This is a genomic window from Cryobacterium sp. TMS1-13-1 (assembly GCF_004403125.1).
In the GTDB taxonomy this organism is placed as follows: Bacteria; Actinomycetota; Actinomycetes; order Actinomycetales; family Microbacteriaceae; genus Cryobacterium; species Cryobacterium levicorallinum.
On record NZ_SOGX01000010.1, the window covers coordinates 684,669 to 742,339 of the forward strand.

A 57,671-nucleotide genomic window follows, 5' to 3' on the forward strand; every position below is an offset into this window, starting at 1 on the left:
GAACTCGTGGCCGTGATGGGGGCATCCGGTTCGGGAAAATCGACCCTTCTAACGGTGGCTGGCGGACTCACCCCACCGACGGCCGGGGAGGTCGTCGTCGAAGGGCACTGGCTGAGCCAGCTCTCGGCCCGCGAACTCGCGACCCTGCGCCGGCGCAGCCTCGGCTTCGTGTTTCAGGATTTCAACCTGATTCCCTCGCTGACCGCGCTCGAAAACGTGAGCCTGCCACTCGAACTCGACGGGTGGACGTCAAAGAAAGCGCACCGTCCAGCCCTCGATGCGCTCACTATCGTCGAGCTCGGTGACCGGGCCCAGCATTTTCCCTCTGATTTGTCGGGCGGCCAGCAGCAGCGGGTAGCGATCGCCCGCGCCGTCGTCGGCGGCCGGTCGTTGGTTCTCGCCGATGAACCCACCGGCGCCCTCGATAGCACGACCGGCGAGCTTGTGTTGCGGATGCTCCGCTCGCGAGTCGACGCCGGTGCCGGCGGCATTCTGGTCACCCATGATGCCCGGCACGCGGCCTGGGCTGACCGGATCGTCTTTCTGCGCGACGGGCGGATCGTGGACGAGTCGCGGGCATCCGCTGTGTCGAGCCTGCTGAGCGGGCTGCCGGCATGAGCGTTGAGCCGAGTTCGCTTGGCGGGAAGCGTTCGGGTAGTACCCGGATCGCGTTTCGGATCGCCCGGCGAATGGCCCTGCAATCCCGCGGCCGCAGCGCGCTGATCGCGCTGCTCGTGGCCATTCCCGTGGCCGGACTGGTCGGAATCACCACGGTGGACGCGAGCAACACCGCCTCCCCGGCCGAACGGGTCATGCTCGAACTCGGCTCGACAGAGGCGCGGGTGATGATCGTCGCGTCGCCCGACCCGAAGTTCACCCAGGACCCGCTCAACGACCGCAGTTGGGGGCCGAGCGACGAGGCATTCAACGGCGAAGCCGCGCAGTCCATCGAGCCGGAGCCCGTCACCGCCGCCGCGGTGTTCCCAGCCGGAACCCGTTTGTTGTCCATAAGGCAGGCCAACATCGTCGCCGAGACGAAGGACGGACTCGGCTCCTTCACTGCGGTGCAGGGACAGCCGTGGGATGCGTCCTTCGCCGGAAAATGGGATGTCACCAGCGGTTCCGCACCCGCGAATGATGGCGAGATCATGGTAACCGCCGCCACGCTCGACCGCTTGGGGGCAACGGTCGGGTCGACGGCTGTGATCACCGCCCCCGAGCCCGGCAAGTTCACCATCGTCGGCACGATCCGAAGCGCCTGGCTCGACGACGCGGCGGTCTCGTTCTACGGTCTCCCCGGCGCCTTCGACGGGGTCCTGCCCGATGATTCCGACCTGCTGACCGAGTGGTATCTGCCCGACACACCGCTGACCTGGAGCCAGATCGGCGACCTCAACCCGCGCGGCGCCACCGTGCTCTCCCGCTCCGTGCTGCTCGACCCGCCGCCGGTGGGCAGCTATCCCCTGGACGGCACCGTCTCCTTGAGCTTTTTTGATTCATTCCTCATTCTGCTCGGCGGCTTCGCCCTGTTCGAGATGGCCCTGCTCGCCGGCGCCGCGTTCACCGTCGGCGCCCGAACCCAGCAGCGCACCCTGGCAACCCTGGCCAGCGTCGGCGGCGACAAACGGATGCTGTTTCGCGTTATGTCCTTCGGCGGCGTCATCCTCGGCGCCGTCGGAGCGGGCCTGGGAACGGTGCTCGGCCTGGCCGGCGCATGGATCTTCATGCAGATTTCGGCGAACGGCAGCGCGGCGCGGTATCCGGGGTTTCACCTCGATCTGCTGTCGCTGCTGATCATCGCGGCCTTCGCCGTTCTCGCCGGCTGGTGCGCTGCCGCGGTGCCGGCCCGGGCAGCCGGCCGGATCGACGTTCTGGGAGCGCTCCGCGGCGCCCTACGTCCGCCGCGCCCGACGCGGCGACGCTCAATGGCCGGGATCATCCTGCTGGCCCTCGGTGCGATCGTCGCTGTGACCGGCGGACTGGTCGAGCTCGCCGCGTACCTCCCCGTCTATCAGGCGTGGCTGGCCAATTTCGGAATCGGCCTGATCATCGCCGGGCCGGTGATCATGCAGCTCGGAGCGGTGTTCCTCGCTCCGCTGATTCTGCGCTGGGCCGCCGGGCTCGCCTCACGGTTCGGCCCCGGCGCCAGACTGGCGACCCGGGACGTGGCCCGGAATCCCGGGCGCAGCGTGCCGGCCCTCGCTGCCATCATGAGCTGCGTTTTCGTCGCCGCCTTCGCGATGAGCCTCATCTCGACCTTCCAGGTGAACTCGATCAAGGACTACTACTATTCTGTTCCCGAGGACACGGCCTGGGTGAGCCTGAACGCCTACGTCGACGCACCGCCGTACGGGACGATGCTGCTGGAGAGCGGACCAGAGGTTCGTAACGCCTTGGACGGGGCCTTCCCCGGCTCCCGGGCGCGCCTGCTCAACAGCATCGCGAACCCGCCCTCATGGGTCGAGACCCCGGCCGACGGCGAGACCGCAACCGGCAGCACAGCCCCCGTTTTCGCGTACCCGCGCCTCGATCCGGGCACGGTGTGCCCGAGCGACGCGACTCGGTCGGAGGCCGGTCATCAGGAAGATCGCACCGACATTCGCTGCCCGACGCCGTACTACCTCGATCCGATGATGTCGAGCATCAGCGAACACATCTGGGTGGGCGACCTAGCAGATTTCGCTGCCATTCTCGGCGTGCCGGTGTCAGACCAGTCCCGGGCCACGCTCGCCGCCGGCGGTGCGGTAAGCACCTACCAGCAGTACGTGGTCGATGACACGATCCACCTCGACTGGATGGCCACCCTCGACGCAACCGTGGCACCGGCCCGCAGCGTGGCGCTGGCCGGGAGCGTGCAGTCGCCGGAGCATCCGCTGCCCTATGCGATCTTCATGCTCACGGAGACGGCCGATTCCCTGGAGCTGGACCATCGACCAACCATGGTCGTCAGCAGCCTCAATGCGGCTCCGACTCAGGCACAGCAAGACCAGGTGCAGGGGGCCGTCACCGCCGTCGAACCAGGTCTGTTCGTGCAGGTCGAGCCAGGGCCACAGGCCTTCGGCGCATCGTGGAGCTGGGTTCTCGTTGCCCTCACCGCTATCATCGCCCTGGTCACGGCGTCGATCACCATCGGACTCGCCCGCGCTGACGGGCACCGGGACAACGCGGTGCTCACCTCGCTCGGGGCGTCTCCACGGGTGCGCCGGGCGTTCGGATTCTGGCAGGCGGTGGTGATAGTCGGCCTCGGCAGCATCATCGGGGTGCTGCTCGGGCTGGTGCCGTCGCTCGCTCTGTCACTGACCCGCGACACCGCTGGGCAGTCTCTGCTGCCGTTCACTCCCCCGTGGCTGCAGCTCGCCCTGATTGTGGTGGCGCTGCCGGCGGTCGTCGCGGTCGGTGGTGCCCTCACGGCCGGCGGCAACCGCACCCGGTTCAGCAATCGGGCCGCGTTCGACTGAGTCGGCCGGGGCATCCGCTCTCCTGGCACTGGTTTGAGAAGTTGGCCCTGGTTTGAACAAGTGCCAGCTTCTCAAACACGTGCCGCGATCCGAAACGGGAGCTGTGACGGCCCGGTCGGTGGCGCGGTCGCGGTTACTGCAGGTGGCCGGCCTTCTCCATCTGACGGAGTTCGCGCTTGAGCTCGGAGAGCTCATCGCGCAGGCGGGCGGCGAGCTCAAACTTCAGCTCGCCAGCAGCCTCGAGCATCTGCCCGTTGAGGTCGGCGATGATCGACTCGAGGTCGTTGGCACCGTTCGCTGCCAAGCCGACCCGACGGTTGGGCGTCGACGACTTGCGGCGAGCATCGCGACCGGCCAGCAGTTCGGCGGTGTCGGCCTCTTCGCGGGCGAGGGCCTCGGTGATATCGCCGATGCGTTTGCGCAGCGGGGTCGGATCGATGCCGTGCAGCGTGTTGTAGGCGACCTGCTTCTCGCGGCGGCGGTCGGTCTCGTCGATCGCTTTCTCCATCGAGGCGGTGAGCCGGTCGGCGTACATGTGTACCTCGCCGGACACGTTGCGGGCGGCGCGCCCGATAGTCTGAATGAGCGACGTGGCCGAGCGCAGGAAGCCCTCCTTGTCGGCGTCGAGGATGGCGACGAGGGATACCTCGGGCAGGTCGAGGCCCTCACGCAGCAGGTTGATGCCGACGAGCACGTCGTAGATTCCGGCGCGAAGTTCAGTGAGCAGCTCCACCCGGCGCAGGGTGTCGACGTCCGAGTGCAGGTAGCGCACCCGTACCCCGGCCTCGGTGAGAAAGTCGGTGAGGTTCTCGGCCATCTTCTTGGTGAGCGTCGTGACCAGCACGCGTTCGTTGCGTTCAGAACGCTTCTTGATCTCTTCGAGCAGGTCGTCGATCTGGCCTTTGCTCGGCTTGACGATGATTTGCGGGTCGATCAGGCCGGTCGGGCGGATGATCTGCTCGACGATGCCATCCGCTATGCCCATCTCGTATTTACCCGGCGTGGCCGACAGATACACGGTCTGGCCGACCCGGTTCTTGAACTCGTTGAACTTGAGCGGTCGGTTGTCGAGCGCGCTCGGCAGCCGAAAGCCGTGGTCGACGAGGGTGCGCTTGCGCGAGGAATCGCCCTCATACATGGCGCCGATCTGCGGCACGGTCACGTGCGACTCGTCGATGACCATGAGAAAATCGTCGGGAAAATAGTCGAGCAGGCAGTGCGGGGCCTCCCCCGGTTCGCGGGCGTCGATGTGCCGGGAGTAGTTCTCGATACCCGAGCAGAAGCCGATCTGCTCCATCATCTCAAGGTCGAAGGTGGTGCGCATGCGCAGCCGCTGGGCTTCGAGCAGTTTGCCCTCGCGCTCGAGCACCTCGAGGCGGTCGGCCAGTTCGATTTCAATGGTGCCGATCGCCCGGCGCATGACGTCGTCGCTCGCGACGTAATGGGATCCGGGAAAGACCGAGACCGAATCGAGTTTCTTGACGATATCGCCGGTGAGCGGATGCAGGCTGTACAGCCCTTCAATCTCGTCGCCGAACATTTCGATGCGGATCGCGAGCTCTTCGTACATGGGAATGATTTCGATGGTGTCGCCGCGCACCCGAAAATTGCCTCGGGAGAAGTCGACATCGTTGCGCTTGTATTGCATGGCGACGAATTTGCGCACCAGCCAGTCGCGGCTGACCTTCTGGCCCACCTGCAGCGCGATCATGGCGTCGAGATAGCCCTGTGGCGTGCCCAGACCGTAAATGCAGGACACGGTCGACACCACGATGACGTCGCGGCGGCTCAGCAGCGAGTTCGTGGTGGAGTGCCGCAGTCGTTCGACCTCTTCGTTGATTGAGGAGTCTTTCTCGATGAAGGTGTCGGTCTGGGGTACGTAGGCTTCCGGCTGGTAGTAGTCGTAGTAGGAGACGAAGTATTCGACCGCATTGTTGGGCATGAGGTCGCGGAATTCGTTCACCAGCTGGGCAGCCAGCGTCTTATTGTGGGCCAGAACGAGCGTCGGACGTTGCACCTGCTCGATCAGCCAGGCGGTCGTAGCCGACTTGCCGGTTCCCGTGGCACCGAGCAGTACGATGTCGGTTTCGCCGGCGTTGATGCGGGCCGTCAGGTCGGCGATCGCGGACGGCTGATCGCCACTCGGCGTGTACTCACTGACCACTTCAAACGGGTTCACAGAGCGCGTTGGTTCCATACCTTCATTCTACAAAGGCGGTCTGACAGTCAGTCTTGCGCAGCAGAAGACGGCGAGCGGATGCCGTCGGTCACAGCGAACTCGCCGGCTTCAGCCGCGAGAACCCGCTCCCAGAGCGCGTCGACCGGCGCTAGTGTCTCGGCGATGGACCCGGTGTTGTTGATCACGACGTCAGCGATGGCGAGGCGCTCCTCGTCAGTGGCCTGGGCTCCAATCCGCTGAGTAGCTTCCGCCTCGGTCAACCCGCGGAGGTCGACCATGCGCTGAATTCGGGTTGCGGCATCGGCGTGCACGACCACGACGAGATCGAAGGTCACCAGGCCGCCGGCGACAGCCTCGGCCAAAAGCGGAACATCATAAACCACGATGGCATGCGGATCGGCGGCGTCCGCGGCTGCAATCCGGTCGCGGGTGAGCTGGCGCACCGCCGGGTGGGTGATCGCGTTCAATCGTTCGCGTCGCTCCGGATCAGCGAAGATGATGGCACCAAGCGCCGGCCGATTGAGACTGCCATCCGGCAGCACCACACTATCGCCGAACTCCGCTTGGATCGCGGCGAGGCCGACAGTGCCGGGTGCGACGACCTCGCGGGCCAACTGGTCGGCGTCAATGCCCACAGCGCCGAGCTCCGCCAACCGTTTCGCCACTGTGCTCTTGCCCGAGGCGATACCGCCGGTCAGCCCAATCAGATACATCGTGCCAGACTATCTGCTGCCTCGGCTTGCACCGCGCGCAAGCGCCAAGCGAATGCGTCGAGTCCTCGCGGGGCCCCGCGTCGAAGTTTCGGTCTGGGTCCACTCGGATACCCGAAATCATCATCGCAGACCCAGTGTTGGTCGTTCCCGTAGTGCACGTTCGGGATGCCCTCGAATCGTTTTGCCAGGCTGGCCCGAACCTCGTCCTTGCCCACGCACTGGTCGCCACGGGGCGGAGTTTTCCGCGGCATGGAGACGACGCAGTCGTTTGCGAAGTAGCCCATGATGGCGTCGCGGTCGTGGTTAGTGCAGGCCTCCAGGAATCCCCCAAGCACTTCGCCTGTCAATTCCTCCCCCATGCGCGTCACCGTATCCGCTTATTCGAGGGCGCGCTTGATCTCAGCGAGTAACGCCTCACGGTTGAGGTCTGGTTTGTTCATGGCGACGACGGGCTGTCCTGGCTCGCTGTCGATGGTGTCTTGTTCCTCGTCGGTGATCGCCGCATCGCCGGTCTCAGCAGATTTGACGCAGTAGGTGGGTTTCTCCACATACGAAGTCACCTGCTCGATGGTTTCCCGGTCTTCGTCAACGACAAGAATGCAGCGGGGATAGCAACGATTGGGGCGCAACCCCAGCAGGGCAAGTGAATTCTGCAGTTCCGCTCGCTGGAGCGGTTTTTCCAGCACGGCCGCTGCGCCACGACTCAGCGCCACACTCATGTCCGCATCGCCAGCGATGACCACGACCGGAATTGATGCAAATTTTGGCGAATCATGCAGCTGCAGCAAAAAATTCCACCCGTCTATGCCCGGCAATTTCACGTCGAGGGTGATGAGGCTGAGCGGAATTTTGCGGGCGAGAACGAGTGCCTCCTCGCCTGTGGATGCTACAACTACCGCGAAACCTTCGGCTTCGAGGAAAAGACGGACGAGCTTCGCCGACTTGTGGTCGTCCTCGACGACCAGGGCAGTGGACGCTACCCCTGACTCAGTTACGGCGGTAACGGCGTCGCGGAGACCCGGGAAAAAGAATTTGGAGTCGTGGTCAGCCGTGGCGATCACTTCGTGCAGGGAGCCTTCCCCGAGTGCAGTATCGTTCTCGTCTCCGGGTATCAAGGATTGCTGCGGTCCGGAGCCGGAAGATGCTCTGACCACGGCGCTGGGGTTGGGTGCTGACGCCGTATCGGCAAGCGGATCGCCGTCGGTGGTCGTTCGGTCAGCACGGCGCGGCAGGCCGTTGGCTGACGATGACACAGCTCCGTCGAACGGTGTGCCCGCGTCGTCAGTCGAGCTCCGCCATTCAGAATTGTTCTCGACCCGGTTGCCGGTGTAAGTAACGGGACGAAAACTATTCATGAAACTCTCCGATGGGGCTGTGAAACCGTTGCGCACTGTGCCATTCCAGCCAGAAGCTGATTGCACATGGGGATAGCCGCATCCGCTCGGCAATTTTGTGAATACCGGGACGCAGCCAAATAGAGGAAATTTCCTCACTACTAGGTATACCACGAACCACAACGTGTCTAATGACGGCTGCGTAGTGACGGCGGATGCCATTGTGCGCGCGGTCCGTCGGCATCCGCTTTCGTCGCCCCGGTTAAACACGGCGGGCCGCATCCCGAAAGATGCGGCCCGCCGTGCGCAGTCACACTGCGTAGCTGTGAAACAGCGCTGTGGTTAAGCTGTGGTGCTAGTTGCCGCCGGAGAGCTTCTCGCGGAGAGCCGCGAGTGCTTCGTCGTCGGCGAGCGTGCCGGCGCCAGCCGACTCGCTCGAGAAGGCAGAGCCGGCTGGTGCGACGTCGCTGGGGGCAGCGATCTCGTCGTTCGCGGTCGAAACCTGCTTCTTGTGGGCTTCCCAGCGAGCCTGGGCTGCAGCGTAGTCCTGCTCCCACTTTTCGCGCTGCTCGTCAAAGCCTTCGCGCCACTCGTTGGTCTCGGAGTCGAAGCCCTCGGGGTACTTGTACTGGCCCTTGTCGTCGTACTCGGTGAGCATTCCATAGAGCGCCGGGTCGAACTCGGTGCCGTCGGGGTCGACGCCATCGTTGGCCTGCTTGAGGCTCAACGAGATGCGGCGACGCTCGAGGTCAATGTCGATGACCTTGACGAAGACCTCGTCGCCGACCGAGACAACCTGCTCGGCGAGCTCGACGTGCTTGCCGGAGAGCTCGCTGATGTGCACGAGGCCCTCGATGCCTTCTGCGACGCGAACGAACGCGCCGAACGGAACGAGCTTGGTGACCTTACCCGGTGCAACCTGGCCGATGGCGTGGGTGCGGGCGAAGACCTGCCACGGGTCTTCCTGCGTAGCCTTGAGCGACAGCGAGACGCGCTCACGCTCAAGGTCAACTTCGAGGATCTCGACGGTGACTTCCTGGCCAACTTCAACGACCTCGCTGGCGTGCTCAATGTGCTTCCAGCTGAGCTCGGAAACGTGAACCAGACCATCGACGCCGCCGAGGTCGACGAACGCGCCGAAGTTGACGATCGAGGAGACGACGCCCTTGCGGACCTGTCCCTTCTGGAGGTTGTTGAGGAACGTGGTGCGGCTTTCGCTCTGCGTCTGCTCGAGCAGGGCGCGACGCGACAGCACAACGTTGTTGCGGTTCTTGTCGAGTTCGAGGATCTTCGCTTCGATTTCCTGGCCCAGGTACGGGGTCAGGTCGCGAACGCGACGAAGTTCGATGAGCGATGCCGGCAGGAACCCGCGCAGGCCGATGTCGACGATGAGTCCACCCTTGACGACCTCGATGACCGAACCGGTGACAACACCGTCGGACTCCTTGATCTTCTCAACGTCGCCCCATGCACGCTCGTACTGAGCGCGCTTCTTGGAGAGGATGAGGCGGCCTTCTTTGTCTTCTTTCTGAAGAACGAGGGCCTCGACCAGGTCGCCGACCTTGACAACCTCAGAGGGGTCAACGTCGTGCTTGATGGAAAGTTCGCGAGAGGGGATGACACCCTCAGTCTTGTACCCAACGTCGAGGAGAACCTCGTCGCGGTCGATCTTCACTACGGTGCCCTCGATGAGGTCTCCGTCGTTGAAGAATTTCAGAGTCTTTTCGACCGCGGCAAGAAAGTCTTCAGCAGATCCAATGTCGTTGATGGCGACCTGCTTGGGTGCCCGTTCGGTCGTTGCGATTGTCATGTAGTAGTTGCTCCAGGATGGACATAGTCGGGCCAGACGCGAAAAATAGTTCACGTGTTTTTGGATGCTCCGCGGTACAGAAAGACCGTGGAACGCTCCGCGCATGGCAGCGGATAGGCATCACAAATGTGACACTCCATACTAGCTACCCGACTCCCCCGCGGGCAACTCGACTAGCCCGCCGACACAAGCGGATGCCCTACTTCAGCAACGCAGAGCGCAGCGTGTCCAGCCCGACGCCGCCGAGGTCGAGGGCGGCGCGGTGAAACTCCTTGATCGAGAAGGCGGCGCCCTGGCGCTGCTGTGCAGCGTCGCGCAGCTGCTCCCAGATGCGCTGGCCGACCTTGTAGGAGGGGGCCTGGCCCGGCCAGCCCAAGTAGCGGTTGACCTCGAATTTGACGAAGCTCTCGTTCATGTTGACGTTCTGGCCGAGAAATTCGAAGGCGTAGTCGGCGGTCCAGGGGCCGGAGCCGTCGGGCAGTTGTTTGCCGAGGTGCACCCCGATGTCGAGGACCACGCGAGCTGCGCGCATCCGCTGCCCGTCGAGCATGCCCAGACGGTCGGCCGGGTCGTCGAGGTAGCCGAGTTGTTCCATCAGGCGTTCGGCGTAGAGCGCCCAGCCCTCGGCGTGGCCCGAGGTGCCGGCCAGCTGGCGGCGCCAGGTGTTGAGCTTGGCTCGGTTGTAGACGGCCTGCCCGATCTGCAGGTGATGGCCGGGCACGCCCTCGTGGTACACGGTCGTCAGTTCACGCCAGGTGTCGAATTCGGTGACGCCGACCGGAACGGACCACCACATGCGGCCGGGCCGGGAGAAGTCGTCGGTCGGGCCGGTGTAGTAAATGCCGCCCTCCTGGGTGGGGGCGATCATGCACTCGATGGTTTTGATCTCGTCAGGAATGTCGAACTGGGTCTCAGCCAGGTCGGCGACGGCTTTGTCGCTGGTTTTCTGCATCCACTCCTGCAGCGCCTGGGTGCCGTGCAGTTTGCGGCTCGGGTCGGTGTCGAGGTAGGCGATGGCTTCGAGCACGCTGGCGCCGGGCTTGATCCGGTCGGCGACCTTCTCTTGCTCTTCAACCATGCGGGCGAGTTCTTCGATGCCCCACTCGTAGGTCTCATCCAGGTCGATGGTGGCGCCGAGAAAGCGGCGAGAGGCGAGGGAGTACAGGTCACGGCCGATCGCGTCGTTTTCGGTGGCCTTACCCTCGAGCTCGTCGCGGAAGAAGGTGGCGAGCTTGTCGTACGCGGTCGCCGATTGGCGGGCACCGAGGCCGAGATCCTTGGCCAGGGAGGCGGGCAGGGTCCCGGTGTCGAGCGAGGCATTCGCGGTGAATTCGGCGAAGAACCCGTCGTTGGAAGCGTGGCGCTGGGCCTGGGCGAGTACCTCCCGCACCTGGCGGCGCGCCGGTGTCACACCGCGTTCGATGCCGCGGCGCAGGGTCTCGATGTACCCGTCGATGGCTGCCGGCAGGTTGCCGAGACGGCTGGAGATGTTGGCCCAGTCCTCGACGGTTTTCGTGGGCATGAGGTCGAAGATTTCGCGGATCTCCTGCGCGGGCGAGGCGATGACGTTGAGATCGCGGAGCTGCAGCTGCGCGTCGGAGCTTTCGACAGTGAGCGACAGTTCGCTGCGCAGGTCGGTCTGCGTGACTTCGTCGACGCTGTCTACCGGGCGGGCGGCATCCAGCTGCGCGATCGTCGTCTTCGCCGCGTCGAGGAACCGTTCATGACCGGCCGGGGAGTAATCGCCGTAGCGACCGTCTCCCGCGGTACGGCCGATGTAGGTACCCACGGTGGGGTCGAGGTCGACGAGGGTGTCCACCCACTCTTCGGCGATCTGGTCGATGGCCGTGGGAGTGCGCTGGATGTCGTTTGTCATGCATCGAGCCTAGAACACGACGGTTCGTTGCGAACCCCCCAATTGAAGAAATAGGCCGGTCAAGCCGACAGAGTGAGTCGCTCGGAAACCGGACGGGGAAGGACGCTGCGGCCCCCTCTGCCCTTTAACCGTGCTCAGTTGGACTAGTGCGCGGCGGCGTCCCAGTTGGGGCCGCGACCGACCTGCACTGTCAGCGGAACGAGCAAATCGGCAGCGGACTCCATCTTGTGGGTGACGACCTGGCGCAGGGCGTCCCACTCCCCCGGGGCCACATCGAAAATCAATTCGTCGTGCACTTGCAGCAGCATGCGGGACTCCATCGAGGCATCCGTCAGATCGGCGGCGATACCGTTCATGGCGATCTTCATAATGTCGGCCGCCGAGCCCTGGATCGGCGCGTTCAGTGCCGCTCGTTCGGCGTTGTCGCGCAGCACCCGTTTCGGGCTGGCCAGGTCGGGGAACGGCCGACGCCGCCCGAAGATGGTCTCGGTGTAACCGTCGACCTTGGCCTGCTCGACGACGTTGCGCAGGTAGTCGCGCACCGCACCGAACCGCTCGAAGTAGTCGGTCATGAGCTGCTTGGCCTCTTTGGTGTCGATGCGAAGCTGCTTGGACAATCCGAAGGCGCTGAGGCCGTAGGCGAGCCCGTAGCTCATGGCCTTGACCTTGCTGCGCATTTCGCCGGACACGTCGGCGGGATCGACACCGAAAATGCGGGAACCGACGAACCGGTGCAGGTCTTCGCCGGCGTTGAACGCTTCGATCAGGCCGGCGTCTTCGGAGAGGTGCGCCATGATGCGCATCTCGATCTGGGAGTAGTCGGCGGTGAGCAGGCTCTCGCTGTCGGCGCCGGCCTGGAAGGCGGCGCGGATGCGCCGGCCTTCCTCGGTGCGCACCGGGATGTTCTGCAGGTTCGGGTCGTTCGAGGAGATGCGGCCGGTGGTGGTGCCGATCTGCACGTAGGTGGTGTGGATGCGGCCGGTCGTGTCGATGGCCTTGTCGAGGGTTTCCACGATCTGGCGCAGCTTGGTGGCGTCGCGGTGTTTGAGCAGCAGGTCGAGGAACGGATGCGGGTTGCTGGCCTGCAGGTCGGCGAGAGCGCCGGCATCCGTTGAAAAACCGGTCTTGTTGGCGCGGGTCTTGGGCATCTCGAGCTGGGTGAACAGCACGTCTTGCAGTTGCTTAGGTGAACCGAGGTTCACCTCACGGCCGATCTCCGCGTAGGCGGCGGCGGCGAGGCTGGCCGTACTCGCACCGAGCTCGGCGGACAGTTCGGCGAGCTGCTCGTGCGAGACGCTGACGCCGGCCAGTTCCATGTCGGCCAGGGCCAGCAGGGTCGGCAATTCAATCTCGAGCAGCAACTTGAGCGAGCCGGGGTCGAGGACTTTCTCGACGGCGGCAAACAGACGCAGGGTGTACCAGGCCTGCGCGGGAGCGCCCGCCTGCTGGGTCTCGTCGGGAACGAGCTGGTTGGGGTCGGCGACGGGCACGCTCTCGTCGAGGTAGCGCGACACGAGGTCGGCCAGGGTTTTGTCGGGGCCGCCGGGGCGGAAGAGCCAGGCGCCGACCAGGGTGTCGAAGGCGAGGCCGGCGAAGGGCAGCCCGCTGCGACGCAGCGCCTTCACCTGGTGTTTGGCGTCGTTCATGATCTTCGGAGCTGCGCTCGCGAGCCACGCTTCGAGCGGGGCGTAGTCCTTACGGCCGGGCTGCCAGGGCAGGTTGATGGTTTCGGTCGGGCTGGCCAGCCCGAAACCGATTGCCTTGCCGTCCTGCACCTCCACCGTGAGGCCAAGGCCCGCCGGGTGAGTCACGGTGGCCCGGTCAAGCCAGGACTGCAGCTCTTCGTCGAGCAGATCCTGCGCGACGGGCGCCTGCACGGCGGGGACCTCCACGTTGACGGTAACGGATGCTTCAACCGCCGGGTCCTCGCCGGCCAGCTTGAGCACCCGGTCGAGCAGGGTTTTGAATTCGAGGCGGGTGAAGATGTCCCGCACCGCGTCGGTGTCCATGGCGCCGCGTTCGAGCGCGGCGACCGCCATCGGCAGCTCCAGATTGGTGACCAGGCGGTTGAGCCGGCGGTTGCGAATCGCATTCTCCTTCTGCTCGCGCAGGTTGTTGCCAACGACCCCCTTGATCTCGTCGGCGTGTTCCAGGATGCCATCGAGGCTGCCGTACAGGCCGAGCCACTTCACGGCAGTCTTCTCGCCGACCTTGCTGATGCCGATCAGGTTGTCGCTGGTTTCACCGACGAGCGCGGCCACGTCGGGGTACTGCTCCGGTTCGATGCCGTAACGTTCGCGCACCCGAGCCGGGTCGTAGCGGGTGAGGGCCGACACACCCTGGCTGGCCGGGTAGAGCAGGGTGACGGTCTCGTTAACCAGCTGGATGGCATCGCGGTCGCCGGAAACGACGAGCACGTTGTAGCCGGCTGCGCTGCCTTCGACCGAAAGGGTCGCGAGGATATCGTCGGCCTCGAAGTCCTCCTTGGTGATGGTGGTGATGTTCATCGCGGCGAGGGCTTCCTGCAGCAGCGGAATCTGGCCGAGGAATTCCGGCGGCGTCGCATTGCGGGTGCCCTTGTATTCGGGGTATTCCCGGGTGCGAAAGGAAGCACGGGAGATATCGAAGGCGACCGCGAGGTGGGTCGGCTTCTCATTGCGCAGCAGGCTGAGCAGCATCGACAGAAAGCCGTGGATGGCGTTCGTATGCTGCCCAGCGTGGGTCTGGAAGCTATCCACTGGCAGGGCGAAGAATGCCCGGAATGCCAGGGAATGGCCGTCGATGATCATCAGGGTAGGCTTTTCGGAGTCCAACACTCCCCTAGCCTACAAGTGTCTTCCCGCGTGGGTTCCCTCGACCAAAGGTGATCATGTTCAATACGACTGACGATGCACTCGCCTGGGTTCAGCAGCGCGGTGGCGGAGATCTGGCCGACAAGATGGGGCTGGAGTTCACCGAGTTCACGATTGACCGCGCTGTGGCACGGATGCCCGTGGCCGGCAACACGCAACCGGCCATGCTCATGCACGGCGGCGCCTACGTCGTGCTCGGCGAGTCCCTCGGCTCAATGGCCGCAAATCTGCACGCCGGACCGGGCAAGCTCGCCGTGGGCATTGAGATCAACGCCTCGCACAACCGTTCGGCGACGTCGGGCTACGTGACCGGGGTCTGCACGCCGATTCACCTCGGCCGTACGCTCACCACGCACGAGATCGTGGTCACCGACGACGCCGGTCGACGCTGCTCGACGATTCGCATCACCAATATCATCAAGGACCTGCCGCCGCGCGCCTAGTTCGCTGCCTGGCCGGGCTTCTCTGCGGGGTCTGACTTCTCTGCGCGGTCCGGCTCCACCAGGCTGATGAACGCACTGAGTTCGGTGACACCGGCCGGTGTCACCGGAAGATACTCGGTCAATGCCGGCGAATAGACCAGGTACGCGGCCCATTTCGCGCGTGAGATGGCGACGTTCAGGCGGTTCTTCATGATCAGGAACGACAGGCCGCGCGGCACATCCTCGGCCGAACTGGCCGCAAGCGTAACGATCGCGACGGCGGCCTCCTGGCCCTGGAATTTGTCGACGGTGCCAACCCGCACGCCCGGGTAACCTGCAGCGTCGAGGGACTGCCGCACCAGGGTGAGCTGGGCGTTGTACGGCGTGACGACGATCACGTCGGCTTCGGTCAGCGAGTCATTCAGCCGGTCGGTACTCGGGTCGGTCCACAGCCGGCCGAGCGTGGTCTGCACGAGGTCGGCCACGGCATGAGCTTCTTCGGGTGAGGAGATGGCGTTGCCGGTGTGCACGACGGGCACCGCGTGCACACCGGGCGCAACGCCGGCGAGCGACCGGGTCGAGGTGACCGGGTGGGCGCGCAGCAGGCCGCCATAGGACAGCCGAGAGACGGGAGCGGTCACCGCCGGATGCATGCGGCGACTTTCGGCGAGAAAATAGCCCCGGTCGGCGGGCAGCACGTCGTGGCCGGCGGCGACCCAGCCGAGCGCGGACTGGTCGATTGGCTCGGGATGGGTGCCTTGACTGACCTGCGGTAGTTGCTGCGGGTCGCCCAGCAGCAGCAGGTTCTGGGCGCCCACACTGGCCGCGATGGTCGATGCGAGCGAGAACTGGCCGGCTTCGTCGACGACCAGCAGATCGAGGCTGTGGCGTGGCACGCGGGCCGGATTGCTGAAGTCCCAGGCGGTTCCGCCGATGACGAATCCACTCGCGGTGTGGTCGAGTGCGAACAGAAGTTGGCCGTCTTTCGGCAGCACGGTGTAAGCGGCATCGGCCGGGTCGGCGCCGGTCTTCGCAACCTTGCCGACCAGGGCCGGCTCGAGCCCGGCCGTGACGACGGCGCCGAGCAGGTTCTCCACCACCGCGTGGGACTGGGCGACGACGCCGATCTTGAAGCCGTGCTGCTGCACGAGCGCCGTGATGACGTGGGCTCCGAGATAGGTCTTGCCGGTGCCGGGCGGCCCCTGAACGGCGAGATAGGAGCGGTCGAGGTCGAGCAGGGTCGCGATGACGGCGTCGATCGTGTTGCCATCCCCGGGAATTGCCGCCAGGTGTCCCGCGCGGGTGCGGGGCGCGGTGCGACGCAGGATGTCGACCATCGGGTCGCTCGGCCAGCCCGGCTGGGCGTCGACGATGGCAGCGGCCCACTCATCGATGGCGGGTTTCTGCTGCATCGGCCAAGGTGGTGCGGCGGGCGCAAGGGCGCTTGGCCGGTGGTCGTACCGGGCGGTGTCTGTGAGCAGCGTCTCTTCGACCAAGACGCCGCCGTCGTCGGTGACCTCGAGCACCTTCACGGTGCGGTGGGTGCGGGCGCCCTCCGCGGTGTCGGGGTTCTGGAACGGCCCCGGGTAGTCGTAGAGCAGGTACGGGCCGGTCTGGTCGCCCGGTTTGATACTGCTGCCGGGTGCAAATCGTCCGCGCAGCCACAGGTGCCGGCGGTCGACGCGCTGCTTACCCTCACGAAACCAGTCGCGTTCCACGGCAACGTTTTCAACGACGAGCACGTCGCGGGTGTCCTGCCATTCGTCGATCGGGTACTCGAGCCGAAAATAGTGCCCCCACCAGAAACTCTTCTGCTCACGCCGGTGGTAGTCGATCGCTGCGGCGGCAAAGGCGGCCGCGGTCTCGTCGATGCTGCGCGGAGCGTGGCTGGCCAGGGCTGCGAGGGCGAGCAGGGCGTCGCGCACGGGCGACGGCGGGGCGGTGTCGACATCCGCTTCGAGCTGCCGGCCCGCTGGGCCGAGATCAGCCGAGCGGATGCCGGCTCCACGGGCTAGCTGCAGCAGCCAGTCGCGTAGGCGCAACGTTGACACACAGTCGTAGCGGTTGTAGTCGGCGATGGAGTCGAGCATGCGCTGCGCTTCGACCGTGTCGCCGTGCTCGTGCAGGTCGCGGGCTGCGGCGTATTCGGTGATGGAATCAGCCGCGTTGGTGACCTCGCCACCGCGCAACTCGGCGCCCATGTAAAGGGGTTCGAGCTTCTTGATCGAGTAGGAACGCGACCCGACGCGCACGGTCTTGCGCACGAGCGGGTAGAGGTCGACGAGCACGTTCTCGCGCAGCAACTGGTCGATCTGATCTTCGCCGACGCCGTGCCGAGCGGCGAGGCTGAGCAGGTGGGTGCGCTCGTAGGCGGCGTAGTGGTAGACGTGCATGCCGGGAAACCGAGCTCGACGATCGGCGAGGTAGGCCAGAAAGTCACTCAAGGCCATGCTCTCTTCGGCCCAGGTATGCGCCCAGAACGCGCGGAAGGTCTCGTCAACGTCAACCAGGCCGAACAGATAGTCGAGGCCCCACTGCGTGGTCGCGCCTTCGGTCAAGTCTCCCCTTGCCGCGTCTTTCTCCTTCGCGTCTCCTTCGGAATAGAGCGGGTCGCCCTCGAAGTCGAAGAAGATATCGCCGGGGTTCGGTGCGGGCAGCGCAATGAGCGCACTGGCGTTGTACAGGTCGACCGGCGGGGCCGTGCCCACGACCGGCTGCAGCTGCAGCCGGGCCTGCGTGCGCAGGGAGACGAGCGTCGAGTCGGCCATGCCCTTGATCTCACCCGTGGACGCCGCAAGGTCGTCGATGGTACGGATGCCGCCGGCCGCCAGCCGCGCCCGCTGCGACAAGCGCAGCCCAGCCACGAGCAGCGGATCGCGGTGCTGCTGCACCTGCGCCTCACAAGAGGAACAGCGCCCGCAGATCGTGTAGCGCGGGTCGCCCCAGGCGACGGCCGCATCGTCGGCCAGACGGTCTGAGATGATCTGCAGGAGGCGCTGCTTGCGTTTGCGGTACACCGGGCGAATATCGGCGAGCCGGTGCACGCTCACGGAACCGTCGCCGAGGAGCAGTTCGACGGTCTCGGCCGTTGGCACGCCGATGCGCTCAAGCTGTTCGGCGTACGCGGCGAGCTGCAGCAGCGCTGTAACCCGGGCATGCCGGGCGAGTTTGGTGTCTTGCAGCAGCCAGGCGCCGCCCTCCTGCCGAACGATGAAGTCGGCGAATCCGAGAAAGGCGATGTCTGCGGTTGGCGAGCCGAAGTCGGGGTCAAAGAACGTGGCCTGAAAGATGACTTCAGCGCCAGTGCTGAAAGCCAGCCGCGTGTCGGCGGCGGCTGTCTCGAGGGCGGGGCGGTCCATCCGCTCTGGACGGGCAATTTCGACCACAGATTCGCCGAGCCGGTACCGCTCGAGCACCCGGTGTTCGTGCTGGTCGCCCAGCCGCGAGGTGCGTTGCAGCATGGAGTCGACCGGGTCGGGCACGCTGTCGATGCGACCGAGCTTCGCGTCGATGCGGCGCAGAAAGGCAAACTCGCAGACGGATGCCGCGCTCAGGTCACTCGCACTCGTCACCACACTGCCATCCAGTAAGAACATGCACCCACCTCTGCTCCGTTTGAGAATATCGGAGACCACCGACACGCAGCCGTGGTCATCCTCGACCGGGATGCAAAACGGCCCGGCAGAATCTGCCGGGCCGTTCTCTGGAACTTTGCTACTTCTTGGCGCTGAGCTGCTCGATAATGGCCTGCGACACGTCGTGCATGGTGAGGCGACGGTCCATCGAGGCTTTCTGAATCCAGCGGAAGGCCTCCGGCTCGGTCAAGCCCATCTTCTCGTTCAGCAGGCCCTTGGCCCGGTCGACGAGCTTACGGGTCTCGAACCGTTCGACCAGGTCGGCGACCTCGGCCTCGAGGGTGATGATCTGGCTGTAGCGCGAGAGAGCGATCTCGATGGCCGGCAGCAGATCGTTGGGGGTGAAGGGCTTGACGACGTACGCGAGGGCGCCGGCTTCCGTGGCGCGCTCAACCAGTTCCTTCTGGCTGAACGCGGTCAGCAGAACCACCGGAGCGATGTGCTCCTTGGAGAGGCGTTCAGCCGCGCTGATGCCGTCGAGCTGGGGCATCTTGACGTCCATGATGACCAGGTCGGGGCGGAGCTCCCGCGCCAAGGCGACCGCAGTTTCTCCGTCACCGGCTTCGCCGACGACTTCAAAGCCGTTGTCGCGCAGAATCTCGACGATGTCGAGGCGAATGAGGGATTCATCCTCAGCGACGACAACGCGGCGCGGAGGGGTGGGGGTGCTGTCTTGGTCGGTCACGAGGAAAGCCTACGGTATTCTGAACAAGTAGTTGTAAGCCGGTGTGGCGGAATGGCAGACGCGGAGCACTCAAAATGCTTTGTTCGCAAGGACGTGTGGGTTCGAGTCCCACCACCGGTACCAGAAATCATGGCCAGTTTGTGTTGACACGCCCGCACCTGTCAGGCTGGACCGATGATGAAGAACATGGCGTATTGGGGCTACCTGTCGTTACTGATCTATCCGGCGCTGATCGCACTGGGGTTTTGGGCGGCCTATTTCGTGATTCGAAACGCCATCCGCTCGGGGCTGCGGCAGCACCAGGAATGGCTGGACACGCGAGCAGAGAAGCCTCCCGTTCTATAAAGCGCACGCACAAAAGCCCCGCCCGAGATGATCGGGCGGGGCTTTTGCATTAGCAGCTACTTCTTAACGTACGCCGGTGCGACCTCGTTGTGGGCGTCGCCCACGCGGTGCACACGAATGTCGTTCGTCGAGCCGACAATTCCGGGAGGGGAACCGGAGATGACGACGACCTTGTCACCGATTTCAGCGAGACCCTGGCCGATGAGAATGTCATCGACCTGACCGAACATGGCGTCGGTGTGGGTCACCGGCTCCACCAGGTAGGTCTGGATGCCCCAGGTGAGGGCCAGACGGCGACGGATGCCCGGCTCCGGCGTGAACGCCAGCATCGGAATCTTGGACCGCAGACGCGACATGCGTCGCGCCGAGTCACCGGACTCGGTGAAAATGCACAGGAACTTGGCGTCGACGAACTCGGCGACCTCGATGGCGGCCAGCGTGATGGCGCCACCCTGGGTGCGCGGACGATTGGTGAGCTTGCCGATGCGCTCCAGGCCGTGAATCTCAGTGGATTCCACAATGCGAGCCATGGTCTGCACCGTGACGACGGGGTACTCTCCGACGCTGGTCTCACCGCTGAGCATGACGGCATCCGCACCGTCGAGCACGGCGTTGGCGACGTCGCTGGTTTCGGCGCGGGTGGGCACCGGGCTCAGAATCATTGATTCGAGCATCTGCGTGGCGACGATGACCGGCTTGGCCATGCGGCGGGCGATCTCAACGGCCTGCTTCTGCACGATCGGCACGGCTTCGAGCGGGAGCTCAACTCCGAGGTCGCCACGGGCGACCATGATCGCGTCGAAGGCGTCGACGATTTCTTCGAGGTTGTCGACGGCCTGCGGCTTTTCGATCTTGGCGATTACCGGAACGCGACGGCCTTCTTCGGCCATGATCTCGTGCACGCGGGTGATGTCCTCGGCGCTGCGCACGAAGGAGAGCGCGATGAGGTCGGTGCCGAGGCGGAGGCCCCAGCGCAGGTCCGCTTCGTCCTTCTCGGACAGGGCGGGTACGTTGACAGCCACGCCGGGCAGGTTGATGCCCTTGTTGTTGGAGACGGGACCGGCGACGATGACCTTGGTCGTGACGACGACGCCATCCGTTTCAACGACCTGCACCTTGACCTTGCCGTCGTCGATGAGCAGAAAGTCGCCCGGGTGCACATCGTGCGGCAGACCCTTGAAGGTCGTGCCGGACAGTTCCTTGGTGCCGAGCACGTCTTCGGTGGTGATCTTGAAGATATCGCCGACGGCGAGGTCGTACGGGCCGCCCTCGAACTTGCCGAGACGAATCTTCGGGCCCTGCAGGTCGACCATGACGGCGACGGCGCGGCCAGAGTCGTTCGCGGCCTTGCGCACGTTGGCGTACACGCTTTCGTGTACCTGATAGTTGCCGTGGCTCAGGTTCATGCGACAGACGTCAACGCCCGCGTCAATGAGCGCCCTGATCTGCTCGTAGCTGGACGCTGCCGGCCCGAGGGTGGCAACGATTTTTGCGCGTCTCATACTGGTGAATCTCCAATTTCCGCGCCCGGAGGGCGCACTTACAGCGTAGTGAGGGAAAACTCAGGGTTAGAGAGCGAAGGACCGGTCGGTCGGCTTCACGGGAGAGGGCAATTGCGTCTTGCCTTCCAGGAACTGGTCAACCGCGGCCGCTGCGGCTCGTCCTTCAGCGATGGCCCAGACGATCAGGGACTGGCCGCGACCGGCGTCCCCGGCGACGAAGACACCCTCGTGGCTGGTCTGATAGTTGCCGTCGCGTTCCACGTTGCCGCGGTTGTCGAAGGGAAGCTTCAGCTGGTGGCTGAGTTCGTCCGATTCCGGCCCGGTGAACCCCATCGCGAGCAGCACGAGGTCAGCAGGAATTTCCTTCTCCGTGCCGGCCTTGGGAACGCGACGTCCGTCGAGGTATTCGGTTTCGGCAATGCGAATGGCACGCACCTCACCGAAGTCGTTGGCCAGAAATTCGACCGTCGACGCGAGGTATTGGCGGGTGCCGCCCTCTTCGTGTGCGCTCGATACCTCGAACAGGGTCGGCGACATCGGCCACGGCTGGCTGTCCGGGCGAGTCGTGCCCGGCTGCTTGCCGATCGCCAGGTTGGTGACGGATGCTGCCAGCTGGCGGTGCGCTGTGCCGATGCAGTCAGCTCCGGTGTCACCACCACCGAGCACCACGACGTGCTTGCCCTCAGCCGTGATCTGCGCTTCGAGGCTTCCGCCGGCGCCTAACTTGTTCTGCTGCACGAGGTATTCCATGGCGAAGTGCACACCGGGCAGGTCGCGCCCGGGAATCGGCAGGTCCCGGGGAACCATGGCGCCGGTCGCCACCACGACGGCGTCATACCGGGCGCGCAGGTCGTCCCAGGTGATGTCCACACCGATGTTGACGTTGGCGCGGAACCGGGTTCCCTCCGCCGTCATCTGCGCGAGGCGCAGTTCGAGGTGTTTCTTCTCCATCTTGAAGTCGGGAATGCCATAGCGCAGCAGCCCACCGATACGGTCGTCGCGTTCGAACACGGCGACCGTGTGGCCGGCGCGGGTCAGCTGCTGGGCTGCGGCCAGGCCGGCGGGGCCGGAGCCCACGACGGCGACAGTCTTGCCGGTCAGGCGTCCGGGCGGTTGCGGCTGCACCCAGCCCTTGGCGAAGGCCTGGTCAATAATCGACACCTCGACCTGCTTGATGGTGACGGCAGGCTGATTGATGCCGAGCACGCACGACGATTCACAGGGCGCCGGGCAGAGCCGTCCGGTGAACTCGGGAAAGTTGTTGGTCGAGTGCAGGCGTTCGATGGCCGCTCGGCCCTCGTCGCGCCAGACCAGGTCGTTCCACTCGGGAATGAGGTTACCGAGCGGGCAGCCCTGGTGACAGAACGGTACGCCGCAGTCCATGCAGCGGCCAGCCTGCCGTTTGAGTACGGCCGCGTCACCCTGCTCGTAGACCTCTTTCCAGTCCATCAAGCGGATGGCCACAGGCCGTCGAGCGGGAAGCTCACGTTCCGTGTCCTTTAGAAATCCCTTCGGATCAGCCATTGGTTACCTCCAGAATTCGATTCCAAACAACGAGACCGTCGGGATCGAGTCCCTCGTCGACGGCCGTCTGCCTGGTCTCCAGCACGGCCGCGTAGTCGCGCGGCAGCACCTTGACAAAAGCGTTCATGGTTTCTTGCAGGTTTTCCAGCATCCGCTTGGCAAGTGCCGAGTCAGTCTGGTCCCGGTGTTGTTCGAGCAGGTCGCGCACGATTTCACGGTCGACGCTGTCGAGGGCAAGCAGCCGCAGCTCCCCCGAGGTGAGCGCGTCGCGGTTGACCCGTTCGGCGGTGAGTCCGTAGACGTAGGCCGTGCCACCACTCATGCCGGCACCGAGGTTGCGCCCGGTCTCGCCGAGGATGAGGGCGACTCCGCCGGTCATGTACTCGAGCGCGTGGTCCCCCACGCCCTCGACGACGGCGACGGCACCGGAGTTGCGCACCAGGAACCGTTCGCCGACGATGCCGCGAATGAACATGCTGCCCTGCGTGGCTCCGTAACCGATGACGTTGCCGGCGATGACGTTGTCCTCGGCAGGAAACTGGCTGGTTCGGTCGGGGCGCACAATGATCTGCCCGCCCGACAGGCCCTTGCCGACGTAGTCGTTGGATTCGCCCTCGAGCCGCAGAGTGATCCCGCTCGGCAGGAACGCCCCGAAGGACTGTCCGGCGGAACCGGTAAGCCTGACCTCGATCGACCCAGCGGGCAGGCCGTTTTCGCCGTGCCGCAGGGTGACCTCGTGGCCGAGCATGGTGCCAACGGCGCGTTCGGTATTGCGAATCGGCAGATCGATCTGCACCGTGCCGCCGTGTTCGAGTACGCTCCGGCTTCGGCGAATCAGCTCATTGTCGAAGTGCTTCTCGAGTTCGTGCTCCTGGGCCCTGGCCCACTTGCGCGGTTCGCTCTCGGAGAAATCCGGTCCGCTCAGAATGGGCGAGAGGTCCAGCCCCTGTGCCTTCCAATGGGTGAGCGCACGGTTCACGTTCAGGACTTCACTGTGTCCGATGGCCTCGTCAAGGCTGCGGAATCCGAGTTCGGCGAGGTACTCGCGTACTTCCTGGGCGATGAACTCGAAGAAGTTCACGACGTGGTCGGCCTGACCATTGAAGCGCTTGCGTAGGTCCGGGTTCTGGGTAGCGACACCGACCGGGCAGGTGTCAAGGTGGCAGACGCGCATCATGATGCAGCCGGCGACCACGAGCGGGGCTGAGGCGAAACCGAATTCTTCGGCGCCGAGCAGGGCACCGATCAAAACGTCGCGTCCGGTTTTCAGCTGGCCGTCGACCTGCACCACAACGCGGTCGCGCATGCCGTTGAGCATGAGCGTCTGCTGCGTCTCGGCGAGGCCGAGTTCCCACGGCGTGCCGGCGTGCTTGAGCGAGTTGACCGGGCTCGCGCCCGTTCCGCCGTCGTGCCCGCTGATCAAAATCACGTCGGAGAGCGCCTTGGCGACCCCCGCCGCGACGGCGCCGATACCGGACTGGCTGACCAGTTTGGTGTGGATGCGCGCCTTCGGGTTGGCCCGCTTCAGGTCGAAAATGAGCTGCTTGAGGTCTTCAATCGAGTAGATGTCGTGGTGCGGCGGCGGCGAGATGAGGCCGACGCCGGCCGTGGCGTTCCGGGTACGGGCGATCCACGGGTACACCTTGGTGGGCGGCAGCTGCCCGCCCTCACCGGGCTTGGCGCCCTGCGCGAGCTTGATCTGGATATCGTCGGCGTGGGTCAGGTACATGCTGGTCACGCCAAACCGCCCCGAGGCGACCTGCTTCACCGCGCTGCGCCGAGTCGGGTCGAGCAGACGGTCGAGGTCTTCGCCGCCCTCGCCGGTGTTCGACTTGCCGCCGAGGCGGTTCATCGCGATGGCGAGGGTTTCGTGCGCTTCCTGCGAGATCGAACCATAGCTCATCGCTCCGGTCGAGAACCGCTTCACGATCTGCGACACCGATTCGACCTCGTCGAGCGGCACGGGCGTGCGCTGGCCGGCGCTGAGGGTGAACATACCGCGCAGCGTCATGAGCGATTCAGCCTGGTCGTCGACCATCTTCGTGTACTCGCGGAAGATGTCATAGCGCTTGGTGCGGGTGGCGTGCTGCAGCCGGAAGATGGTCTCCGGGTTGAACAGGTGCGGGGCACCGTCCCGGCGCCACTGGTATTCCCCGCCGGTCGCGAGCCGCTCGTGGGCGGTCACCGCGGCATCCATTGGGTAAGCGGATGCGTGCCGCGCCAGGTTTTCGACACCGATCACGTCGATGCCGACGCCGCCGAGCTTGCTCGTAGTGCCGGTGAAGTACTGGTCGACGAAGGACTGGGCCAGGCCTACGGCCTCGAAGGTCTGCGCGCCAGCGTAGGACGACACGGTGGAGATGCCCATCTTGGACATGATTTTGAGCACGCCCTTGCCGAGAGCCTTGATCACGTTGCGCACGGCCTTTTCGGGCGTGACGTTGGTGATGATGCCGCTGCGCACGAGGTCTTCGCAAGTTTCCATGGCGAGGTACGGATTGACGGCTGAGGCGCCGTAACCCATGAGCAGGGCCACGTGATGCACCTCGCGCACATCGCCGGCCTCGACCACGATGCCGACCTTCATGCGGTTTTCGGTGCGGATCAGGTGGTGGTGCACTGCGGCGATCATGAGCAGCGACGGGATCGGGGCGAGGTCCTGGTTGGAGTCGCGGTCACTCAGCACGATGAACAGCGCGCCGGCTTCGATCGCCTCGTCGACTTCGACGCAGATCGCGGCGAGGCGCTTGGCCAGGGCGTCTGCGCCCTCCTCGAACCGGTACAGGCCGCGGATGGTCGTGGTGGTGCGGCTGCCGACGGCGGGGTCGATGTGCTGGATCTTGGCCAGTTCATCGTTGTCGATGACCGGAAAATCGAGAATGACCTGACGGGCATGTTCCGGACCGGCCGTGAGCAGGTTGCGCTCAGGGCCGAGGCCGAGCTTGAGGCTCGTGACGACTTCCTCGCGAATCGAGTCGAGCGGCGGGTTGGTGACCTGCGCGAACTGCTGGGTGAAGTAGTCGAACATGAGGCGCGGGCGGTCGCTCAGAACCGCGATGGGGGTGTCGCTGCCCATGGCGCCGAGTGGTTCGGCTCCGGTGCGTGCCATCGGGGTGAGCAGAATGCGCACCTCTTCTTCGGTGTAGCCGAAGGTGCGTTGACGACGTACAACGGATGCCGGTGGGTGCACGATGTGCTCCCGCTCCGGCAGGTCCTTGAGGTTGATACGGCCCTTCTGCAGCCAGTCGCCCCAGGGTTCGCTGGCCGACAGTTCGGCCTTGATCTCCCGGTCGTCGATGATGCGGCCGGCCACGGTATCGACCAGGAACATCTGGCCGGGGCGCAGGCGGCCCTTACGCACCACCCGCGCCGGGTCGATTCCGAGCACGCCGATCTCACTCGCGAGCACGACGAGGCCGTCGTCGGTGATGAGGTAGCGACCGGGACGCAGGCCGTTGCGGTCGAGGGTGGCGCCGACGAGAGAGCCGTCGGTAAAAACGATCGCAGCTGGTCCGTCCCACGGTTCCATGAGCATGGAGTGATATTCGTAGAAGTCACGACGTTCGTCGTCGAGGTCGGTCTGGTTCTCCCAGGCCTCGGGCACCATCATCATGATGGCGTGCGGCAGCGATCGACCCGACAGGCTGAGCAGTTCGACGACCTCATCGAAGGAGGCCGAGTCGCTCGCGCCGGGCGTTACGATCGGCAGCAGGGGTGCGAGGTCACCGAGCAGCTCGGACTCGAGCTGGGACTGGCGGGCGCGCATCCAGTTGCGGTTTCCCTGCACCGTGTTGATCTCGCCGTTGTGGGCGATCATACGGAACGGCTGGGCGAGCGGCCAGGACGGGAAAGTGTTGGTGGAGTAACGCGAGTGCACCAGGGCGAGAGTCGATACGAATCGTTCGTCCGACAGGTCGGGGTAGAACGGTTCGAGCTGCATGGTGGTGACCATGCCCTTGTAGACCAGGGTGCGGCAGGACAGAGAGACGAAATAGATCTCGAGCTCACGCTCGGCGCGCTTCCGCAGCCGAAAGGTCTGCCGGTCGAGCGCGATGTCGCCGAGCAGGTCGCCGGATACGGTCGTTCGGGTGCTCTGCACAAACAGCTGTTGGATAGCCGGCATGTTCGCACGCGCCTGGCTGCCGAGGTCTTCCGGATGCACCGGAACCTCCCGCCAGCCGAGGATGGTCAGGCTTTCCTCGTCGGCGATCAGGCTGATGGCCCGCTTGATGGCCGTGCGCGCGGTCGGGTCGGTCGGCAGAAAGACGTTACCGACGGCGTACTGGCCGACGGGGGGAAGCGCGAAATCTGTCACGGCGCGCAGGAAGTCGTCCGGTATCTGGGTGATGATGCCGGCACCGTCGCCGGTTCCAGCGTCGGAACCGACCGCACCGCGGTGTTCAAGATTGCGCAGCGCGTCGAGGGCCTGGGTGATAATGTCGTGCCCGGCGGTGCCCCGCAGGGTCGCCACCATGGCAAGGCCGCACGCATCGCGTTCGGCGGCTGGGTCGTACAAACCGGCCGCTTCGGGCATGCTGCTGAAGCGGGAATAGAGAGGTTTCTGCGGCATTGAGACCGTCCTCACGAAATGACTGGCAGTAAGGGACGACGCTGGCCCGAAGGAAATGTGTGCAGGGAGATGTAGCGGGAACCCTGATCGGGTTCGGCCCTGTTCGAGTTTGCCCTGACCGGGCAGCGCTACGAGTGCGTCGGTTGGGATTCAACCGACGTGAGTCTACAGACGCGACGCGCTCGTGCTTGTGGCTGCGGCCTCGGGTGATTCGGTGTGTTCATCGGCATCATCGCTCTGATCCGCGGAGCTTTGATCAAGATCATCCGAATCGCTGTCATCCAATTCTAGCCCAGCGTCCGGGCCATTCCATTCCCGACCGGGAACATAGGGGCTGAGCTCTAGTCCGGGGTGGCGGTGACGTTGCACGACGATGATCACCAGGCCGAGCACGATGGCTGCCAGAGCGGCCCAGACGTTGGTGCGGATTCCGAAGTAGATCTCGCTCGGGTCAATCCGAATCGACTCAAAAAAGCTGCGACCCAGTCCATACCAGATGAGATATACGCCGAGCGTCTGACCGAAACGCAGACGGAATTTACGCTCGAGGTAGAGGATGACGGCGACGCCGATCAGATTCCAGATGATTTCGTAGAGAAAAGTCGGGTGGAACAGTGTGTCGGCCGGCAATCCGACCGGGAAGGCGGCATTGCCGGACTCGATTTCCAGCCCCCACGGCAGGGTCGTCGGCAGCCCGAACAGCTCGTGGTTGAACCAGTTGCCGAGCCGACCGGTGGCCTGGGCGACCAACAAGGCGGGAGCAACAGCATCCGCGAAGCTCCAGAAACGGATGCCGGCCATCCGGCAACCGATATAGGCGCCGACGGCGCCGCCGATCAGCGACCCGAAGATGGCGTTTCCGCCTTCCCAAATGTACAGGGTGCGCAGCAGGTCCGCTCCATCAAAGAAGTAGTCTCCCGGGTGCGTCAGAACATGATAAATGCGGGCTCCGACAATGCCGAGGGGAACGGCCCAGAGGATGATGTCGAGCACAACGCCCGGCTCGGCACCGCGCCTGGTCAGGCGGCGCGAGGTGATGATGGTGGCGAGGACGATGCCGGCGAGAATACACAGCGCATAGGCGTGGATGCGGAACGGTCCGAGGTCGAAGAACTGCCACTCGGGGCTCGGAATACTCGTGCTCAGGAGACTCAACAACACCTAGGTACTACCTTTCATCGTGACTCGCGTCACTTGGGGCGAAAATAATCGATCGCCTCGAACAATTTAGTGTAGAGCGCGCCTGCGATTACCGGGGCGCGGAGGCCGCGCGAATATCGCTCGCGCCCGCGGCGAGTTCGAGGGCCAGCCGCGCCACGGCGGTGACTCCCCCGTCGGTGAGCGCCTTCACGAGGGCAGACCCAACGATGGCGCCGTCAGCATAACCGAGAATTTCCCGTACCTGCTCGGGAGTCGAGATGCCCAGCCCGACACAGGCGCTCGTGCAGCCGACAGCGCGGAGGCGTTCCACCAGAATACGAGCGGCAGAATCAACCCCGGCGCGGGCGCCGGTCGTGCCCATCGTCGAGACGGTGTAAACAAAGCCGCGGCTCGCTTCAATCGCCTGCACCAATCGGGCGTCCGAGGAGGACGGCGCGGCGAGGAAGACCCGGTCCAGTCCGGTGCGTACGCTCGCGGCCATCCAGTCTGCGGCCTCGTCGGGAATGAGGTCGGGGGTGATCAGGCCGGCACCACCCGCGGCACGCAGGTCGTCGGCGAAACGCTCGACGCCGTACTGCACCACCGGGTTCCAGTAGGTCATCACGAGAATGGGGGCGTCGACCTGTGCGGTGATCGCCTTGACGGCTTCGAATCCGTGGCGCAGCTTGAAGCCGTTCGCCAGGGCCTGCTGCGTGGCAGCCTGAATGACCGGGCCGTCCATGACGGGGTCGGAATAGGGCAGACCGAGTTCAATGATGTCGACGCCGTTGGTGACGAGCGCCACGGCGGCGTCAATGCTCTCAGTCAGGGTCGGGAAACCGACCGGCAGGTAGCCGATGAGAGCGCCGCCGCCCTCGGTGCGTCGCCGTGCGATGGTCTGTTCGACCGTGCTCACTGTGTCGTTCGGCGCTGTGACCGTCATGATTGTTCCGCGCCTTCGTCGAGCAGGTCGAAGTATCGGCCGGCTGTTTCCATGTCCTTGTCGCCGCGGCCGCTGAGGTTGATCAGAATGGTCGCGTCCGGGCCGAGCTTCCGGCCGAGCTCGAGCGATCCGGCCAGAGCGTGCGAGGACTCGATCGCCGGGATGATTCCTTCCGTACGGCTGAGCAGCCGCAGGGCGCTCATCGCGTCGTCGTCGGTGATCGGCAGGTACGTGGCCCGGCCGATGCTGGCAAGCCAGGCGTGCTCCGGGCCGACGCCGGGATAGTCAAGGCCCGCTGAGATCGAGTGCGATTCAACGGTCTGGCCGTCTTCGTCCTGCAGCAGCATGCTGCGGGCCCCGTGCAACACACCGGGGCGTCCCTTGGTGATGGTCGCTGCGTGGCGCGGTGTATCGACGCCGTCTCCGGCCGCTTCGTAGCCGTACAACGCGACATCGGCATCGTCCAGAAACGCGTGGAAGATGCCCATAGCGTTTGAGCCGCCACCGACACAGGCCGTGACGGCATCCGGCAGGCTGCCGGTCAGGTCGAGAACCTGTTGGCGAGCCTCCTCGCCGATGATCTTTTGAAAGTCGCGGACCATGGCGGGGAACGGATGCGGCCCGGCCACGGTTCCGAAAATATAATTGGTCGTCTCGACGTTGGTGACCCAGTCGCGCATGGCGTCGTTGATCGCGTCCTTCAGGGTGCGGGAGCCGGTCTTGACCGGAACGACTTCGGCACCCAGCAGGCGCATGCGGGCCACGTTCAGGGCCTGTCGCTCGGTGTCGACCTCGCCCATATAGACGACGCATTCGAGCCCGAACAGGGCGGCGACAGTGGCGGTGGCAACTCCGTGCTGGCCAGCTCCGGTTTCGGCGATGACTCGGGTTTTACCGATGCGTTTGGTGAGTAGAGCCTGGCCGAGAGCGTTGTTGATCTTGTGCGAACCGGTGTGGTTGAGATCTTCACGCTTGAGAATGATGCGGGCGCCACCGGCGTGCTCGGCGAAGCGCGGCACCTCGGTAATGATCGACGGGCGACCGGTGTAGTTGATGTGCAGGTCCATCAGCGCCGCGGCGAAGGCTGGATCCTTCTTGGCGAGTTCGTATTCCGCGGTGAGTTCATCGAGCGCTGCAACGAGGGACTCGGGCACGAACCTGCCGCCGAATTCCCCGAAATATGGGCCGGATTCTGCACGTAAGGATTCTTCTCGTAAAGACATTTATACCGCCAAAAACTCAGAGAGGGTTCGGATGGGATCACTCGTTACAAGCGCTTCGCCGACCAGGACAACATCGGCTCCGGCTGCGCGGTAATGCGCAACATCGGCTGCTGTCTTGACGGCGGACTCGGCGACGCGAATAACGCCGGAGGGGATTTTGTTGGCGAGGGTACCGAACAGGTTCTGGTCAAGTTCAAAGGTTGACAGGTCGCGGGCGTTGACCCCGACCAGACTGGCGCCGATGTCGAGGGCGCGACTGACCTCATCCCCGCTGTGCGTTTCGACCAACGCCGTCATGCCGAGCTCACGGATGAGGTCGTGCAGGGACAGCAGGGTGGCCTGGTCGAGCGCGGCGACGATGAGCAGCACCAGATCGGCTCCGGCCGCGCGGGCCTCGAACACCTGGTACGGCGTTCCAATGAAGTCCTTGCGCAGAATCGGAATGCTCACCGCAGCGCGCACCTGCTCGAGGTCGGTCAGCGAGCCGTGAAAGCGTCGTCCCTCGGTGAGCACGCTGATGGCGCTTGCCCCGCCGGACTCATAGGAGACAGCCAGCGCTGCCGGGTCGGTGATGGCAGCGAGGGCGCCGCGGCTCGGGCTCGCCCGTTTGATCTCGGCGAGAATCTTGACCCGTTCGGTGGGAGCAAGGGCGTGCAGGGCATCGAGTGCGGGCGGGCGGACGCGCGCAGCGGCTTCCACGCTCGCGAACGGGCGGGTGAGTAGGCGTTCTTCGGCGTCGGAAACCGCGCCGGCGAGAAGTTCTTGGAGCACCAGGTGGCAGCGCAGCCGGTCAGTGACCGTGCGGCGTGGCTGTCATGGTGTTTACGCCATAGCCAACCTTGCTCATCACATAGCCAACAACGAGACCGGCGAGCAGCAGGCCGAAGGAGGCCCAGACCAGCCAGGGCAGCTCGAAGAAGAATGCGGTCGTGCCGATCGTGAACGCCACCAGCATGATGATGACAGCGGTCCAGGCCGCCGGGGAGTGGCCGTGTCCGGGATCTGACATATCGATGCTCATGGTTCTCCTCATAAATACATTGTGCTCTGTACGTTGACAAGCAGGTTAAGTCTAGCGGAGCGGATGCGAGCGCTTCAGCGTACGGTCGGGTCATCGCCGCGGCTGAGGTCGTCCCAGTCGCCGACGGAGTCGCTCGCGGCGGGCTCGGCCGGGGTTGCCAGTGGTTGTGCACCGTGGGGCGAAGCCACTTGTTCAAACCGAACGGCCTGATACTTACGGGTCGGACCCGGCCACCGACCGCTCGTGACGATAATGGCCACACCAACACCCGCCATGACGATCGCAGCACCCATCGCCACGAACGGCCAGGGTGTGATGACCGTGCCGAGCACGCTCAACTGAATCGACTCGTGACCGGCTATTCCCGTGGCGGCGGTCACCGCTGCGGCGCTGGCATCGGCGGGGTCTCGCACCGCCAGGAACGCGGCGAGAAACACGGAGAAGCCGAGGAGCACCTCGAGGGCACCCAGCACGATGCGAATCAGCCGCCCGGCGATGGTGAGCGCCGCGGCGAGGGCGAAGCCGGAGAGCGCGAGGGCGGTCAACGCCGGCGCGGCAATGGCTCCGTCGATCTCCAAGACCTGGGTGCCGGCATCGGGGAGTCCGACTTCGGCCTGCACCCAGACCTGGGTCCAAGCCAGCATGGCGAGCGAACTCGCCGCCAAAACGGAAAGGATGAAAACGAGTTTCAGCCGACGCGCTGACATCCGTTCTGCCATTAGTGCACCCTCCGCATGGCGTTGGCGACGGCGACGGCTCGCAGCGGGGCTGCCGCCTTGTTCTGCGACTCCTGGTACTCGGACGCGGGGTCGGAATCGGTGACGACACCGCCGCCGGCCTGCACTCTCGCGATACCGTCCTTGATCGTGGCAGTGCGGATGGCAATGGCGAGGTCGGCGTCGCCGGCGAAACCGAAGTAGCCGACCACTCCCCCGTACACGCCGCGCTGGGCCGGTTCGAGGGCGTCGATGATCTCGAGCGCCCGCGGTTTCGGCGCGCCAGAGAGCGTACCGGCCGGGAAGGTGGCGCGGAAGACGTCGATCGCGGTCTTGCCGGGAACCAAGTTGCCCTCGACCGAGGAGACGAGGTGCATGATGTGGCTGAATCGTTCGATACGCATGAACTCGGTCACCTCGACCGAGCCGGCCGTGCACACCTTGAGCAGGTCGTTGCGGGCGAGGTCGACGAGCATGAGGTGTTCGGCCCGTTCCTTGGGATCTTCGGCGAGCTCGATCGCGTAGTCGGCGTCGGCATCCGGTGTCGTTCCCCGCGGTTTGGAACCGGCGATCGGGTGGGTGAAGACGCGTTGGTCTTGCACCTTGACCAGAGCTTCCGGCGAGGATCCAACGATCCAGTATGGGTCGCCTTCGTGCGTTTCGAGGCTGAGCAGGTACATGTACGGGCTGGGGTTTAGGCTGCGCAACACCCGGTAGACGTCGATGGGGTGCGCGGTGCAGACCTGGTCGAAGCGCTGCGAGATGACCACCTGAAACACATCGCCGTCGACGATGTGCTGCTTGCCGATGTTGACGGCCGTGAGAAAGTCGTCTCGGGTGGTGCGATTGCGCGGCGAGCTCGGTACTTGCAGGTCGACCTCGGCCAGCCACGCTTCGCTGGGCGCGGCGAGTCGGCCCTGCAGCGAATCGAGGCGCTCGCTCGCGGCAGCCCAGAGCTCGTCGGGCGTGTCGGTGCCATCGTTCAGCACGTTGGCGATGAGCTGCACGGTGCCGTTTTTGTGGTCGACCACGACCAAGTCGGCGACAAAGCTGAAGGACTGGCCCGGAACGTCATAGTCAGCCGGCGGCTGGTGCGGCAGGCGTTCGATCTGGCGAATCGCCTCCCAGCCGATGAAACCGACCAGCCCGCCGGTCAGCGGCGGATGTTCGGGCAGCCGCGGTGTCTGCCAGCGGTCGAACAGGTACGCCAGCGCCGCGAGCGGGCCGAGGGAGGCCGCCGACCCGAGTGCGCGCTCGGCGGAGAGCCCATAGTCGATCCAGCGGGTCTCGTCGCCCTGTTGGGTGAGCACTCCGAAGGAGGATACACCGACGAAGGAGAATCGCGACCAGATGCCGCCCTGCTCGGCGGACTCGAGCAGAAAGCTGCCGGGCAGCCCGTTGGCGAGCTTGCGGTAGATGCCCACCGGGGTCTCGCCGTCGGCGAAGAGTTCACGGATAACCGGGATGACCCGGTGCTCGCCGATCAGGGCATCGAACTGGATGCGGGTGGTCGAGCCGGCGGTGCGGGATCCTGCAGGGCTACCGGTCATTCCGTGGGCCTTTCCATGATGGTCACGCCGAGGTCGCGCCCGTCGAAGCAGGTGTGGGTGCCGGTGTGGCAGGCGGCTCCGACCTGGTCGACCTGCACCAGCAGGGTGTCGTTGTCGCAGTCGAAGGCAGCGGAGTGCACGTACTGGGCGTGGCCGGAGGTATCGCCCTTGCGCCAGAATTCCTGGCGGCTGCGCGACCAGAACGTGACGCGCCCCTCCGTCAGGGTGCGGCGCAGCGCTTCCCGGTTCATCCAGCCGAGCATGAGCACCTCGTGGGTGTCCCACTGCTGGATGACCGCGGGCAGCAGCCCGGCGTCGTTGAACACCGCGGCGTCGAGCTGATCGGTGAGTTTGGCGTTCAGTTCATCGGCCATTAGCGCACCAGCATTCCCTCGGCGGCGAGCTCCCGCTTGACATCATCGATGGTCAATTGTCCGTTGTGAAAAACGGATGCCGCCAGCACGGCATCCGCGCCGGCCCGGATCGCCGGGGGAAAGTCCTCCACGCGCCCGGCCCCGCCGGAAGCGATCACCGGAACCCGACTGTTGGCGCGCATGAGCGCGATGAGATCGGTATCGAAGCCCGCCTTGGTCCCGTCGGCGTCGATCGAGTTGACCAGGAGTTCCCCCGCGCCGAGTTCGATCGCCTGCCGCGCCCAGGCCACAGCATCCAGGTCGGTTTCGGTGCGACCGCCGTGGGTCGTGACGACGAAGCCGCTCTCCGTGCGAGCGGATCGCTTCACATCGAGGCTGAGGACAATAACCTGGGCGCCGAAGCGATCGGCGATCTCGGCGATCAGCGCCGGTCGGGCGATGGCCGCGCTGTTCAATCCGACCTTGTCGGCGCCGCTCGCCTGCAGCCGGGAGACGTCTTCGACACTGCGGATGCCACCGCCGACGGTGAGCGGAATGAAGACCTGCTCGGCGGTCGCGCTCACGACGTCGTAGGTCGTCGAACGGTTATCGACGGTCGCCGTCACGTCGAGAAAGGTCAGCTCGTCAGCGCCCTGCTCGTAGTAGCGACGGGCGAGTTCGACCGGATCGCCGGCGTCGCGCAGGTTCTGAAAATTAACGCCCTTGACTACACGACCGTTGGCCACGTCGAGGCAGGGAATGACGCGCACACTCAGGCTCATCGCTGGTTGTCCTCTTTCGTGTGCTTAGATTCGGGCGTTGTGAATGGTGGTGACCAGGATGGCTCTGGCACCGATGGCGTAGAGCTCGTCCATCACGTTGTTCATGTCCAGTCGGGCGATCATGACACGCACGGCGGCCCACTCGGGGTCGTGCAGCGAGGAAACGGTCGGCGATTCGATTCCGGGGGCAAGCGCGGCGGCCGTGTCGAGCAGCGCGACCGGAATGTCATAGTCGAGGAGCACGTATTGGCGGGCCACGAGCACGCCCTGCAGGCGGCGCAGCAGCGTCGCGATTCCGGCCTTGTCGTTGGTGGAGCTGATCAGCACGGCGGTGGATTCGAGGATGACCGGTCCGAAGATTTCGAGGCCGGCCTTGCGCAGTGTGGTGCCGGTGGAGACAACGTCGGCGACGGCATCCGCTACCCCGAGCTGAACCGCCGATTCAACGGCCCCGTCGAGTTCGACCAGGTCGACGGTCACCGAGTGGGTGGCGAGAAAGCGTTCGACCAGGCCGGGATAGCTCGTGGCGACGCGCAGGCCGTCAAGGTCTTTCAGCTCGGTGAAGCGCCCGGCCGGTCCGGCGAAGCGAAAGGTAGAGTCGCCGAAGTCGAGGCTGGCGATTTCCTGCGCCTTGGAGTGGGAGTCCAGCAGCAGGTCGCGCCCGGTGATTCCGACGTCGAGCGCGCCGGAGCCGACATAGGTGGCGATGTCGCGCGGACGTAGGTAGAAGAATTCCACCCCATTGCGCGGATCGGCGGTGACGAGGTCGCGCGGGTCGCGACGACCGGTGTAGCCGGCCTCGGCGAGCATCTGCGCGGCGGTTTCAGACAACGAGCCCTTGTTGGGCACGGCAATTCTCAGCATGGGGGGGGGTACTCTCTCGGTTTTTCGTGCCAGACAAATTTATGACGGATACCAGCGGATGAGCTGGCGCGGGTCACAGATGTCGGTAGATGTCCGCCGGAGAGAGGCCTTTCGCGATCATCATGACCTGCAGGTGATAGAGCAGCTGGGAGATTTCGGCGGAGGTTTCGTCATCGCTCTGAAACTCGGCGGCCATCCACACTTCGGCCGCTTCTTCGACGATCTTCTTGCCAATGGCGTGCACGCCGGCGTCGAGTTCGCGAACGGTGCCGGAGCCTTCCGGGCGGGTGCGGGCCTTGTCGCTGAGTTCTACGAACAGGTCATCGAAAGTTTTCACGACTCTAGGTTACCCGCCCGTGACGGTGACTCGCCGCGCGTTCGCGTAGCAGGCCGATCTGTGCGGCCGGATTCTCGGCCCCGAACACACTGGACCCGGCCACGAAGGTGTCGGCACCGGCTCGGGCTGCGATCTCGATGGTCTGCGCGGTGATGCCGCCGTCGACCTGCAGCCAGACGTCGAGTCCGGTCTTCTCCACCTGTGATCGCAGCTGGGAAAGCTTCGGCATGGTCTCTTCCATGAAGCTCTGGCCGCCAAAACCGGGCTCAACGGTCATCACGAGCACCTGGTCGAACTCGTCGAGCAGTTCGAGGTAAGGCGTGACGTCGGTACCGGGCTTGAGCGCGATGCCAGCGCGGGCGCCGATCTGCCGCAGCCGCCGGGCCAGCGCCACCGGCTCGGTCGTCGCCTCGGCGTGAAAGGTGACCGAGTAGGCTCCGGCCTCGGCGTAGCCGGGCGCCCACCGTTCCGGGTCGTCGATCATCAAGTGGATGTCCAGCGGCAGCGGGGACACCTGCTGCAGCCGCTCGACCATGCCGAGCCCGAAGGTGAGGTTCGGCACGAAGTGGTTGTCCATGATGTCGACGTGAACGAGGTCGGCGGAGCGGATGCGGGAAAGCTCGCTCTCAAAGTTGGCGAAATCGGCGGCGAGGATGCTCGGATTGATGCGGGTAGCCATCCGTTCAGCTTATCGAGCTTGAAGGAGCCGCTCGGCGCGTCGAGCCTTCAAACCGGGCAGGAGCGCTACCCCTGCACCAGGCGCTCGTACCAGGCCAGGGCGGACTGGTCGGTGAGGCTCGCGACCTGGTCGACGATGACGCGCTTGCGGGCGGCATCGTCGTCGGCGGCCTGCCAGTCTTCGCGAAAGCCGGGGTCGAGGTGTTCGTCGCCGGACTGGTGCAGGGTTTCGGCGAGCAGGGTGAGCACCTGGCGCTGCTGCACGTAGATGGGCTTGCGGGTATTGCGGGTCATGACGAAGGCCGCGACAATGCCCTTGAGCACCGAGATTTCGGCCTGGATCTCCCGCGGAACGATCACATTCGCCCCGAACCGCAGCATGTTCGCACCGGGGTGTGCTTCTTTGGTGGCGTGTACGGCAGCACTGCTGAACCGGCCGATGAGCTGGCTGGTGAGGTTCTTGAGGTGGCCCTGGTCGCGTCGCCCGGCGGTCCAGGAGTCCATCCAGACATCGAGGGAGTCGAGCCGGTTGAACGCGGTTGCCAGGTCCTCGGCGCTGGTCTCGTCGCCAATCCACTCCGACATGGTGGCGAGAAGTTCGTCGTGATCTGCGCGGCTGCTCAACGCTGCGACGTCGACGTAGCCGTTGACGATGGCGTCTTCGAAGTCGTGCACGCTGTACGCGATGTCGTCGGAGAGGTCCATCACCTGGGCTTCGATGCAGAGTTGCCGGTCGGGCGCTCCCTCGCGCAACCACTCGAACGCGGCCAGGTCGTCCTGGTAGAACCCGAATTTGGCCCGCCCGCTCGGGTCATAGACCGAGGATCCTTCTGGCCAGGGATACTTGCAGCTTGCGTCGAGGCTCGCCCGGGTCAGGTTGAGTCCGTAGCTTCGCCCGTCGGGCCCAAACACCTTCGGCTCGAGCCGGGTGAGCAATCGCAGGGTCTGCGCGTTCCCCTCGAAGCCACCGATGTCTTCCGACCACAGGCTGAGCGCCTTCTCGCCGTTGTGTCCGAAGGGAGGATGCCCGATGTCGTGCGCGAGGCAGGCGGTATCGACGATGTCGGGGTCGACGTTGAGGCGGGAGGCGATCTCCCGCCCGACCTGGGCGACCTCGAGCGAGTGGGTCAGTCGGTTGCGGGCAAAGTCGAGCCCCGCCGTGGGACTGAGTACCTGCGTCTTGGCCGCGAGGCGCCGCAGAGCGCTCGAGTGCAGCAGTCGGGCGCGGTCGCGGGCAAAGTCGCTGCGCCGCGAGTAATGCTCTTCGGGAAACCAGCGGGCCTCGTCGGTCTCGCTGTATCCGGTTTTGTTAGCCACCGCTGGTATCCCCTTCGCCCTCGGTCAAATTCAGTCGCTCCGCCCCGAAAAGATCCTGAGACTCGAGCCAGTGCTCGGGCAGCGACGGTTTCTTCGGTGTTCCCGCGCGCCCGCGTGGGCCCTCAACGTCTGAGCCCGGGTATGGCAGCGAGGCGTCGAGGGTGCCGAGCAGGTCGTCGAGCTGCGCGAGAGACTGCACCATCGCCAGGCTCGCGCGCAGATCGCCGCCGACCGGGTAGCCCTTGAAGTACCAGGCGACGTGCTTGCGAATGTCGCGGCAGGCCCGGTCTTCGCTGTCGAAGTATTCGGTGAGCAGTTCGGCGTGGCGGCGGAAGGCGTTGATGACCTGGCCGAGCCCCGGTTCGGCTTTGAGTTCCTGACCGCGAAATGCAGCGGCGAGGTCGCCGAACAGCCACGGACGACCGAGGCAGCCGCGCCCGACGACGACGCCGTCGCATCCGGTTTCACTGACCATGCGCAGGGCGTCGTCGGCCGACCAGATATCGCCGTTGCCGAGCACCGGCACGTCACTGATGGCGTTCTTGAGCTTCTCAATTGCCGACCAGTCGGCGTGGCCGGAGTAGAACTCGGCGGCCGTTCGGCCGTGCAGGGCGATGGAGGCGACGCCGGCTCCGGCGGCGGCCTTGCCAGCCTCAATGTAGGTGAGGTGGTCGGCGTCGATGCCCTTGCGCATCTTCACGGTCAGCGGAATCGGCCCAGCCGCAGTGACTGCGGCCTCCACGATCTGACGGAACAGGCCGATCTTCCACGGCAGGGCAGCTCCCCCGCCCTTGCGGGTGACCTTGGGAACCGGGCAGCCGAAGTTGAGGTCGATGTGATCGGCACGGTCCTCAGCGACGAGCATGGTCACGGCCTCGGACACCGTTTTCGGGTCAACACCGTACAGCTGAATGGAGCGGGTGGTTTCGCTCTCATGATGGGTGATCAACCGCATGGTCTCGGTGTTGCGTTCGACGAGCGCGCGCGAGGTGATCATCTCGCTCACAAACAGTCCAGCGCCGTATTCGCGGCACAGCCGGCGAAATGCGGTATTGGTGATGCCGGCCATCGGCGCGAGCACCACGGGCACGTCAAGCGTGAGCGGGCCGATACTGAGCGGACCAACGGCCAACTGGCCGATCGGCGCCCGCTGGTCGTCGGCGGAAGTAGGTGAAGTCATGGTGGGTCAATTCTCCCAGAAAGCGCGTGGTGCTCCGAATCCTCTGCAGGGCGGATGCCGGGCGCACACAGAAACGCAGCTGCCGGGCCCGGAAAGGGCTGTACGGCAGCTGCGTTGTTGACGAAATGGGCTCAGATCAGCTGCAGCAGCCGCCACCGCAGCAGGAGCCAGCGGCTTCGTCGGTCGCGGTCGCAGCACCCAGGAGCTCGATGGTGGGACGACCGGCAGCGTCGGTGAAGACGGGCGGGGTAGTGATGGTGTCAGTCATGAGTTATCTCCTTGAATCAATTGGGTGAAACGGTGAAAGAAAGCGCCGCGGCGGGTTGCTTACCGTCAGGCTACGCGAGTTCGCTGGGTATCGGGTTACGCGGGGACTTCGTCGGCCCCGGCCTTGGCCGAGCGGTCGGCGCGGGCCTGGTCAAGCGCCTGAGTGAACGCCGTCGGATCCTGCGCGCCGGAAATGCCGTAGCGGCCGTCGATCACGAAGAACGGAACGCCCTGGATGCCGTAGGCGCCGGCCTGTGCCACGTCGGCCTTGACCGCGGCGAGGTGCTCGTGGGCGGTGAGTGACCGCACGACGTCGGCTCGGTCGAATCCAATCTCGGCGGCGAGGTCGGCGAGGTCTTCGATCCGGCCAACGTGGCGCCCATCGATGAAGTAGGCCTTGAGTAGGCGCTCCTTCATCTCGAGCTGACGGCCGTGCGCCTTGGCGTAGTGCAGCAGTTCGTGCGAAATGACCGTGTTGGTCTGGTGCACGGAGTCGTAGTCGTAGTGCAGGCCGACGCTCTCGGCGATGCCGGTGACACGCTCGAGCATCTGCTCCACCTCGGCGAGGGGCATACCCTTCTTCTCACTGAGGTACTGCACAGGCGTTCCGGCGTAATCGACCGGGGTATCGGGTGAAAGTTCAAAGCTGTGATACTCGACCTCGACGGTGCCGTCGAACTGGGCGGCACCGGCCTCAAACTTGCGTTTACCGATGTAGCACCAGGGGCATTGCACATCGGACCAGATGTCCACCTTGATGATGTCGGTGCTCACGGATGCGGTCGCTTCGGTACTAGTTGTATCAGTCACACTTGGGCCAACGGGGCGCAGGGCCCCGGTATTCCCCAACCGAAATATTCAGGCCGTCGGGGTGTCGACCGCTCCGCCATAACGACGGTTGCGGGCGGCATACAGCTCGACCGCGTGCCACAGGTCGACTCGGGTGAAGTCCGGCCACAGGGTATCGAGAAAAACCATCTCGGCATAGGCGCTCTGCCAGAGCATGAAGTTGCTGGTGCGCTGCTCCCCCGAGCTGCGCACGAACAGGTCAACGTCGGGCAGCTCGGGCACGTACAGCTGCTTGGCGATGGTCTTCTCGGTGATTCCCGACGGCTTCAGCCTGCCGGCGGCTACATCCTCGGCCAGCGCGCGCACGGCATCCGCTATCTCGGTGCGCCCGCCATAGTTCACGCACATCGTGAGGGTGAGCACGTCATTGCCCGCGGTGAGTTTCTCGGCAAATTGCAGCTCGTTGATAACGGATGCCCACAGCTTCGGCTTGCGCCCGGCCCACCTGACCCGCACGCCCCACTCGTTGAGCTGATCGCGGCGGCGGTGCAACACGTCCCGGTTGAAGCCCATCAGAAAACGCACCTCATCGGGCGAACGCTTCCAGTTTTCGGTAGAGAAGGCATACACGCTGAGCTGTTTGACGCCGATCTGGATGGCTCCGGCAACGACGTCGAGCAGGGCTGCCTCGCCGGCCTTGTGCCCTTCGACCCGGGTGAGGCCCCGGACGTTGGCCCAGCGGCCGTTGCCGTCCATGACAACGGCGACATGCTCCGGCACGACCTTGCGGGGCAGATCGGGCGGGTACAGGCCGGTCCAGTCGAGCGGTTTGAACGCGACGGCGTCCTTGTGGGTGAACGGTTTATGGCCGAACAGACTGGCCATCATCGGGCGACGTGTTCCAGCGAGCGAAGCCCGCGGCCCAGGTGCCACTGGGTGTAGGCGGCGACGACTCCGGCGGCCTGATTTTGCGTGCGATCTGGGCTCGCCGCGGCGTGTTCCCAGTCGCCGGTGAGCAGGGCGCTGAGTAGGCCGATCGTCGCTGCGTCGAGCCGCGGCGACCCGGGTGGGGCGCAAGAGTCGCAGACGATGCCACCGAGCTGCACGACCATGGCCGAGTGTTGCCCGCCATCACTTGACTGCGTGGCGCCGCAGCGGGCGCAGTCCTGAAAGCTCGGCGCCCAGCCAGCCATCGACACGGCACGCAATAAATAGGAGTTGAGGGTGAGGTGGGAGCCGTGCTCCTGCCGGGACAGCGACCGCAGCGCACCGACGAGCAGCAGGTATTGCTGCAGCGACCCCTCGGATTCGGTGAGTTTGTCGGCCGTTTCGACCATGACGCTCGCCGCGGTGTAGCTGCCGTAGTCGGCCGTGATCAGGGCGCCGTAGGAGCCGAGGGACTCGGCCTGCGTGATGATGTCGAGGCTGCGGCCCTCGTACAGCTGCACGTCGGCGACCATGAACGGCTCCAGCCGGGCGCCGAACTTGGAGCCGGTGCGGCGCACGCCCTTGGCCACGGCGCGCACCTTGCCGTGCGCTCGAGTGAGCATGGTGACGATGCGGTCGGCTTCACCCAGCTTGTGGGTGCGCAGCACGACGGCTTCATCTCGGTAGACAGGCACAGGTAATTATCCCACTCTGTCGCGCAGACTTCGGTCACGGCTCGAGTACCTGCCAAACGGATGCCTCCGGTCGCTGAAAATGTGTCACGAGTCGCATCAGGCTCTGGTCTTTCCGGGCAGATGGGGGGAAACTTAGAGCACGTAGTCCCCGTGGTATGGAGGTTTTTCATGAAACCGGTCCAGGGCAGCCTGCCCGACATTATGCCCGTGCTGTCGCGAGGCAAGCACCGCACTCCGAAAAGTGGTGGCTGCTTCATGGAGTTCGCCTCCTACCTCGCCGGCGAGTCCTGGAGCGACCACCCGGCCTGCACCCACCCGGTGCTGGCCTCGCTCGCCCGGATGGTCAACGATTGCAGTTCCGACGATGCCAGGTCACGACTCGCCCTGCTGATTCCGTCGGTCATCGGCCTGACCAGTTCCGATCAGCGCGTCGACAAGCGAGTCGAAATCGCGGTCGCCCTGCGCGCTGGCTGCGAAGCCCTCCCGACAGCGAGCCTGGAACGCCAGCGCGCGCTCGCCGTGGGCGTGCTGACCTGCGAGCGGAACGCATCCGTTCTTGACCCGCAGTTCGCGGAGCGGGTCCGCCCGCTCATTCGGACTGCTCTGCAGGAAGCGCCAGACGCCGACCGGTGGGCGCGTGACTTCATTGGCAGCGTGCACTCCTGGTCGCACACCAAGTTCACGCCGCGCACCGCCGACACGATCATTCGCGTCGCCGTGCAGGGCATCAGCGAAGCGTGCATTTCTGACCCGGACGCCCGGCTGTATGTCCTGCTGGACCATGCAATCAACGATTGTCGCGTCCTCCTCGGCACCCGTACACCAGACCGAACGGCGCAACTGCCAGCCCTGGCTTAGTACCCAGCACACAGCCAGGCCCCCGACCGCACCCGGATGGTGCAACGAAAGCCCAGACTGCAGAGTCTGGGCTTTCGTGTGTTGCGTTTGAGCGGATGCTGTCAGCTTAGACGGCGGACAGCTCCCGGTCGCCGACCTCGGCGCGAATGCCGCGGTTGACGGCGGAGACAACCGACTTGAGCGAAGCGGTGGAAATGTCCGCGTCGATGCCGACGCCCCAGTAACGCTTGCCGTTCACGTCGAGCTCGACATAAGCGGCAGCCTGGGCGTCGCCCCCAGCCGACAGCGCGTGCTCGACGTAGTCGTAGAGCGTGATCGCGATGCCGCGCTCGGCCATGACACCGAGGAACGCGTTGATCGGGCCGTTGCCGGAGCCGGTGGCCTGCGCCACGGTGTCGCCGTCACGAAGTTCGACCGCGAGGTCGACGGTGCCGGACAGGTCACTCGAGGTGCGGGTGGAGTGCAGTTCGAACCGGCCCCACTGGGATTGCGGGTTCTTGACCGTAGCCGGCAGGTACTCGTCGTTGAAGATGTCCCAGATCTGCTCGCTGGTGACCTCGCCACCCTCGGCATCCGTTTTGGCCTGCACGACGCCAGAGAACTCGATCTGCAGCTTGCGTGGCAGGTCGAGGGCGTGGTCGGTTTTGAGCAGGTAAGCGACGCCGCCCTTGCCGGACTGCGAGTTGACCCGAATCACAGCCTCATAGCTGCGGCCGAGATCCTTGGGGTCGATCGGCAGATACGGAACGGCCCAGACCAGGTCGTTGACCGTGCAGCCCTGTTTGGCGGCATCGGCATCCATCGCTTCGAAGCCCTTTTTGATGGCGTCCTGGTGCGAACCGCTGAACGCGGTGAAGACGAGGTCGCCAGCCCACGGGTTGCGCTCGGGCACGGGCAGCTGGTTGCAGTATTCCGCGGTGCGCTTGATCTCGTCGATGTTGCTGAAGTCGATCTGTGGGTCGATTCCCTGCGTGAACAGGTTCACGCCGAGGGCGACGAGGTCGACGTTTCCGGTGCGCTCACCGTTGCCGAACAGGCAGCCTTCGATGCGATCGGCACCGGCCAGGTAGCCGAGTTCGGCGGCGGCAATCGCGGTGCCGCGGTCATTGTGTGGGTGCAGCGAGATCAACACGTTCTCGCGCTGGGTCAGGTGACGGCTCATCCACTCAATGGAATCGGCGTACACATTGGGCGTGGCCATTTCGACGGTCGCCGGCAGGTTGATGATGACCTTGCGCTCCGGGGTCGGCTGCAAAATCTCGATGACCTGGTTGGAGATGTCGACGGCGAAGTCGAGTTCGGTGCCGGTGAAGCTCTCGGGCGAGTACTCGTAGTAGATGGTCGTGCCGGGAATGGTCGCTTCCATCTGCTTGCACAGGCGGGCCCCGAACAGGGCCAGATCGACGATGCCCTGCTTCTGCTCGCGAAACACCACCTCGCGCTGTAAAATGCTGGTGGAGTTGTAGAAGTGCACGATGGCCTGTTTGGCGCCGGTGATCGACTCGTAGGTGCGCTTAATCAAATGTTCGCGAGCCTGGGTCAGCACCTGGATCGTGACGTCGTCGGGGATGGCGTTCTCGTCGATGAGGCTGCGCACGAAGTCGAAGTCGGTCTGGCTCGCCGAGGGAAAACCCACCTCGATCTCCTTGTAGCCCATGCGCACGAGCAGGTCGAACATGATGCGCTTGCGCTCGGGGCTCATCGGGTCGATGAGCGACTGGTTGCCGTCCCGCAGGTCGACCGCGCACCAACGCGGTGCAACCGTGATGCGCTTACTCGGCCAGGTACGGTCGGGCAGCTCGACGGAGAACTGCTCGTGGTACGGGCGGTAGCGGTGAATCGGCAGGGTGGACGCGGTCTGATTGTTCTTCATGATCCTGTTTCCTCGTGGGTGTCGCACAGCCAACGACGAACGCCGCGACGAGGGAGGCCTTTAGATTAGGACCCGTCGCGGCAGCTAAGGAGGAGCGCACCGTTCAACACATTTTTAGGCTAGCACCGTTTGGCCTGGTTTCGACCACGTCGTGTCAGGGGGCCACGGCCAGCGGATGCTACTGGCCCAGTCCCCGCGCCAACGTCACCACTTCCCGCACCGACAGGCTGGGAAGGTAGGCACGAGCCAGCGCGAGGCCGATCTCGGGCAGCGCGACCGGATCTGGGAACGCCATGAAGACCGGCGCGAACTCCGGCTGGAACTTGCTCTTGAACAAGAGCAGTGACCGAAACCCGTACACCGGCTCGAGCGTGCGACCGAGATAGTCGAGCAGGCCGGCGGCAATACCGCCCTGCCGCGGGCCGGCTACCGGCGCGAGCGGCGCCACCGACAGGCTCAGAAACTCGACCTCGGGGCGCTCCTGCATGCGCTCCGCGGTTTGCGCGATCAGAAATTCCATCACTCCGTTGATGCTGTCCGGTCGCCGCCGCATGAAATCAAGGGTCCAACCGATGATCTCGCCGTCTCGGCGGGTGGGCAACCAACTGGTCACGGCGTGCACCCGCTCCGCACTGTCGACGGCGAGCATGAGGCGCACCTCCGGGTCATGCAGTTCATCGAGCCCGCCGAGGGTGAACCCCAGTTCGGGGAGTTCCTTCTCCTGCACCCACTGCTCGGAGATTTCTGCGATTTGGGCCGCCGCGGTGAGGGACAGCGACCGGTAGGTGGTCCACTCTGCTCTCACCCCGGCTCGATCGGCGCGATTGATTGACGAGCGAATGTCCTGCCACTTCCTTCCGGTCGTGCTCCAGGTGCTCGGCCGCAGGAGCGTCTCCTCCCCCACCTGCATGGTGGGCCAGCCCATAGCGACGAAAACACTCTTCCAGCTGTCGTGCAGGCTGTAGAACACCGGAACCCAGCCGTGGTCGTCGCACATCCGGGCGAAAAACGCGACCGCTTCGGCGGCTTCCGAGCGCGGCCCGATCGGTTCGGACGTTGTGATGGCGATGCCATTGACCACGCGGTAGGCGATGGCCGTTCGTCCGCTCGCGCTGAACCAGAGCGAGTTCCCGCTCCAGGTGGCCATAAACCCGAGCGACCCGCCGCCAAAGGTGCTGAGCAGCGTGCGCAAGCGTGCCGAAGCGTCGACGCTGGGACCGACCGCTACGCTGCGCAGGGCCACGATCGCGCCGACGAAGACGATGATCCAGAACACGGCACCGACGCTGTCATAGAGCGTGGTGGCCAGGGAGTCATTGGGCAGAAAGGACACCCGTTCGAGCCGGAGAAAGCCGACCGGGATGAACCGCTCAGGGACATCCGCTATTAAATCGAACAATGTGACGGCGGGCCGAAAATGGGTCCGGAGCAACCAGCCCAGGCCCACGTAGGCTGCGGCGAGGCCGGTGAAACTTCCGACGGTGACGAGCAGAAACCGGCGCCACTGGCCGGTGCGGGAAGCGACCGGAAAGTGACGCAGATTGGCCAGGATGACCACTGCGACCAGGAGCGGAACGAGCACCGACACTCCGAGAATAAGGGTGACCTCCCAATAGCGACCGGACTGCCACTGCCAGACGTAGGGTTGCCCGGAGATCGGCAGCAGCCCGTAATACCAGGCGGCAAGCAGCGCGAGCCCGGCGTTGAGGGTGATGGCGAGCCAGGCGGCGAACCGGCGGCCGCGAGCCAGCCCGAAGGCGGCAACGACGAGGGTGAGCAGGGGAAGCAGGCTCACCAGCACCGGGCCGGCCCCGCCGATGCGTTCGAGGCTGAGCTCCTGCACACACTGCCGGGTGATGTCGCCCAGCAGGCAGCGGTCGACGACTTCGCCAGCCGTCGGTACGTCTTGGGTGAGCAGCAGGCCGAGCGGTGCGAGCAGGCCGAACCGGGCGCCGGAGAAGATGGTGATGACCGGCCCGACGGCGACCATGCCCACGATCGCCGCGAGCAGGGTGCGGGATTCGTGATCGGAGCTGCGCCGCCAGGCGCTCAACGGCCGAATCGGTCGACTCCGCCAGCCAACCCCGAACCAGCCAACGCCGAGCCCGACCAGCACAGCGAGCAGACGGTACAGGTCGGACGGTTGGCCGGAGTACAACACCAGCACCAGCACGGTCGACACCCCGAGCACACGAATACGACGGCGCCAGAGCGGCCCGGCGAAGAAACTGGCCGCCAGCGCGCTTCCGAAGATCGGAGTGAACGGGTCCATCGCCCAGAGGTCGCTGACTCCGCGCGACCACATCTCCCCGCCGGCAACGCCGAGGAATTGCGCACCGATGCCGATCGTCGCGCCGAGAATGGCGGTGACGAGAAAGGCGATCGCGGTGCGGCACGTTCCCATCAGCCGTTCGGCGAAGCCGAGCACGATCAGCGCTCCGGCCAGCGCGAGCAGTAGTTCGGCGCCGTTGTCAACGAAGAACACCGAGGTCAGCGGTGACCACCAGTGGCCGTGGTCGATGACCGATTCGTAGCCGGTACCGAGCAATAAGCGGATGCCGCGCGCCGGTCCCGAGATCACTCCGGTCGCGAGGCCCACCGCGAGGAGTGCGGCGGCGTAGCCGACGGCGAATGGTCGCTGCCGCGCCCATCGGATCGACGAGCGCAGTGCGGAGCCCGAGCCGGGCCTGCCTGGGTCGCTCGTGGTGGCGTCGGATTTGAGACTGCCGGTGGTCACCGGGTCATCGCAATCACGGCGGGCGCGAGCAGTGCGGTGCGCGCGGCGATGATCGGCAGCGCGGTGGTCCAGGCGTAGTCGACGGTATGCCAGTCGTGGGCGGTACCGGGCGACTCGAAGAGGTGAGTGTCGACGCCGGCGCGCTGGGTGGCATCCGCTACCGCGCGTATACCGGGGAGAAAGCGCACATCGTCGTCACCGACCACGAAGATCGCACCGAGCCCGGCGTAGGGCTCGTGGGCGGCGAGGATGGCGGTCGGCGCAGCGGTCGCATAGCGGGAAACGCTGCCGCCGAAACCGCATTGCACGGTGTGCGCCTCACTTCCGTTGCTGGGAACGAGCTCTCCCGAGATGTCCAAAATCGTACTGTACACCTGGGGGTGTGCCGCGCCGAGTTGTATGGAGCAGGTGCCTCCCTGGGAAAACCCGGCGATGGTCCATCCGGCCGGCTGGGCGGCAATGTGCAGGTGAGACTTGATCCAGGCTGGAACGTCGATGCTGAGGTAACTGGCCGAGTTGCCCAGCGCGGAGTCGACGCACATCGGGTTGTTGCCCGGCGCGCCGAGTTGATCGGGAACAACAAGGATCGGGGCGAGACCGGAATGCGCCCGAGAGTAGGTGTCGAGAATGCTCGCCAGATGACCGGCCGTGAACACGTCGCTGGGGCTTCCGGGCTGACCGGAGAGCATCTCGACCACGGGCAGGGCCGGTGGGTACGGGAGCTGCGCCGCTGGCGGCAGATAGACCAGCGCGTCCCGGGCGGCGAAACCGGACTCCGTGGCTGGAATGCTGACCGTGCCCACGACACCGGTACCCTCGGCTGCGAGGCCGGTGGCATTCGCTGAGTCGAGATGTGCCGCTCTGGTCTGTGCGTCCTGGGCCTGTGCAGCTGCGAGGGCTTCGTCGAGCGGCGGGTAGCTCGCGAGCCCGAGGGCGACACGCAGCGTCGGAAACTGGCCGACGTCAGCGTTGATTCCCGCTGCGGCGCTGAGCAGACAGAGTCCGATGGCGCACACCGCCACGACGCGGCGCCAACGTACCTGGCCGCGCAGGTTCAGCAGTACCACGGCAAGGCTGGCCCCCAGGGCGGCGGTCCACAGCTGGGTTCCGGTAGAAAGAGACACTCCCCACGGGTCCCAGACATTGCTGATGAACCAGGCCAGCGCCCAGCCGACAGCCGCGCCCACGACGGCACCGATGACGGTGACGATGGCCCGGCGAACGCCGGTCGGGCCGAGCAGCACGAGCAGCAGCGCAAGGCCGGTTGCCGCGTAGAGGATGCTGAGGAGGGGAAGGCCGACGAGGTCCAGATCGAGCGGGTTGACGCCCGAGAGCAGCGAGTTCATCCAGATCCTCCGCCCTCACTCTGGCACCACCGGCACATTCCTGCGCGGGTCGTGCTGAGTTATCAGCCCGTGCTCGGCGAAACCACGGCTGGCGCTCGGCTCACACCCAGCCGGCGAGCGGATGCGTCCCCGCCGTCTCTCTACTGACGCTCCCCAGCAGGCTCCTAGCGCAGGTCGCGCAGGCGGTCAGTGATACTGTTCTCTTCCCCCGCCCTGCGCTCATAGGTGACGGCGATGATGAGGAGCACGGCGCCGACAACGGCCAGGGTGATCCACCACGGCATCGACTCGATCCCCCGACCGATCTGCACGAGAAAGACCAGAACGTTCTCGAGCGGAAGCACGACGATTCCGATCAGGAACGGCGCTGCGAGCTTGAGCCTCGAGCCGATCAGGATGGCGACGAGCGCAATGACGATCACGAGGATCGCCCGCCAGGTCTGTGGGTCGGTGAAAGTGGCCGCAACCGAGGCCACGAGCAGGGTCACGACGCCGGGGGCGAGCAGCGGCCACGAGCCGTACCAGCCGGCTGGCCAGCCGGTCACCGTGCCGTCTTGCCCGCTGCCGCTGTCTGGCTGCTGGCGGGCAGCATCCGCTCGCGCACCAGTCAGGACTACGGCGCCGGCCACAATCAAGAAGAACCCCAGCGGCAGGGAGAACCACTCGACCCGCAGCTCGCGCGGACTCCACGCCACGATCGCGGTGAGGAACGCGATCGCGAAGACGAACCACACGGGTGGAAGGCTGCTCGGCCGGTTACGCAGCCGCCAGGCGATGACGACGACGGCTAGGAGGTAGGCGAGCATGAGGGACCACATCATCCAGATCGTGAACCAATCGCGCTCGATCGAGGGCCAGGTGGCGACTGCGACGTAGACCGCCGTGGGCGCGTACAACCAGCGGGTGCGGGCCAGCCGCGACCCCTGCGGGGCGATCCTGAGCATGGCTAGAGCGCCGAGGGCTGCAGGCAGTGCACCGGCGAGGCCGATTGCGAGGCTGAGCAGAACGAGCGGCACTCCACCGGCCAGGATCGGGTCGGCACCGAGACCGAATCTCGCCCCCTGAATGGCACCGGCCGCCCCGGCAGCGATCGCGACCCCCAGGGTCGGCCATTGCAAGACTCGAAGGTATTCGGCGCGCGCGGAAGCGCCCCGGCCGAGCAGCATGCCGAGGCCGAGCAGAAGCCAGGACGCCGCGATCAGGCCGTAACCACGCCACGGCGCCAGCGCGGCCGTTCCCGAGCCGGATACTGTCACAATCACCAGGATGGGTGCGACGGCCACGACCAGAATCGCGTACCACGCTGGCGCCGCCACCCGACGAAGGAACGTTGCGGCGATGGCGCCGATCGAACCGAACGATGTGGTGAGGCAGAGCAACGCGATCGTGCCGATGCCCAGCAGGTCGAGCGCCACGCCGAAGACGAACAGTGCGTAGGCATAACCTGCACCGACGTGCAGAAATCGTGCCCGGGTCGGCACGGTTCGCGCGACGGCGGCGAGGGTCGCGACGATCGCGATGCCCGCCCAGACCGTGACAACGTCATCGACCAGGGAGCAGACCGTGGCCAGCAACACCGCGAAATGGGTGCCCAGCACGAGGGGTAGCCGCATCTTCAGGGCGGCGTTCCCGATGCGCGGAACAGCGACGAGCGCGACGCTCGCCGCCACGGCCAGGCCCAGGGCGATCGCGATGCGCGACCACAGGGGCATAACGGGCTGACAGGCAAACGCCAGCCCGGCGAGGGCGGCGAGCCAGATCGCAATCGAGCCGGTCCACGCGGCCAGCTTGGGGGAAACATCCGTTCTGGCGCCATCACGGTGCCTGCTTATTACCGAGAATGCTCCGAGTCCGGCCGCCATGGCGCACAGGCCGAGCACAACGGCGAGAAAGCCGTGCGGGGGCATGAATCCGGTCGCGCCGCTAGTCTGAGCCGGTCAGTGATGTGAGCACCGTGACGGCCCCGATCAACACCGCGGAGAGAACGGGCACGAGGACACTCACACCCGCAACCGCGAGCACGCCGCCCAGGAATGCTCGACGGTCGAGGGCGTGGGCTCTCGGAGCGAGCGCCTGGAGCACGAGCAGTGCGGCGGCCCCCGCTGCGGGGGCGACGGCCTGGTACCACTCGCCCGCGCCGTGCGCGCCGAGGTCGAGTGCGAAGGGCAAACTGACCGCGGCCGCCATCGCGGCGGCACCGGTGACGGCGCTCCAGAAGATTTTGGCGAGCTGCCGGGTCGTGAGCAGGGCGAGAACCGCGACGGCGGTCAGCACGGCGGTAATCGTCAACCAGTACTGGGTCGTGCTGGTGAATTCGATGAAGCCTATCTGGGCCAGCAACCAGCTGGCTCCGAGAAAGAGGAGCGTGACCAGGCCGACGATCACACTGCGCAGGGCGTGATCCCTGAGGTCGGGGTTGAAGAAGGTGAAGACGATCGCCGAAATCGCGAACAATCCAGCGCCCGCGACTGCGAGCACTGACTGCACCGTCGCGCTCGACCGCGAAATATTCGGGGTCGCAGCGCCCGCGCCAAATTGCGCGGGCATCCGTTGTGGAATCGGTGCCGATGTCGGTACGGCGCTGTCTTCGGTTTCGGTCGCACGGGACGGATGCGCCACGCGAACGAGTGCCTCCTGCCGCCTGACGAGCGCCCCAGCAGCAGCCCCGGAGGCGGACCAGAGCTCGGCCGCCGCATCGCCAACCAGTTCGGCGCCGCATTTGCGGCACGGGGCCGTTTTCGGGATCCGTCGCAGCTAGGCGTCGGAGACGCCGGATCGTAAATTCTGTTCACGAGGCTGGCTGCTTTTGAGCGCAAGTCGCTGTTCCTGAATGATGCGGCCACCGCAGGGCTGCCCGGTAGGTTCAAACCTTCCGCATGGGCGGACTGCGCGCGAGCCTGGTACGGGAGCGCCGCGTGGGAGCGGCCTGTGAGGCAAAAAACCGCGATCAAACGGCTCTTAAAACATTTCTTTGGGTATTCTTTGCGAGTTTTCGCCGATTTAGTGCTTGTATGCGTGATTTTTCCTCGGGAATGTCGGTGGTCGGGTGTTGGGTTGAATTATGAACAACGTGGCGCTGGAGCTCACCCGGGTAGCGGCCGCTGTCGCCGCGCTCGGTGGCTCCAGTGCCGAGTTCGGCGGCCTGTCCGATGCGGCGGTGCTCGCGGCGCGTGGTCCGATCGCCGACCTGTTGCGGCTGAGCAATACGGTCGCGGCGTTGCTGGCAGGCACGATCGCGCGCAGGTCCAGGCCGGAGTTGGGTCAGTCGGGGTTGGCGGCGCGGTACGGGTTTGGTAACCCGACGCTGATGGTGCAAGACGCTACCGGGCTGAGCCGCATGGAGGCCGGCCGACTGCTGGCCGTGGGCGTACTGATGAACGACACCGAAACCGCTGAACGGCGGGCGGCCGATGCTGCCCGGGAGGCTGAGCTGGCCGCGCAGGTTGCCGCCGAAGCAGCGGCGGAAGCCGAGCGGGAGGCTGCTCGTGAGGCCGCACGGGAGTCGGAGCGGGCGGCGGCGTGGGCGAAGTTGCACCCGGATCTGCCGCCGCTACCCGTGGCCGTGCCCCGCCCGCTGCCGTCAATCGTGCCCGTGGTTGTGGTTGAGCCGGTGGTGGTGCCGTGGCAGGCGCCGATCATGCACGCCGTGGCCGACGGTACGTTCTCGCCCGGCGTCGGTGACGCCGTGCTGCGCGGGCTGGGCACCCTGGATCAGGCGATCACGGCCGAGAAGCTCGCCGCCGCGCTGCGAGTGTTGCTGGTGCAGGTGCCGGGGATGAATACCGAGCAGGCCTTCAAGCGGGCGCGGCGGTTGCGGGATGACCTGGACGCGGCGGGTATTCTGGCGCGGGAGAAGCAGGCCCGGGATGACACGACGTGGTCGTTGTGGCGGCGGGCCGACGGCATGGTGACTCTGCACGCGCTGTTGGCGCCGGAGCAGGGCGAAATGTGGATGGCGACGTATGACGCGCTGACGAGTCCGCGTCGCGGCGGGGTACGGTTCGTCGATCCGGAACGTGCGGGGTGGGCGCAGCGCGTGAAGGACGACCCGCGCACCCTGGACCAGATCGCCGCGGATTCGTTCACCCAGCTGCTCAAGCTCGGCGCTGACGCCGACCCAAACATCATGTTCGGCGGCCGCCGTCCGGTCGTGCAGATCATCGTCACCGAACACGACTGCCCCACCACCACCCCCGACCCAACAGCCCGCTCGGCCGCTGGCCCTGCAATCACAACGGGACCAGCCACTGGCCCTGTCCGCGCAGATGGCCCGGTAACCGGGTCGGGCGCGCCGACTAGCACAGCACCCGCTCCGGTCGCATCGACCGCCCCGATCGCGCCAGAGGCCCAGGCGACCGGGAGCACAGGGACCAGCGGTAGCACCGAAAACCCTGCGAACGCTCGGGGCGCCGACAAGGCGCCGAGTGACACAGTGGCGGGCAGCGGAACGGGCCGGATGGCGGCCCCCGGGCGGAGCACTGAAACCACAAATTCTACCGAACGCGCTAGCTCCCACCCCGTTTTCGGCTACCTCGAAGGAAACCCGGCGCCGGTGTCGGCAGAGACGATCGACCGGCACCTCTGTGACACCGGCTACCTCGGCATCTTGTTCAGTGAGTCCGGGCAACCACTCAACGTTGGACGAGAAGAACGTCTCTTCAACCGCGAGCAACGCCGGGCCCTCGCCGCGCGTGACGGCGGATGCCGCTGGCCCGGCTGCGACCAACCACCGTCGTGGACAGAAGCGCATCACATTGAATTGTGGTCTGATCTGGGACTTTCCAACATCAACTTCGCCATAATGCTCTGTGCGCACCATCGCCTGTTGCTGCACAACCGACATTGGAAGATCTATCTCCAGGGTGGCGAGTACTGGCTGCAACCCCCGGTCGAGATCGACCCGGAACAGACTTTGATCTACCTGCCCAGCAAGAACCCGCTCCTGCAGGCACCCGAACAGCTTGACCTTCCGACGCAGGCTACCCCCGCGGCTGGTCGAGCAGATCGCGGCAAGTTACGGGATGGCGGTCTCGACGGGCTCGACCAGCGCACGGGGGACTACCCGCGACCGGGCTACCCAAACGACGACTACCGAAACTGACCCTTCGCGTTGGCTGGTGTCCTGCGGCTGCTGCCGCCAGCTGCGCGTTACGGGGTTTCGGCCTCGATCGCTCGTTCCTCGCGCCTCGCGCCTCGACCAGAAAGACTCGCTGATCGAGGCACGAGCCTGCGAGCGATCGAGATCCGGTTGCGATGCGTTAGAAGCCGAGGCGCCCGAGCTGCTTCGGGTCGCGCTGCCATTCCTTGGCGATCTTCACCCGCAGCGACAGAAAGACGCGCTTGCCGACGAGCGGTTCGATCTGTTTACGCGCGCGGGTACCGACATCCTTCAGCCGGCTGCCCGACTTGCCGATGATGATGCCCTTCTGGCTGTCTCGTTCGACGAACAGGTTGGCGTAAATCTCAACCAGTTCCTGGTCGTCACGCTCGATGATGTCGTCGATGGTCACGGCGATCGAGTGCGGCAGCTCGTCGGTGACGCCCTCGAGGGCTGCCTCGCGAATGAACTCCGAGATGCGCGACTCGAGGGTCTCGTCGGTGACGGTGTCGGCTGGGTAGAGCGGGGCATCCGCATGCGGCAGCAGGCGCAGGAGTTGGGTCGCCAGGGTGTCGAGCTGGATTCGGCTGGTCGAGGAGATCGGAACTATGGCCTCCCAATCCCGCAGCTGGGAGACGGCGAGCAGCTGATTGGCGACGTTGGTCTTGGAGGATGCATCAATCTTGGTGACGATGGCGACCTTTTTGGCCCGCGGGAAGGCATCCAGTTGCTCGTTGATGAACTTGTCTCCCGGGCCGATCGGCTCGTTGGCCGGGATACACAGGCCGATCACGTCGACGCCGGCCAGGGTTGCCGTGACCAGGCTGTTCAGGCGCTCGCCGAGGAGGGTGCGCGGGCGGTGGATTCCGGGGGTATCGACCAGAATGAGCTGGCCGTTCTTCTGGTGCACGATGCCCCGAATGGCGCGGCGGGTGGTCTGCGGCTTCGACGAGGTGATCGCGACCTTCTCCCCCACGAGTGCGTTCGTCAGGGTGGATTTTCCCACGTTGGGGCGTCCCACGAAGGACACGAATCCCGCTCGGTAATCGGCGGGGTGCGCCGGTGTTGCTGCGGTCATGACCGTTCTCCTTCATCATCAGACACTGTGCTACGGTTCGTTCCCGTGAGAAATGCGGTCTGCGCATCAATCAGCGCTTCGTCGCGCTCCACCAGCACGGTGCTGATGCGCTTACGACGACCTTCGGTGCGTTCGGCGGTGAGGTTCAACCCGCTCACCGAGGCGACCGAACCGGCGACGGGCAGTCGCCCGAGCGCCTTGGCCAAAAGGCCACCGACCGAGTCAACATCATCATCATCGAGCTCGAGGCCGAAGAGTTCCCCGAGCTCGTCAACCGGCAGTCGGGCGCTGACCCGAAAATGCCCATCGCCGAGGTCTTCGAACTCGACCACGTCGCGGTCGTACTCATCCGAGATATCGCCGACGAGCTCCTCGATCAGATCCTCGAGGGTGACCAGTCCGGCGATGCCGCCGTATTCGTCGACGACCATGGCCAGGTGGTTGGACTCGAGCTGCATCTGCCGCAGCATATCGTCGGCTTTCTTGGATTCCGGCACGAACACGGCCGGACGCGCGAGTTCAGCGACCGTCAATTGCAGGGCATTGATCGGGCGTTCAAAGACCAGCCGGGCGACATCGCGCAAGTAAAGAATGCCAGCGACATCGTCGACCTCGCCACCCCGAACGGGCACGCGCGAGGTACCGCTGCTCAGGAACAGGCCCATGGCCGCGTCGATGCTCGCGTCGGCGTCGATGGTGATCATATCGGTGCGGGGGATCATGACCTCCCGCACAACCGTGTCGCTGAACTCAAAAATCGAGTGGATGAGCTCGCGGTCGTCCTCCTCGATCACGTCGAGTTCGGTGGCCTCGTCGACCATGCTGAGCAACTGGTCTTCGGAGGTGAAGGTCGCCAGCTTAGTACGGCCGGGGGTGACGCGGTTTCCGAGGGCGACCAGGGCGTTCGCGATCGGTCCGAGCAGAACGCGCGCAACATGCACGAGCAGCGCGGTGGCCGTCAGCAGTGCGACCGGATGCGCCCGCCCGACACTGCGCGGACTGGCACCGACCAGCACAAACGAAACCGAGGTCATGATCAGCGCCGACAGCAACAGCGCGAGCCACAGAGCCTCGATGGTGGTCGCAAAGACGAGGGTCACCAGGACCGCCGCCGTGGTCTCGGCGGTAATGCGAATGAAGTTGATCGCGTTCAGGTGCGCGCCGGTGTCCTCGGCGATGGCGCGGAGCGACCGTTTCGCCCGCCGCGTCGGCACCAGGCCGGCAATATCGGCCCGGGATTGGGTCGTGATCGCCGCGTCGACGGCGGCCATCAAGCCGGCAAACACGACCAGAATCACGGCCGCGTAAATAAACCACACGATGTGCATCAGGGGCGTTGTCGTTCCTGCATGGCAAAACCGATGAGGATGTCGCGCTGAATGCCAAACATTTCCTTCTCTTCGGCCGGTTCGGCGTGGTCGAAGCCGAGCAGGTGCAGCACGCCGTGCGTGGTCAGTAGCAGTAGCTCATCGAGGGTGCTGTGCCCGGCGGTTTCAGCCTGCTCCTTGGCGACCTGCGGGCAGAGCACGATATCGCCGAGCAATCCGGGCGGGGTCTCCTGCTCCTCGGTACCGGGGCGCAATTCGTCCATCGGAAAGCTCAGAACGTCGGTGGGGCCGGGCTCATCCATCCACTGCACGTGCAGCTGTTCCATGGCGCCCTCGTCGACCAGCACAATGGCGAGTTCGGCGTCGGCGTGCACGTGCATGGTGTCGAGCGCGAAGGCAGCGAGGCGCTGAATGGCGGCCTCATCGACCGGGATGGTCGACTCGTTGTTGATTTCGATGCTCAACTGGCACTCCGTTTCGGGTTGCGGCCGGGCGCATTGGAACTGCGCTGGGGGCCTTGAGTAGCAAATGCGCGCGCTTCGGCGCTCTCCTGACGGAGGGCCTGCTTCTGCGCGTCGTACTCGGTGTAGGCATCGACGATGCGCCCGACGAGCGAGTGCCGCACGACATCGGCACTGGTCAAATACGAAAAGTGGATGTCGTCGATACCGTCAAGGACGCGGGTCACCAATTTCAAGCCGCTGCTGCCGGCCGGCAGGTCGATCTGGGTGACATCGCCGGTGATAACCATCTTGGAGCCGAAGCCAAGGCGGGTCAGGAACATCTTCATCTGCTCGGGCGTCGTGTTCTGGGCTTCGTCGAGCACGACGAAGCTTGCGTTCAGGGTGCGACCGCGCATGTAGGCGAGCGGCGCGACCTCGATCGTGCCGGCCGCGAGCAGTTTGGGGATCAGTTCGGGGTCGAGCATTTCGCCGAGCGCGTCGTAGAGCGGCCGCAGGTAGGGATCGATCTTGTCGGTGAGCGTGCCGGGCAGAAAGCCGAGCCGTTCGCCGGCCTCTACGGCCGGGCGGGTCAGGATGATGCGCTCGACCTCTTTGTTCTGCAGGGCTCGCACCGCCTTCGCCATGGCGAGGTAGGTCTTGCCGGTTCCGGCCGGTCCGATGCCGAACACGATCGTGTTGTCGTCGATCGCATCGATGTATTCTTTCTGGCCGATCGATTTGGCCCGAATACTCTTGCCACGGGCGGTCAGAATTGGGGCGCCGAGCTGAGCGGAGGGGCTCACGGAACTGTCGGCGGCCAGCATCCGTGCCGCGGTGGCCACTTCGGTCTGGCCGAGGTCGTGGCCGGTGCGCAGGGCCAACTGCAGCTCCTCGATCAGGCGACGCACGGCCTCGACGTCGTCGGCCGAGCCGCCGAGCGTCACGTCGTTGCCGCGCACGTGCACGTCGACCTTCGGGTAGGCGGCCTCGATGGTGTTCAGGTAGCGGTCTTCGGGACCGAGCAGGCGCACCATGGCGACGCCGTCAACGGTGAAGCGCAGCTCCCTGTTGGAGTCAGCTTTAAAAGGATCAGAGGGCGCCAAGCGAGTCCTCCCCTAGGTGATCAGACGCTTCGGGGCTGCCGAGCACGTGCGCGTGCACGTGGAAGACCGTCTGGCCGGCGGCCGCCCCGGTGTTGAACACCAGACGGAACTGTCCGTTGG

General features: G+C 65.3%; 46 protein-coding genes and 1 tRNA gene (2 of these 47 cut by a window edge). 7 read left to right on the top strand and 40 right to left on the bottom strand.

The features are described from left to right. Both E3T31_RS12605 and E3T31_RS12610 read left to right on the top strand, forming a co-directional pair. Positions 1–618, top strand: partial view of an ABC transporter ATP-binding protein gene (locus E3T31_RS12605; protein ID WP_134468995.1) — the 3' portion only. Its footprint begins 111 nt before the window's first position; the window shows 618 of its 729 coding nt (coding positions 112–729); its start codon lies beyond the left edge, outside the window; its stop codon occupies positions 616–618. 71 nt (positions 619–689) lie between these two features. After that, positions 690–3,458, top strand: a complete 2,769-nt coding sequence (locus E3T31_RS12610) for an FtsX-like permease family protein (protein ID WP_166788498.1) — start codon at positions 690–692, stop codon at positions 3,456–3,458. Between the two features lie 133 nt (positions 3,459–3,591). Here the strand turns inward: E3T31_RS12610 and uvrB are convergent, their stop codons facing one another. From uvrB to polA, 7 genes are all read right to left on the bottom strand, one after another. Further along, entirely contained in the window at positions 3,592–5,655 is a 2,064-nt protein-coding gene (gene uvrB / locus E3T31_RS12615) for an excinuclease ABC subunit UvrB (RefSeq protein WP_134468997.1), read from the bottom strand. Between the two features lie 29 nt (positions 5,656–5,684). Beyond that, positions 5,685–6,350 (bottom strand): dephospho-CoA kinase, encoded by a 666-nt coding sequence (gene coaE / locus E3T31_RS12620; RefSeq protein ID WP_134468998.1) that lies wholly within the window; start codon positions 6,348–6,350, stop codon positions 5,685–5,687. After that, positions 6,341–6,709: a nuclear transport factor 2 family protein gene (locus E3T31_RS18765; RefSeq protein ID WP_134468999.1), complete on the bottom strand. Its 369-nt coding sequence runs from the start codon at positions 6,707–6,709 to the stop codon at positions 6,341–6,343. Before E3T31_RS18765 ends, coaE begins: the two co-directional genes overlap by 10 nt. Before the next feature lie 18 nt (positions 6,710–6,727). After that, positions 6,728–7,741, bottom strand: a complete 1,014-nt coding sequence (locus tag E3T31_RS12630; protein ID WP_166788499.1) for a PleD family two-component system response regulator — start codon at positions 7,739–7,741, stop codon at positions 6,728–6,730. 298 nt (positions 7,742–8,039) lie between these two features. Continuing rightward, entirely contained in the window at positions 8,040–9,494 is a 1,455-nt protein-coding gene (rpsA, locus tag E3T31_RS12635) for a 30S ribosomal protein S1 (RefSeq protein WP_092448535.1), read from the bottom strand. Positions 9,495–9,693: 199 nt separating this feature from the next. Beyond that, on the bottom strand, positions 9,694–11,370 hold the full coding sequence (locus tag E3T31_RS12640) for a DUF885 domain-containing protein (RefSeq protein WP_134469001.1): 1,677 nt from the start codon (positions 11,368–11,370) through the stop codon (positions 9,694–9,696). A 143-nt stretch (positions 11,371–11,513) separates the two neighbouring features. After that, positions 11,514–14,186 (bottom strand): DNA polymerase I, encoded by a 2,673-nt coding sequence (gene polA / locus E3T31_RS12645; protein WP_134469002.1) that lies wholly within the window; start codon positions 14,184–14,186, stop codon positions 11,514–11,516. 53 nt (positions 14,187–14,239) lie between these two features. Between polA and E3T31_RS12650 the strand changes: the two genes are divergently transcribed. Next, positions 14,240–14,665 (top strand): hotdog fold thioesterase, encoded by a 426-nt coding sequence (locus tag E3T31_RS12650; protein ID WP_134442148.1) that lies wholly within the window; start codon positions 14,240–14,242, stop codon positions 14,663–14,665. On the opposite strand, the gene E3T31_RS12655 is transcribed toward E3T31_RS12650, so the two are convergent. Both E3T31_RS12655 and E3T31_RS12660 read right to left on the bottom strand, forming a co-directional pair. Beyond that, positions 14,662–18,240, bottom strand: a complete 3,579-nt coding sequence (locus E3T31_RS12655) for a bifunctional RecB family nuclease/DEAD/DEAH box helicase (RefSeq protein WP_134469003.1) — start codon at positions 18,238–18,240, stop codon at positions 14,662–14,664. The two genes, E3T31_RS12650 and E3T31_RS12655, sit on opposite strands and share 4 nt — an antisense overlap. A gap of 118 nt (positions 18,241–18,358) precedes the next feature. Then, positions 18,359–18,964 (bottom strand): ANTAR domain-containing response regulator, encoded by a 606-nt coding sequence (locus E3T31_RS12660; protein ID WP_035879545.1) that lies wholly within the window; start codon positions 18,962–18,964, stop codon positions 18,359–18,361. 37 nt (positions 18,965–19,001) lie between these two features. Between E3T31_RS12660 and E3T31_RS12665 the strand changes: the two genes are divergently transcribed. Continuing rightward, positions 19,002–19,087 (top strand) — tRNA-Leu (locus E3T31_RS12665). Between the two features lie 51 nt (positions 19,088–19,138). After that, the gene (locus E3T31_RS17875) at positions 19,139–19,309 is read left to right on the top strand and encodes a hypothetical protein (protein ID WP_166788500.1); all 171 of its coding nucleotides are present in this window, start codon (positions 19,139–19,141) and stop codon (positions 19,307–19,309) included. A 56-nt stretch (positions 19,310–19,365) separates the two neighbouring features. Here the strand turns inward: E3T31_RS17875 and pyk are convergent, their stop codons facing one another. The 21 genes from pyk to recO all read right to left on the bottom strand — a co-directional run bounded on the left by pyk (position 19,366) and on the right by recO (position 41,687). Further along, a complete protein-coding gene (gene pyk, locus E3T31_RS12670; RefSeq protein ID WP_134469004.1) occupies positions 19,366–20,811 on the bottom strand; it encodes a pyruvate kinase in 1,446 nt (481 codons plus the stop codon). A gap of 66 nt (positions 20,812–20,877) precedes the next feature. Then, on the bottom strand, positions 20,878–22,335 hold the full coding sequence (locus E3T31_RS12675; RefSeq protein WP_134469005.1) for a glutamate synthase subunit beta: 1,458 nt from the start codon (positions 22,333–22,335) through the stop codon (positions 20,878–20,880). Next, positions 22,328–26,905 (bottom strand): glutamate synthase large subunit, encoded by a 4,578-nt coding sequence (gltB, locus tag E3T31_RS12680; protein WP_134469006.1) that lies wholly within the window; start codon positions 26,903–26,905, stop codon positions 22,328–22,330. Before gltB ends, E3T31_RS12675 begins: the two co-directional genes overlap by 8 nt. Before the next feature lie 165 nt (positions 26,906–27,070). After that, positions 27,071–28,060: a prolipoprotein diacylglyceryl transferase gene (gene lgt / locus E3T31_RS12685; protein ID WP_241977950.1), complete on the bottom strand. Its 990-nt coding sequence runs from the start codon at positions 28,058–28,060 to the stop codon at positions 27,071–27,073. A gap of 94 nt (positions 28,061–28,154) precedes the next feature. Further along, entirely contained in the window at positions 28,155–28,988 is an 834-nt protein-coding gene (gene trpA / locus E3T31_RS12690; RefSeq protein ID WP_134469007.1) for a tryptophan synthase subunit alpha, read from the bottom strand. Beyond that, entirely contained in the window at positions 28,985–30,211 is a 1,227-nt protein-coding gene (gene trpB, locus E3T31_RS12695) for a tryptophan synthase subunit beta (protein WP_134469008.1), read from the bottom strand. Before trpB ends, trpA begins: the two co-directional genes overlap by 4 nt. Continuing rightward, a complete protein-coding gene (trpC, locus tag E3T31_RS12700; protein WP_134469009.1) occupies positions 30,212–30,982 on the bottom strand; it encodes an indole-3-glycerol phosphate synthase TrpC in 771 nt (256 codons plus the stop codon). A gap of 19 nt (positions 30,983–31,001) precedes the next feature. Then, the gene (locus E3T31_RS12705; RefSeq protein WP_134469010.1) at positions 31,002–31,232 is read right to left on the bottom strand and encodes a DUF6704 family protein; all 231 of its coding nucleotides are present in this window, start codon (positions 31,230–31,232) and stop codon (positions 31,002–31,004) included. A gap of 74 nt (positions 31,233–31,306) precedes the next feature. Next, the gene (locus E3T31_RS12710; RefSeq protein ID WP_134469011.1) at positions 31,307–31,951 is read right to left on the bottom strand and encodes a Trp biosynthesis-associated membrane protein; all 645 of its coding nucleotides are present in this window, start codon (positions 31,949–31,951) and stop codon (positions 31,307–31,309) included. Further along, positions 31,951–33,498, bottom strand: a complete 1,548-nt coding sequence (locus tag E3T31_RS12715; protein ID WP_134469012.1) for an anthranilate synthase component I — start codon at positions 33,496–33,498, stop codon at positions 31,951–31,953. The genes E3T31_RS12710 and E3T31_RS12715 overlap by 1 nt, the downstream gene beginning before the upstream one ends. Then, positions 33,495–33,872, bottom strand: coding sequence for a phosphoribosyl-AMP cyclohydrolase (hisI, locus tag E3T31_RS12720; protein WP_134469013.1), 378 nt, complete (start codon positions 33,870–33,872; stop codon positions 33,495–33,497). The genes E3T31_RS12715 and hisI overlap by 4 nt, the downstream gene beginning before the upstream one ends. Beyond that, positions 33,872–34,633 carry an imidazole glycerol phosphate synthase subunit HisF gene (gene hisF, locus E3T31_RS12725; RefSeq protein ID WP_092448521.1) on the bottom strand — a complete coding sequence of 254 codons (762 nt, stop codon included), beginning with the start codon at positions 34,631–34,633 and terminating at the stop codon, positions 33,872–33,874. Before hisF ends, hisI begins: the two co-directional genes overlap by 1 nt. 24 nt (positions 34,634–34,657) lie before the next feature. Beyond that, positions 34,658–35,497 (bottom strand): ATP phosphoribosyltransferase, encoded by an 840-nt coding sequence (gene hisG / locus E3T31_RS12730; protein ID WP_134469014.1) that lies wholly within the window; start codon positions 35,495–35,497, stop codon positions 34,658–34,660. A gap of 73 nt (positions 35,498–35,570) precedes the next feature. After that, positions 35,571–35,834, bottom strand: coding sequence for a phosphoribosyl-ATP diphosphatase (locus E3T31_RS12735; RefSeq protein WP_092107778.1), 264 nt, complete (start codon positions 35,832–35,834; stop codon positions 35,571–35,573). 4 nt (positions 35,835–35,838) lie between these two features. Beyond that, a complete protein-coding gene (rpe, locus tag E3T31_RS12740) occupies positions 35,839–36,513 on the bottom strand; it encodes a ribulose-phosphate 3-epimerase (protein ID WP_134469015.1) in 675 nt (224 codons plus the stop codon). A 65-nt stretch (positions 36,514–36,578) separates the two neighbouring features. Then, entirely contained in the window at positions 36,579–37,829 is a 1,251-nt protein-coding gene (locus E3T31_RS12745; protein ID WP_134469016.1) for a deoxyguanosinetriphosphate triphosphohydrolase, read from the bottom strand. Beyond that, positions 37,822–39,009, bottom strand: coding sequence for a tRNA dihydrouridine synthase DusB (gene dusB, locus E3T31_RS12750; protein ID WP_134442171.1), 1,188 nt, complete (start codon positions 39,007–39,009; stop codon positions 37,822–37,824). The genes E3T31_RS12745 and dusB overlap by 8 nt, the downstream gene beginning before the upstream one ends. 136 nt (positions 39,010–39,145) lie before the next feature. Then, positions 39,146–39,277, bottom strand: a complete 132-nt coding sequence (locus E3T31_RS18505) for a hypothetical protein (protein WP_255411856.1) — start codon at positions 39,275–39,277, stop codon at positions 39,146–39,148. A gap of 95 nt (positions 39,278–39,372) precedes the next feature. Beyond that, positions 39,373–40,086 carry a DsbA family protein gene (locus E3T31_RS12755; protein WP_241977885.1) on the bottom strand — a complete coding sequence of 238 codons (714 nt, stop codon included), beginning with the start codon at positions 40,084–40,086 and terminating at the stop codon, positions 39,373–39,375. 48 nt (positions 40,087–40,134) lie between these two features. After that, positions 40,135–40,953 carry an isoprenyl transferase gene (locus E3T31_RS12760; RefSeq protein WP_241977887.1) on the bottom strand — a complete coding sequence of 273 codons (819 nt, stop codon included), beginning with the start codon at positions 40,951–40,953 and terminating at the stop codon, positions 40,135–40,137. Then, a complete protein-coding gene (recO, locus tag E3T31_RS12765) occupies positions 40,950–41,687 on the bottom strand; it encodes a DNA repair protein RecO (RefSeq protein ID WP_092448515.1) in 738 nt (245 codons plus the stop codon). The genes E3T31_RS12760 and recO overlap by 4 nt, the downstream gene beginning before the upstream one ends. A gap of 168 nt (positions 41,688–41,855) precedes the next feature. Here recO and E3T31_RS12770 point away from each other — a divergent pair, with 168 nt between their 5' ends. Next, a complete protein-coding gene (locus E3T31_RS12770) occupies positions 41,856–42,545 on the top strand; it encodes a hypothetical protein (protein ID WP_198417014.1) in 690 nt (229 codons plus the stop codon). Positions 42,546–42,651: 106 nt separating this feature from the next. Here the strand turns inward: E3T31_RS12770 and leuA are convergent, their stop codons facing one another. The 5 genes from leuA to E3T31_RS12795 all read right to left on the bottom strand — a co-directional run bounded on the left by leuA (position 42,652) and on the right by E3T31_RS12795 (position 51,120). After that, positions 42,652–44,418, bottom strand: coding sequence for a 2-isopropylmalate synthase (gene leuA / locus E3T31_RS12775; RefSeq protein WP_134469017.1), 1,767 nt, complete (start codon positions 44,416–44,418; stop codon positions 42,652–42,654). Positions 44,419–44,596: 178 nt separating this feature from the next. Further along, positions 44,597–47,155 carry a bifunctional lysylphosphatidylglycerol flippase/synthetase MprF gene (locus tag E3T31_RS12780; protein ID WP_241977889.1) on the bottom strand — a complete coding sequence of 853 codons (2,559 nt, stop codon included), beginning with the start codon at positions 47,153–47,155 and terminating at the stop codon, positions 44,597–44,599. After that, positions 47,152–48,501 carry an esterase family protein gene (locus E3T31_RS12785; protein WP_134469018.1) on the bottom strand — a complete coding sequence of 450 codons (1,350 nt, stop codon included), beginning with the start codon at positions 48,499–48,501 and terminating at the stop codon, positions 47,152–47,154. The genes E3T31_RS12780 and E3T31_RS12785 overlap by 4 nt, the downstream gene beginning before the upstream one ends. A gap of 164 nt (positions 48,502–48,665) precedes the next feature. After that, positions 48,666–50,408 (bottom strand): SCO7613 C-terminal domain-containing membrane protein, encoded by a 1,743-nt coding sequence (locus tag E3T31_RS12790; protein WP_134469019.1) that lies wholly within the window; start codon positions 50,406–50,408, stop codon positions 48,666–48,668. A 16-nt stretch (positions 50,409–50,424) separates the two neighbouring features. Further along, a complete protein-coding gene (locus E3T31_RS12795) occupies positions 50,425–51,120 on the bottom strand; it encodes a hypothetical protein (protein WP_134469020.1) in 696 nt (231 codons plus the stop codon). Positions 51,121–51,562: 442 nt separating this feature from the next. On the opposite strand from E3T31_RS12795, the gene E3T31_RS12800 reads away from it, so the two are divergent. Beyond that, on the top strand, positions 51,563–53,602 hold the full coding sequence (locus tag E3T31_RS12800; RefSeq protein ID WP_134469021.1) for a DUF222 domain-containing protein: 2,040 nt from the start codon (positions 51,563–51,565) through the stop codon (positions 53,600–53,602). Between the two features lie 157 nt (positions 53,603–53,759). On the opposite strand, the gene era is transcribed toward E3T31_RS12800, so the two are convergent. The 5 genes in view from era to E3T31_RS12825 are tightly spaced (at most 55 nt apart) and all read right to left on the bottom strand, a layout consistent with a single transcriptional unit that may run on beyond the window. Beyond that, positions 53,760–54,677 (bottom strand): GTPase Era, encoded by a 918-nt coding sequence (gene era / locus E3T31_RS12805; protein ID WP_092448506.1) that lies wholly within the window; start codon positions 54,675–54,677, stop codon positions 53,760–53,762. Next, on the bottom strand, positions 54,674–56,005 hold the full coding sequence (locus tag E3T31_RS12810) for a hemolysin family protein (RefSeq protein WP_174844877.1): 1,332 nt from the start codon (positions 56,003–56,005) through the stop codon (positions 54,674–54,676). The genes era and E3T31_RS12810 overlap by 4 nt, the downstream gene beginning before the upstream one ends. Next, positions 56,005–56,469 (bottom strand): rRNA maturation RNase YbeY, encoded by a 465-nt coding sequence (gene ybeY, locus E3T31_RS12815; RefSeq protein ID WP_092448504.1) that lies wholly within the window; start codon positions 56,467–56,469, stop codon positions 56,005–56,007. Before ybeY ends, E3T31_RS12810 begins: the two co-directional genes overlap by 1 nt. Beyond that, positions 56,466–57,482 carry a PhoH family protein gene (locus tag E3T31_RS12820; protein WP_134469353.1) on the bottom strand — a complete coding sequence of 339 codons (1,017 nt, stop codon included), beginning with the start codon at positions 57,480–57,482 and terminating at the stop codon, positions 56,466–56,468. The genes ybeY and E3T31_RS12820 overlap by 4 nt, the downstream gene beginning before the upstream one ends. Positions 57,483–57,537: 55 nt before the next feature. After that, positions 57,538–57,671, bottom strand: partial view of an HIT domain-containing protein gene (locus E3T31_RS12825; RefSeq protein ID WP_134469023.1) — the 3' end only. Its footprint extends 244 nt past the window's final position; only the last 134 of its 378 coding nucleotides appear in the window; its start codon lies off the right edge, out of view; it ends in the stop codon at positions 57,538–57,540.

Bases quoted from the DNA above. Each gene is read 5' to 3' on its own strand.
- E3T31_RS12705 (WP_134469010.1), bottom strand. From the start codon at position 31,232: ATGAGCATCGATATGTCAGATCCCGGACACGGCCACTCCCCGGCGGCC.
- hisI (WP_134469013.1), bottom strand. From the start codon at position 33,872: ATGGCCGATGAACTGAACGCCAAACTCACCGATCAGCTCGACGCCGCG.
- hisG (WP_134469014.1), bottom strand. From the start codon at position 35,497: ATGCTGAGAATTGCCGTGCCCAACAAGGGCTCGTTGTCTGAAACCGCC.
- era (WP_092448506.1), bottom strand. From the start codon at position 54,677: ATGACCGCAGCAACACCGGCGCACCCCGCCGATTACCGAGCGGGATTC.
- E3T31_RS12785 (WP_134469018.1), bottom strand. From the start codon at position 48,501: ATGAACTCGCTGCTCTCGGGCGTCAACCCGCTCGATCTGGACCTCGTC.
- E3T31_RS12650 (WP_134442148.1), top strand. From the start codon at position 14,240: ATGTTCAATACGACTGACGATGCACTCGCCTGGGTTCAGCAGCGCGGT.
- uvrB (WP_134468997.1), bottom strand. From the start codon at position 5,655: ATGGAACCAACGCGCTCTGTGAACCCGTTTGAAGTGGTCAGTGAGTAC.
- leuA (WP_134469017.1), bottom strand. From the start codon at position 44,418: ATGAAGAACAATCAGACCGCGTCCACCCTGCCGATTCACCGCTACCGC.
- E3T31_RS12790 (WP_134469019.1), bottom strand. From the start codon at position 50,408: ATGCCCCCGCACGGCTTTCTCGCCGTTGTGCTCGGCCTGTGCGCCATG.
- E3T31_RS12800 (WP_134469021.1), top strand. From the start codon at position 51,563: ATGAACAACGTGGCGCTGGAGCTCACCCGGGTAGCGGCCGCTGTCGCC.
- E3T31_RS12675 (WP_134469005.1), bottom strand. From the start codon at position 22,335: ATGGCTGATCCGAAGGGATTTCTAAAGGACACGGAACGTGAGCTTCCC.
- trpB (WP_134469008.1), bottom strand. From the start codon at position 30,211: ATGTCTTTACGAGAAGAATCCTTACGTGCAGAATCCGGCCCATATTTC.
- hisF (WP_092448521.1), bottom strand. From the start codon at position 34,633: ATGAGCCTGAGTGTGCGCGTCATTCCCTGCCTCGACGTGGCCAACGGT.
- E3T31_RS12710 (WP_134469011.1), bottom strand. From the start codon at position 31,951: ATGGCAGAACGGATGTCAGCGCGTCGGCTGAAACTCGTTTTCATCCTT.
- trpA (WP_134469007.1), bottom strand. From the start codon at position 28,988: ATGACGGTCACAGCGCCGAACGACACAGTGAGCACGGTCGAACAGACC.
- gltB (WP_134469006.1), bottom strand. From the start codon at position 26,905: ATGCCGCAGAAACCTCTCTATTCCCGCTTCAGCAGCATGCCCGAAGCG.
- E3T31_RS12715 (WP_134469012.1), bottom strand. From the start codon at position 33,498: ATGACCGGTAGCCCTGCAGGATCCCGCACCGCCGGCTCGACCACCCGC.
- dusB (WP_134442171.1), bottom strand. From the start codon at position 39,009: ATGACTTCACCTACTTCCGCCGACGACCAGCGGGCGCCGATCGGCCAG.
- rpe (WP_134469015.1), bottom strand. From the start codon at position 36,513: ATGGCTACCCGCATCAATCCGAGCATCCTCGCCGCCGATTTCGCCAAC.
- E3T31_RS12760 (WP_241977887.1), bottom strand. From the start codon at position 40,953: ATGATGGCCAGTCTGTTCGGCCATAAACCGTTCACCCACAAGGACGCC.
- E3T31_RS12655 (WP_134469003.1), bottom strand. From the start codon at position 18,240: ATGTTCTTACTGGATGGCAGTGTGGTGACGAGTGCGAGTGACCTGAGC.
- E3T31_RS12610 (WP_166788498.1), top strand. From the start codon at position 690: ATGGCCCTGCAATCCCGCGGCCGCAGCGCGCTGATCGCGCTGCTCGTG.
- E3T31_RS12820 (WP_134469353.1), bottom strand. From the start codon at position 57,482: ATGGTGCGCCTGCTCGGTCCCGAAGACCGCTACCTGAACACCATCGAG.
- rpsA (WP_092448535.1), bottom strand. From the start codon at position 9,494: ATGACAATCGCAACGACCGAACGGGCACCCAAGCAGGTCGCCATCAAC.
- E3T31_RS12770 (WP_198417014.1), top strand. From the start codon at position 41,856: ATGAAACCGGTCCAGGGCAGCCTGCCCGACATTATGCCCGTGCTGTCG.
- E3T31_RS12640 (WP_134469001.1), bottom strand. From the start codon at position 11,370: ATGACAAACGACATCCAGCGCACTCCCACGGCCATCGACCAGATCGCC.
- E3T31_RS18765 (WP_134468999.1), bottom strand. From the start codon at position 6,709: ATGGGGGAGGAATTGACAGGCGAAGTGCTTGGGGGATTCCTGGAGGCC.
- E3T31_RS12810 (WP_174844877.1), bottom strand. From the start codon at position 56,005: ATGCACATCGTGTGGTTTATTTACGCGGCCGTGATTCTGGTCGTGTTT.
- E3T31_RS17875 (WP_166788500.1), top strand. From the start codon at position 19,139: ATGATGAAGAACATGGCGTATTGGGGCTACCTGTCGTTACTGATCTAT.
- E3T31_RS18505 (WP_255411856.1), bottom strand. From the start codon at position 39,277: ATGACTGACACCATCACTACCCCGCCCGTCTTCACCGACGCTGCCGGT.
- coaE (WP_134468998.1), bottom strand. From the start codon at position 6,350: ATGTATCTGATTGGGCTGACCGGCGGTATCGCCTCGGGCAAGAGCACA.
- pyk (WP_134469004.1), bottom strand. From the start codon at position 20,811: ATGAGACGCGCAAAAATCGTTGCCACCCTCGGGCCGGCAGCGTCCAGC.